38 protein-coding genes and 1 pseudogene are annotated in these 46377 nt (G+C 33.9%); 30 read left to right on the forward strand and 9 right to left on the reverse strand.

Translation table 11 applies throughout. From position 1 onward, the window contains the following. Together F9279_RS21340 and solA are read left to right on the forward strand one after the other, a co-directional pair. Positions 1-1044, forward strand: a 1044-nt coding sequence (locus tag F9279_RS21340) for a sensor histidine kinase (RefSeq protein WP_152116218.1), incomplete at its 5' end; no start/stop codon positions are given. 38 nt (positions 1045-1082) lie between these two features. Next, entirely contained in the window at positions 1083-2210 is a 1128-nt protein-coding gene (gene solA, locus F9279_RS21345; RefSeq protein WP_152116219.1) for an N-methyl-L-tryptophan oxidase, read from the forward strand. 17 nt (positions 2211-2227) lie between these two features. On the opposite strand, the gene F9279_RS21350 is transcribed toward solA, so the two are convergent. Then, a complete protein-coding gene (locus tag F9279_RS21350; RefSeq protein WP_152116220.1) occupies positions 2228-2704 on the reverse strand; it encodes a hypothetical protein in 477 nt (158 codons plus the stop codon). A gap of 301 nt (positions 2705-3005) precedes the next feature. Between F9279_RS21350 and F9279_RS21355 the strand changes: the two genes are divergently transcribed. The 4 genes from F9279_RS21355 (at position 3006) to F9279_RS21370 (ending at position 6573) form a co-directional block, all read left to right on the forward strand. Continuing rightward, complete coding sequence (locus tag F9279_RS21355; protein WP_152116221.1) at positions 3006-4208, forward strand: PLP-dependent aminotransferase family protein; 1203 nt, start codon at positions 3006-3008, stop codon at positions 4206-4208. Positions 4209-4426: 218 nt separating this feature from the next. Next, a complete protein-coding gene (locus F9279_RS21360; protein WP_152116222.1) occupies positions 4427-4960 on the forward strand; it encodes an NADPH-dependent FMN reductase in 534 nt (177 codons plus the stop codon). A 157-nt stretch (positions 4961-5117) separates the two neighbouring features. Further along, positions 5118-5714: a nitroreductase family protein gene (locus F9279_RS21365; protein ID WP_152116223.1), complete on the forward strand. Its 597-nt coding sequence runs from the start codon at positions 5118-5120 to the stop codon at positions 5712-5714. Between the two features lie 121 nt (positions 5715-5835). After that, positions 5836-6573 (forward strand): DsbA family oxidoreductase, encoded by a 738-nt coding sequence (locus F9279_RS21370; protein ID WP_152116224.1) that lies wholly within the window; start codon positions 5836-5838, stop codon positions 6571-6573. Positions 6574-6639: 66 nt separating this feature from the next. Here F9279_RS21370 and F9279_RS21375 read toward each other — a convergent pair whose 3' ends face one another. Beyond that, positions 6640-7116, reverse strand: a complete 477-nt coding sequence (locus tag F9279_RS21375; protein WP_152116225.1) for a CBO0543 family protein — start codon at positions 7114-7116, stop codon at positions 6640-6642. Then, a complete protein-coding gene (locus F9279_RS21380; protein WP_226793803.1) occupies positions 7109-7633 on the reverse strand; it encodes a CBO0543 family protein in 525 nt (174 codons plus the stop codon). The genes F9279_RS21375 and F9279_RS21380 overlap by 8 nt, the downstream gene beginning before the upstream one ends. A 248-nt stretch (positions 7634-7881) precedes the next feature. On the opposite strand from F9279_RS21380, the gene F9279_RS21385 reads away from it, so the two are divergent. Both F9279_RS21385 and F9279_RS21390 read left to right on the forward strand, forming a co-directional pair. Beyond that, positions 7882-8595, forward strand: a complete 714-nt coding sequence (locus F9279_RS21385) for a GntR family transcriptional regulator (RefSeq protein WP_152116227.1) — start codon at positions 7882-7884, stop codon at positions 8593-8595. A gap of 168 nt (positions 8596-8763) precedes the next feature. Continuing rightward, positions 8764-9519 carry a MerR family transcriptional regulator gene (locus F9279_RS21390; RefSeq protein WP_152116228.1) on the forward strand — a complete coding sequence of 252 codons (756 nt, stop codon included), beginning with the start codon at positions 8764-8766 and terminating at the stop codon, positions 9517-9519. Between the two features lie 57 nt (positions 9520-9576). On the opposite strand, the gene F9279_RS21395 is transcribed toward F9279_RS21390, so the two are convergent. After that, positions 9577-10242 (reverse strand): GntR family transcriptional regulator, encoded by a 666-nt coding sequence (locus F9279_RS21395; RefSeq protein ID WP_193224663.1) that lies wholly within the window; start codon positions 10240-10242, stop codon positions 9577-9579. A 129-nt stretch (positions 10243-10371) separates the two neighbouring features. On the opposite strand from F9279_RS21395, the gene F9279_RS21400 reads away from it, so the two are divergent. The 4 genes from F9279_RS21400 (at position 10372) to F9279_RS26020 (ending at position 13791) form a co-directional block, all read left to right on the forward strand. Beyond that, the gene (locus F9279_RS21400) at positions 10372-10698 is read left to right on the forward strand and encodes a metal-sensitive transcriptional regulator (RefSeq protein ID WP_152116230.1); all 327 of its coding nucleotides are present in this window, start codon (positions 10372-10374) and stop codon (positions 10696-10698) included. 11 nt (positions 10699-10709) lie between these two features. After that, positions 10710-10922, forward strand: a complete 213-nt coding sequence (gene copZ, locus F9279_RS21405) for a copper chaperone CopZ (RefSeq protein WP_152116231.1) — start codon at positions 10710-10712, stop codon at positions 10920-10922. A 197-nt stretch (positions 10923-11119) separates the two neighbouring features. Next, on the forward strand, positions 11120-13549 hold the full coding sequence (locus F9279_RS21410; RefSeq protein ID WP_152116232.1) for a heavy metal translocating P-type ATPase: 2430 nt from the start codon (positions 11120-11122) through the stop codon (positions 13547-13549). A gap of 116 nt (positions 13550-13665) precedes the next feature. Then, positions 13666-13791, forward strand: coding sequence for a hypothetical protein (locus F9279_RS26020; RefSeq protein WP_264298275.1), 126 nt, complete (start codon positions 13666-13668; stop codon positions 13789-13791). 73 nt (positions 13792-13864) lie between these two features. On the opposite strand, the gene F9279_RS21415 is transcribed toward F9279_RS26020, so the two are convergent. Together F9279_RS21415 and katA are read right to left on the reverse strand one after the other, a co-directional pair. After that, the gene (locus F9279_RS21415) at positions 13865-14731 is read right to left on the reverse strand and encodes an aldo/keto reductase (RefSeq protein ID WP_152116233.1); all 867 of its coding nucleotides are present in this window, start codon (positions 14729-14731) and stop codon (positions 13865-13867) included. Positions 14732-14866: 135 nt separating this feature from the next. After that, positions 14867-16321: a catalase KatA gene (gene katA, locus F9279_RS21420; RefSeq protein ID WP_152116234.1), complete on the reverse strand. Its 1455-nt coding sequence runs from the start codon at positions 16319-16321 to the stop codon at positions 14867-14869. A 427-nt stretch (positions 16322-16748) separates the two neighbouring features. Between katA and F9279_RS21425 the strand changes: the two genes are divergently transcribed. The 7 genes from F9279_RS21425 (at position 16749) to abc-f (ending at position 23839) form a co-directional block, all read left to right on the forward strand. After that, positions 16749-17231 (forward strand): shikimate kinase, encoded by a 483-nt coding sequence (locus tag F9279_RS21425; RefSeq protein WP_152116251.1) that lies wholly within the window; start codon positions 16749-16751, stop codon positions 17229-17231. 19 nt (positions 17232-17250) lie between these two features. After that, on the forward strand, positions 17251-18012 hold the full coding sequence (gene aroD, locus F9279_RS21430; RefSeq protein ID WP_152116235.1) for a type I 3-dehydroquinate dehydratase: 762 nt from the start codon (positions 17251-17253) through the stop codon (positions 18010-18012). A gap of 38 nt (positions 18013-18050) precedes the next feature. Next, positions 18051-19424, forward strand: coding sequence for an aldehyde dehydrogenase (locus F9279_RS21435; protein WP_152116236.1), 1374 nt, complete (start codon positions 18051-18053; stop codon positions 19422-19424). 249 nt (positions 19425-19673) lie between these two features. Then, complete coding sequence (locus F9279_RS21440) at positions 19674-20735, forward strand: C45 family autoproteolytic acyltransferase/hydolase (RefSeq protein WP_152116237.1); 1062 nt, start codon at positions 19674-19676, stop codon at positions 20733-20735. A 69-nt stretch (positions 20736-20804) separates the two neighbouring features. Continuing rightward, complete coding sequence (gene cdaS, locus F9279_RS21445) at positions 20805-21425, forward strand: sporulation-specific diadenylate cyclase CdaS (protein ID WP_152116238.1); 621 nt, start codon at positions 20805-20807, stop codon at positions 21423-21425. A gap of 96 nt (positions 21426-21521) precedes the next feature. Beyond that, positions 21522-21659 (forward strand): RAxF-45 family protein, encoded by a 138-nt coding sequence (locus F9279_RS26110; RefSeq protein WP_319020783.1) that lies wholly within the window; start codon positions 21522-21524, stop codon positions 21657-21659. A 299-nt stretch (positions 21660-21958) separates the two neighbouring features. Continuing rightward, the gene (gene abc-f, locus F9279_RS21450; protein WP_152116239.1) at positions 21959-23839 is read left to right on the forward strand and encodes a ribosomal protection-like ABC-F family protein; all 1881 of its coding nucleotides are present in this window, start codon (positions 21959-21961) and stop codon (positions 23837-23839) included. Between the two features lie 136 nt (positions 23840-23975). On the opposite strand, the gene F9279_RS21455 is transcribed toward abc-f, so the two are convergent. Beyond that, a complete protein-coding gene (locus F9279_RS21455; RefSeq protein WP_152116240.1) occupies positions 23976-24689 on the reverse strand; it encodes a YoaK family protein in 714 nt (237 codons plus the stop codon). Between the two features lie 253 nt (positions 24690-24942). On the opposite strand from F9279_RS21455, the gene F9279_RS21460 reads away from it, so the two are divergent. The 6 genes from F9279_RS21460 to F9279_RS21500 all read left to right on the forward strand — a co-directional run bounded on the left by F9279_RS21460 (position 24943) and on the right by F9279_RS21500 (position 37629). Continuing rightward, a complete protein-coding gene (locus F9279_RS21460; protein ID WP_152116241.1) occupies positions 24943-26562 on the forward strand; it encodes a Na/Pi cotransporter family protein in 1620 nt (539 codons plus the stop codon). A 317-nt stretch (positions 26563-26879) separates the two neighbouring features. Then, positions 26880-32165: a 5'-nucleotidase C-terminal domain-containing protein gene (locus tag F9279_RS25810; RefSeq protein WP_226793806.1), complete on the forward strand. Its 5286-nt coding sequence runs from the start codon at positions 26880-26882 to the stop codon at positions 32163-32165. A gap of 7 nt (positions 32166-32172) precedes the next feature. Next, positions 32173-32754, forward strand: a complete 582-nt coding sequence (locus tag F9279_RS21485) for a class D sortase (RefSeq protein ID WP_152116242.1) — start codon at positions 32173-32175, stop codon at positions 32752-32754. Between the two features lie 216 nt (positions 32755-32970). Next, on the forward strand, positions 32971-34698 hold the full coding sequence (locus F9279_RS21490) for a methyl-accepting chemotaxis protein (protein ID WP_193224664.1): 1728 nt from the start codon (positions 32971-32973) through the stop codon (positions 34696-34698). A 188-nt stretch (positions 34699-34886) separates the two neighbouring features. After that, on the forward strand, positions 34887-35912 hold the full coding sequence (locus tag F9279_RS21495; protein ID WP_152116244.1) for a LacI family DNA-binding transcriptional regulator: 1026 nt from the start codon (positions 34887-34889) through the stop codon (positions 35910-35912). Between the two features lie 55 nt (positions 35913-35967). Beyond that, positions 35968-37629, forward strand: coding sequence for a glycoside hydrolase family 13 protein (locus tag F9279_RS21500; protein ID WP_152116245.1), 1662 nt, complete (start codon positions 35968-35970; stop codon positions 37627-37629). A 46-nt stretch (positions 37630-37675) separates the two neighbouring features. Here the strand turns inward: F9279_RS21500 and F9279_RS21505 are convergent, their stop codons facing one another. Further along, on the reverse strand, positions 37676-38059 hold the full coding sequence (locus F9279_RS21505) for a hotdog fold thioesterase (RefSeq protein ID WP_152116253.1): 384 nt from the start codon (positions 38057-38059) through the stop codon (positions 37676-37678). A 195-nt stretch (positions 38060-38254) separates the two neighbouring features. Between F9279_RS21505 and F9279_RS21510 the strand changes: the two genes are divergently transcribed. Both F9279_RS21510 and F9279_RS21515 read left to right on the forward strand, forming a co-directional pair. Further along, positions 38255-38710, forward strand: coding sequence for a MarR family winged helix-turn-helix transcriptional regulator (locus F9279_RS21510; RefSeq protein WP_152116246.1), 456 nt, complete (start codon positions 38255-38257; stop codon positions 38708-38710). A 16-nt stretch (positions 38711-38726) separates the two neighbouring features. Further along, on the forward strand, positions 38727-41768 hold the full coding sequence (locus F9279_RS21515) for an MMPL family transporter (protein WP_152116247.1): 3042 nt from the start codon (positions 38727-38729) through the stop codon (positions 41766-41768). 113 nt (positions 41769-41881) lie between these two features. Here the strand turns inward: F9279_RS21515 and F9279_RS21520 are convergent, their stop codons facing one another. Further along, entirely contained in the window at positions 41882-42718 is an 837-nt protein-coding gene (locus tag F9279_RS21520; RefSeq protein WP_152116248.1) for an undecaprenyl-diphosphate phosphatase, read from the reverse strand. 335 nt (positions 42719-43053) lie between these two features. Between F9279_RS21520 and F9279_RS21525 the strand changes: the two genes are divergently transcribed. From F9279_RS21525 to F9279_RS26345, 3 genes and pseudogenes are all read left to right on the forward strand, one after another. Further along, complete coding sequence (locus F9279_RS21525; protein WP_193224665.1) at positions 43054-43986, forward strand: carbohydrate kinase family protein; 933 nt, start codon at positions 43054-43056, stop codon at positions 43984-43986. A gap of 1027 nt (positions 43987-45013) precedes the next feature. Further along, positions 45014-45256, forward strand: a pseudogene (locus F9279_RS26340) (HAMP domain-containing protein); the annotation flags it as partial. A 111-nt stretch (positions 45257-45367) separates the two neighbouring features. Continuing rightward, a complete protein-coding gene (locus F9279_RS26345; protein WP_413463236.1) occupies positions 45368-46198 on the forward strand; it encodes a methyl-accepting chemotaxis protein in 831 nt (276 codons plus the stop codon). Positions 46199-46377 lie beyond the last annotated feature (179 nt).

Genomic DNA, 46377 nt, shown 5'->3' on the forward strand with positions numbered 1-46377 from the left:
CTCGTCAAAAGTTATAGTAAAAAAATGGATGTTTACTACCTTCGTTTTAATGTTTTCGTTCTTTCTCTTTTTGAGGGAAAAACAAAAACAGAAAATTCAAAACTTATTTATGCGACATTAGTGGTTATTTTAGCTTTTATTATTTCAAGACAAATTGAAAATGTTTATTTAAAAGACTTCTTATCCACTTTTTCATTATGCACATTCTTATTGTTTATTACAGGATATATCAATTTCCTTCCTGGTACAGGAGCGTTGTTTAGTAGTTTGGGTGTAATCATTTTCTCTGTTATTATCGTATTTTCTTTTGTGAGAATGCATACGGTGATGACAGTCAATTATAATCGCTTAATTGAGCATCAAAAAAAATTAGATAATGCTGGAAGTCTGACAGCAAGCTTAGTGCACGAAGTAAAAAATACATTACAAATTGTTAATGGGTATTCCAAATTATTAAGTGAATATCCGTTATCACCAGATGCTACTAGAATGAATGGAATGATCTTTGATGCATCTGTTCAGCTTAATGATCTTCTATTGAATTATTCTAAATATATGAAGAGTAAATCGGTAGAATTTAAAATAGTAGATTTAAATGATGTGATGAATGATGCTATCTATTTATCAAGGGAATTTACAAAGTACAATGATGTGGATATTGAATTTAATAGTAAATACAAATCGTTAAAAACCTATGCTAATGATACCTATCTAAAGCAAGTATTCGTGAACTTAATAAAAAATAGTGCGGAGGCAATTGATAGGATAAGTGATAAACGAAAAATTACCATTCAAACAGATATTCAAATGGATAGAATATTGATTGATTTTTATGATACGGGTAAGGGGATTAAACAAGAGCACTGGGAAGGTATCTTTAATCCCTTTCATTCCACCAAGAAAGAGGGATTAGGACTAGGATTGCCATTCGTTAAAAACATCGTATTAGAACATCGGGGAGAGATTAAAGTAGTGAATAGTTGTCCAGAAGGCACACATATTCACATTATCCTTCCACAATATTCATTCAGTTCTATTGATTAGGGAAGGAAAATTGAATCGCAGAGAGGTAGGAGAAAAGGATGGACTATGATGTAATAATAGTTGGAGCAGGTTCTATGGGAATGGCAGCAGGCTACTATTTATCACTAGCAGGAAAGAAAGTACTTTTACTAGACTCTAATAATCCTCCCCATGATAAGGGAAGTCATCATGGAGAAACAAGAATTATTAGACATGCCTATGGGGAAGGGGAAGAGTATGTTCCTTTAGCACTACAGTCACAAAAGTTATGGTATGAATTAGAAAAAGAGACAGGTAAACAGCTGTTTTTGAAAACAGGGGTATTAAATGTAGGGAAAGAATCTTCTAACTTTATGCAAAATATTATTTCGAGCTCTAAACGATTTTCTCTACCAATAGAGGTGATGAATGCTGAAGCTATTAAGGAACGTTGGCCAGGTATGGAGATACCAACTGATTTTATCGGTTGCTATGAATCCACATCTGGTGTTCTGCGTTGTGAAGACTGTCTAAAGGCATATCGTGAATTGGCAATCACAAATGGAGCAACATTGAGAACAAATAGTAGGGTCACTTCTTTATCTGTAACGGAAGAAAGAGCTACTGTTTCAACAGAATCTCATTCTTTTACTGCTAAATCGTTAATTATTGCCGTAGGTGCATGGTCCAATCAATTACTATCCATGATAGACTTGGAATTGCCTCTCACCCCAGTACGAAAAACATTTGCTTGGTTTGGCGTTGATGAAGAGTTATACGGAGAAGAGAATTTTCCAGCTTTCTCGTTTGAAACCTCCAATGGTCAATATTATGGGTTTCCAAGCATTCAAAGGGCCGGCCTAAAATTAGGAAGACATGATGGTGGGAATACCATTAATCCAGATCAAGAAATGGCTCCTTTTGAAGAAGTGAGGGAAGATCAAGCAGATCTAACTCAATTTTTAAGTAATTACATGCCTTTCACAAAAGAGCTTTTGTATGGAAAAACATGTACATATACATTAACACCAGATGAAGATTTTATAGTAGATTTACATCCAAAATACCCTAACGTAGCAATCGCTGCGGGTTTTTCTGGGCATGGTTTTAAATTTAGTAGTGCAATAGGAAAGATTTTAAGTGAGTTAGTTATAGATAGAAAAACAAAAGCAGATATAGGACTATTTGCTATGAAACGTTTTAATTAGAAAAAAGAGAAATCCCTTTATACCAGAGATTTCTCTTTTCTATTTGTAGGTAAGGAATCAATGATAAATCTTTGATACAAATAATTTAGGAAAGCAACAAATAAACTAAGAAAAAACAACTGCATTCTACTCATATTTTTCATTTTATATATATTAAATTTTTCAGCTAGTGTAGTTAAAGGGTATGCAAACAGATAGTCAGAAACAATATTACTAACAACATATAGCCATAATTTTTGGTATGTTAACTTAAATATCCATTGATTTAAAGGAAGAAATAATCCAAAAACAAAAGTAAGATCAGTAGCCAATTTAGGAACTAAAGGAGTTTTTACCTTCCACCACTTATAGCTTTTAGCAAATTCACTAATTATAGCAATTAATAAGGAACTGAAAACAGAAGTGGGTAGATACTTTTTAAATGATTGCTTCCCTAAAACAAAAAAAGTTAGCCAAGGGCCAAAGAGTAATATTAACATTTTCCAGTTTTTCATTATAACTATAATCCTCCTAAACCAAAATAATGGTTTCCAATACCTATAATGTTTCCATCATAATGTATTTTATCCGCCTTCATAAATGAATAGAGGAAATTGTCCGAAATGAGAAAGTAGTATAAACGAAAAAACATTTATTAGTTCGGAATGATATTAAATGAATGTTGAAAAAAATTTTACTATAGGGAGTAACAGCCTTAGTACTATAATGACCTTTTCCTAAACAAAAAGTTAGATTAAGGAATTTAGAAAAATGTATAATTATTCTATTGATAGTATAAAGAAAAGGGGGAAGAAAATGAAATATCAATTTGCAAATAGAATGGAAAGAGTAAAGCCCTCTGCTATTAGAGAGCTATTAAAATTAGGTGCAGATCCCAATGTGATTTCCTTTGGTGGTGGTTATCCAGATCCAGAATTATTCCCAGTTAACCAATTAAGAACAATATACGATGAGGTATTACAGCAACAAGGAAAGTTAGCATTGCAATATACGGGTACTGAAGGGTTATTAGAATTAAGAGAAAAACTAGTAGATAGAGTAAGAAAAATCGGTATTGAATGTAAGCTAGAAAACTTATTTATTATTCAAGGAGGACAACAAGGATTAGATTTAGCTGCAAAAGCATTTGTTGATAGAGGGGATATAATTATAACGGAAAACCCTACTTTTTTAGGTGCACTGGCTGCTTTTAATCCATACGAACCTGAATATATAGGTGTCTCAATGGACGAAGAAGGAATGATTATGGAGGAATTGGAAGAGGTATTAACTAATTATTCAAACGTTAAACTAATTTATACAGTTCCAGAATTTCAAAACCCCACTGGTGTAACAATGAGTTTCGAACGTAGAAAGAAACTAGTGGAATTGGCTAATACCTATAATGTTATGATAATAGAGGATAGCCCATATCGTGAAATAAGATATGAGGGAGAACATATTCCTTCTATAAAAAGCTTAGATACAGAAGGACGAGTTATTCATATTGGTAGCTTTTCTAAGATACTTAGCCCAGGACTCCGACTAGGTTGGTTAATAGCAGAAAGTGATTTAGCAGAAAAATTAAGCTTATTAAAAATGGCTTCTGATACTCAAAACTCTACATTAAATATGTATGTAGTTAATAGATATATGGAGAAATATGACTTAGATGCACATATTGAAAACATTCGCTCTACTTATAAAAGGAAAAAAGAAATTATGTTTCAGATATTAGAAAATACTTTTCCGAAAGAAATAACTTTTACCAAGTCTAAAGGAGGCCTATTTACTTGGCTTACGTTTCCTCAGCAAGTTGATACAGCAGAACTTATGCAGAAGCATAGCTTACCAGAAGCAAAAGTTGCATATGTTCCAGGGGAGAGCTTCTTCTCTAATAATCCAGAGCGAAATCATTGCAGATTAAATTATTCTTATATGCCAGAAGAGAAAATTATAAAAGGAATAACGGACTTAGGAATAATAGCTAGCAGGTATATTCTATTAGATTGTTTGTAATAAGGCGTTATTAAATAATAGAATTTCCAAGCACGCTAACTAACGAATTATAGCATCGTAGCTTACATAGATTGTTAACAATATTCTAAGTATGTGTGATAGTCACTTATTTTTCATAACTTTTTAGTTTAAAGTAAGTCAAAATTCTTGCAATTAAATTATCTCGGTATTAGGATAATATTGTAATGCGAATTTAGAATATTCTGGAGGGAAGCAAAATGAAAATCGGTATTATTTTAGGAAGCACGAGACCAGGAAGAGTTAGTCCACAGGTAGGTACTTGGGTAAAAGAAATCGCGGATAAACGCGGAGATGCACAATATGAAATTGTTGATATTGCAGATTATAAGTTACCATTCTTAGGAGCTACAGAAGGAGCAGAAAATATTGCTGCATGGAATGAAAAGCTTGCTAGTTTAGATGGATTTGTTTTCATTGTTGCAGAATACAACCATAGTATTACGGGAGCTCTAAAAAATGCATTAGATTTAGCACGAGAAGCTTGGAACAATAAAGCAGCAGGTATTGTAAGCTATGGTTCTACAGGTGGAGCACGTGCTGCTGAACATTTACGAGGAATCTTAGGTGAACTTCAAATTGCTGATGTTCGTGTTCATCCAACCCTTTCTTTATTTACTGATTTTGTTAATGGATCTGAATTTAAGCCAGCTTCCCTTCATTTAGATAATGTAAATGCTATGCTTGATCAAGTGGTTTCTTGGAGTACTGCTTTAAAAACAATTCGCGGATAAGAATATGACTACATAAGAGTAGAGTAGATGTTTGCTCTACTCTTTTTTAAATTTGTGATTAACCAAACCATTTTATATGAAAAGTAAAAAAGAAGTATCTTTATTTTGGAAATGGGTATTATAGTAAAGTAAACAAACAAAATGGAGGTTTTTTTAGATGAGTGCATTTTTTGAAGCAATAAAGAAAAGACGTTCTTACTATGGTATTAGTAAAGAACAGGTAGTAGCAGATGAGAAAATTCAAGAGATCATCAATGAAGCTGTTCTACACACACCATCTTCTTTTAACGCTCAAAGTACACGTGTTGTTTTATTATTGAATGAAGAACATGATAAAGTTTGGAATATTACAGCAAGAGAGCTTCGCAAGATTGTACCAGAAGAAAACTTTGCTTCAACAGAGGAAAAGCTAAACTCCTTTAAAGCTGGTTATGGTACTGTTTTATTTTTTGAAGACCAAGAAGTCATTGAAGGGTTACAGAAGAACTTTGCATTATATGCAGAAAACTTTCCTGTATGGGCAAACCAAACAAACGCTATGCATCAACTAGTAATTTGGACAGCTTTAGAGGAAGTTGGATTTGGTGCATCTTTACAACACTACAATCCTATTATTGATGAATCAGTACAAGAAGAATGGAGCTTACCTTCTACATGGAAGCTTATTGCACAAATGCCTTTTGGTAAACCAACAGCAGAACCAGGCGACAAAGAATTTAAACCATTAGAAGATCGTGTGAAAATTTTTAAATAAGATGAAAAACTCCTGTATGGGAGTTTTTTATTTGAATTACATAAAGTAGGAGAGCAAATTATAAGTATAATCTCTGCTTATATGCTAGGATAAATAGGATGAAAAAAAGGATGGTGTAAAGATGAAAATTGAAGTATGGTCAGATTATGTTTGTCCATTTTGTTATATTGGGAAACGTCGATTAGAAGAGGCTTTAGCACAATTCCCTCACAGAGATAAAGTAGAGGTGGAGTTTAAAAGTTTTGAATTAGATCCAAATGCAAACCTTTACTCTGGTCAAAGTATCCATGAAGCTTTAGCAGTAAAATATCGCATGAGTGTAGAAGAAGCAAAAAGAGCAAATGAGAATGTTGGAATGCAAGCAGCAAGTGTTGGCTTAACATTTAATTTTGATGAGATGAAACCTACAAATACATTCGATGCTCACCGCTTAACTAAATACGCTGCAACAGTTGGCAAAGAAAAACAATTAACAGAGAAATTGTTGAATGCATACTTTACTGAATCAATGTTAGTTAGTGACCAAGATACACTAATTGAAATTGGTAAATCTGTAGGGTTAGAGGAAGAAGCACAACGAAACGTACTTCAAGATAAGACTATGTATGCGAACGATGTAAGAATAGATGAGTCTATTGCTAGTCAAATTGGAGTAACAGGAGTGCCTTTTTTTGTTATTAATCAAAAATATTCCATCTCAGGAGCCCAACCAACTGATACATTCTTACGTGCCCTGCAGCAAGTATGGCAGGAAGAAAATCAAACTATCACTCCCTTTCAAGATTTAGCGAGTGGGGATACTAATGAAGAAATGATTTGTACAGATGATGGCTGTGCTATACCAGACAAGAATAATTAAGGGGAGAAAGAAGTGATAGTGCCAAGCCTATTACTTCTTTTTTGTTGAATCTTAAATACAGAAGGGTTAAGAAGGTGTTTTCAACCCTTTTCTAAACCAGTAAGTAAATCTTCTAATAAGAAATAGGACAATGAAATCGGATAGTACTCCAAGAAACCAATTCCAATGCAAGATCTTATATAAATCGCTAGTAATACCTAATACTAATATATAAGTGGCTATACCTATGGAAAATATCAAGTAGTATCCAAACTTAAATAGCAAATTAGTATTTACTGGATACCAAAGATTGAAGAAAACTCCTATTGTAGGAAAAAACAAATAGTGAAGTGAAAAACTCATTTTTGTAGCATACTTAAACTCACGAAAGGGAAATTCTATCCATCCAAACACTAACTGAAGATATTCAAATACCCATGCAATAGCCTGTCCAAATAGAAAAGTAATATGCGCATATTTTCTACTTCTTTTAGGTACAAGAAATAATAGAGAAAACAAAGCAATCATCCACGAGCAAGTGAGAATAATAATATCTTTATTCATGATTCACAACCTTTTTTAAATCCTTTTTAAACCAAAGGTAGTAACGATGATTAAGAAACAGTGCGATGTTTACAGATACAAAGGTCCAGTACCACTTCCACTGATGATAGTCCACTAACTTAGTAGTATGCTCTAAAAGAGCCTCCAAAGATGTGAAGAATCCAGTAAAACAAACATAATAGAGAAGGCTGAAGCCTATTCTTTTAGGATGATAAAGACTAAAGAAGGTGGAAATAATAGGGAATAGAAAGAATTCAAAGAAAAAACTACTCTGATTATATTCATTTACATTGGGAAAGAGTTGAATAGGGTAATTAATCCACTCCATTTCGACAACGAGTAGTCCTGCTGGCCAAGTAATCATTTGAAGAGACAGAAATAGTAAGCAAGCATCCCTCATTTTGTCTTTTGGGATTAGTTTCCACACAAGTAGTAAAGATATGATGATGATAGCGACCAGTATCCATCTTTCCATAATCATAAATAGCTTCCCTTTCTTTTTTTGTAGCTTTCCCACTGTAATAAAAATAATTCCTGTTAATTAAGTTGCTTGTTTAAGGAATTTGGTAAGTGACTGTAATTGTATATACTAATTTATTGTAAATGATTATAAAATAAACTGGTTTCCAAATATGTCTATTGGTAAAGTATAGACTTTTAAATATATATGTTTATAATTAAATGTTATAAGGTAATGCATAGAAAAGGGTTGCAACCATTTACATGATTTGATGATATTTTTGACAGAATAAGGGTGGTTCAGATATGAATAAATATGAAGCTATTGCTATAGAAGTAAAACGAAGAATTAAAGAGAATTTTTATTCTTTGGAACAACCTATACCTGATGAAATCTCTTTATCGAAAGAGTTCTCTTGCAGTAGAATGACAATGAAAAGGGCATTAGATAAACTAGTAATGGAAGGCCTTCTTTATCGAAAAAGAGGACATGGAACTTTCATTGTTCAATCAGCGTTACATGCAAGCAGAGTGAATGTCTTAACAAATGAAATTACAGGCTTATCTAAGCTACTTCAAGGAGAGAAGATTGATAGTAAAATTATTAAGTTTGAGGTTCATTTTCCATCAGACGAAGTAGCAGCGCATTTAGCGATAGATGTGAAAACACCTGTCTATTACTTAATTCGTTTACGTAGTGTGAAGGACGAGCCTTATGTTTTAGAGATAACCTATATGCCGACTACTGTCATTACAGGATTAAATGACAATGTGCTTTATGGTTCGGTTTATGAGCATATAACAAAAACTTTAGGATTAACCATTGCAGGATCTCATCGCAAAATTAGAGCCTGTAAATCAACAGAACTAGATATGGAACATTTGGAGTGTAAGGAAGATGATCCTATTTTAGAAGTCGAACATGTTGGTTATTTAAATAACGGAGTACCATTTGAGTATTCTTTTTCTCGCCATCGATATGACAAGTTTGAAGTAACAACAGTTAATTTAAGTAGATAAAGAATAAAAAGCAATCATTACTATTTGGTAATGATTGTTTTTTTTTGAAGAATGTAAACAGTTTTTTGAGATTCAACATGTTTTTCGATTTAATCAAAAATCATGATAGAAACCTCTTTACATTAACGTAACGTAAACGTTTATGCTAAAGGGGTAGGAGGTGGGAAAATGGAATATACCATTCAAGAATTGGGGAATTTAGCTAGCATCAGTACAAGAACTATACGCTATTATGATGAAATTGAGCTATTGAAGCCCGCAAGAATTAATTCGTCGGGCTACCGTATATATGGTCAGCAAGAAGTAGACACATTACAACAGATTCTTTTTTATCGCGAACTAGGGGTATCATTAGAAGAGATTAAAAAGATTATTTATTCACCATCATTTAACGTAAAGATTGCATTAAAGGAGCATTATCAAAAACTTCTAGAAAAAAGAGCACAGCTAGATCAATTAATAACAAATGTAAGAAATTCAATAGATACAGTAGAGGGGAGAAATAGGATGACTAATAAAGATAAGTTTAAAGGGTTTAAGCAAAGTTTAATAGAGGAAAATGAGGAGAAATATGGAAAAGAGATTAGAGAAAAATATGGAGAAGAGACCATTAATCAATCGAATGCAAAATTAATGAATATGTCTGAAGAAGATTACTTGAAGATGACAGAAATAGAAAATACGCTCTTTGCCGTGCTAATAGAGGCAATGGAAACTCGTAATCCTGCATCACCACTTGCTCAGAAAGCGGCTGACTTGCATAAACAGTGGTTATCTTTTACATGGCAGAATTATAGTAAAGAAGCGCATGCGGGTCTTGCAGGCATGTATGTAGAAGACGAGCGTTTTACTGCTTATTATGATAAGAAAAAGGCAGGAGCTGCTTTATTTTTAAGAGATGCTATTATGGTATATACTCAATAAGGATTAATAAGTACCAGAGTGGAGGATAGAATAGGGGATGTTGAGATGGTATACTCCCTATTCATCCTTTAATTCCTTATTCTCTGTAAGATAGTGTGCTAAGCTTAACCAATTTTTTTCTAATAAAGTTGGTAACTCTTCTTTTTTCCCCGATAGGATATAATCTATTATGCTATTATGCTGCTCCACAGAGGATAATCCATCTAGCGAATTAAATTTTAATAATTCAAGTCTTCTAATTTTTGGTAAAAGTCCATTTAAAGTAGTGATTATTTCAGGATTATTTGCTGCTTCTAAAATGACATAGTGAAATTGGTCATCACTTTTAATCGCATTAAGTCTGTCCTTACGTTGAACTGCTTCTAATAGCTCCTTATTATACTCCTGCATGAAACGGACATGCTGCTCTGTTAAGTGTGGTGCAGCAAGCTTTGCAGCCAAAGCATGAAGCGAGGCAACAATGACAAATGCATGCTGTGCTTGAGCTTGATCAATAAGGCTAACGGTAGTTTCAGATCCAGGAGAAGTTACAATGAGTCCATCATCCTCCAATTTTTTCAGAGCTTCTCTTACAGGAGTTCTACTCACACCAAACTGTTCTGCTAGTAACTTATCATTAATTCTTTCACCAGGCTTTAGTTCTAATTGAATAATAGCTGCTTTCAATTGGTCATAAATTTGTTCTCTTAAAGATAGACGGGTAATTTGTGAAATATTCTTCATGTAAATAATATATCATATTCTGGCTATATTAGGGATAAACAGGAAATTTATGAAATGGAATATATGGCAGTAGACAAATATACCTTACAGGGGTATACTATAAATATTCATTAGTATGGGGGTGCACGGTTGGAAGATAATAATTTAGAATTAGCTTGCCATATTCAACCTAATGAGAGGAAAAGTCATCATTCAGATAAAGTAAAGCAAAATTTAGTATCTCGCTTAAATCGAATTGAAGGTCAAATAAGAGGTATTAAAGGGCTAATAGATAAAGACACTTATTGTGATGATGTAATCACACAAATTTCTGCCACACAATCTGCTCTAAACAGTGTAGCAAAGATCTTATTAGAAGGTCATTTGAAAAACTGTGTAGTAGATCGGATTCAAGAAGGGGATATGGAAGTTTTAGATGAAGTACTTGTAACAATCCAAAAATTAATGAAAAAGTAGGAGTGATTAATATGGAAAAAGCAACTTTAAAAGTAGAAGGTATGTCTTGTAATCATTGTGTAAAAGCAGTAGAAGGTAGTGTAGGGGAACTTGCAGGTGTGTCTGAAGTAAAAGTAAACTTAGGCGAAGGTTTAGTAGATGTGGAATTTGATGCAAGTAAAGTAGTAATAGCTTCGATTAAAGAAGCTATCGAGGATCAAGGTTACGAAGTTAAATATAAATAAGCAAGTGTATGGAGAATAGGAAAGTTACAGATGGAATAGCAGAAAAGTTTCCTTTAGGAAATTAAAGTTTCTTTCCATACTGCTAATTTTAGAAATCTTGTAGTTTTCTCGTTTGGTTATTCAAAAAATGTGCATAAGCTTGCACATTTTTTTTCAAATAAATATACCCCATATAGGTATAAGGAGTTGTGAATGCTATGTCAGAGGAAAGAGTCTTAAAACAAAGTTCAAAGATGAAAGAGCAAAGCTTTGAGATTGTAGGAATGACTTGTGCAGCATGTGCAAACCGCATAGAAGCGGGACTTAATAAAATGAACGGTGTGACTGAAACAACTGTAAATGTAGCCTTAGAAAAAGCAACTGTAAAATATAAAGAAGATCAAGTTAAGATAGAGGATATTCAAGGAAAAGTAGAAGAATTAGGATATGGTGTCTTAAAAGAGAAGGTAGAATTAGATGTAACAGGAATGACGTGTGCAACATGTGCAAGTCGTATTGAAAAAGGTCTAAATAAAATGTCAGGAATTGATACTGCAACCGTGAATCTTGCATTAGAAAAAGCAACTATAGTGTTCAATCCATCATTAGTTTCTTCTAAGCAAATAGTAGGGAGGATTGAAAAATTAGGGTATGGGGCTTTTATTAAAACAGATCAAAAGGAAGGAAATAAAAGAGAGAAAGAACAGAAGAAGCAACAGATAAAATTTTTCTTGTCTTTAATCCTTTCTTTACCCCTTCTATGGACGATGGTAGGGCATTTTTCTTTTACTTCTTTTCTCTATGTTCCCGATATATTAATGAATCCTTGGATGCAGATGGCACTTGCAACACCTGTACAATTTATTATAGGTTGGCAATTCTATGTGGGAGCTTACAAAGCACTGAGAAATGCAAGTGCTAATATGGATGTCCTTGTTGCATTAGGAACATCCGCTGCTTATTTTTATAGTGTATATTTAGCTTTTCAATCCATAAATCATTCCACTCATTCAGTAGGTTTATATTTCGAGACCAGTGCTATTCTAATAACATTGATTTTATTAGGAAAACTATTTGAAACGAAAGCAAAAGGAAAATCATCGGATGCCATTAAAAAGCTAATGGGATTACAAGCAAAAAAAGCAATGGTTATAAGACATGGGAAAGAACTGGAACTACCAATAGAAGAAGTAGTAGTAGGAGATACATTGATTGTAAAACCTGGTGAAAGAATACCTGTTGATGGTGTGATTGTGAGAGGACAATCAGCAATGGATGAATCGATGCTGACAGGTGAAAGTATTCCGGTGGATAAGAAAATAGGGGATGTTGCCATTGGAGCGACTATTAATAAAAATGGTCATTTGCAAATAAAAGCGCAAAAGATAGGAAAAGACACTGCTCTTGCGCAAATTATAAGGGTTGTAGAAGAAGCACAAGGAACTAAAGCACCCATTCAACGTTTAGCAGATAAAATTTCTGGAATTTTTGTTCCAATAGTAGTTAGTATCGCTTTATTAACATTTCTCATTTGGTATTTCTTCCTTACCCCATATAACTTTGCAGAAAGTCTTGAAAAACTGATAGCTGTATTGGTTATTGCCTGTCCATGTGCATTAGGTCTTGCTACACCAACATCTATTATGGCAGGATCAGGAAGAGCAGCAGAATATGGAATACTGTTTAAAGGTGGAGAGCATTTAGAGCTAACTCATAAGCTAGATACCATATTGTTAGATAAAACTGGAACTGTTACGAATGGAAAACCAACTCTTACGGATGTATTCACTGATTGGGAGGAAAGAGAATTTTTAACTTATGTGGCTTCTGCCGAGAAAAATTCAGAGCACCCTCTCGCTCAAGGCATGCTTGATGGAATTAAAGCAAGAGGTATAGAATGGCCAGAAGCAGACCAGTTTGAAGCTATTCCTGGGCATGGCATTAAAGCTAATGTAAATGGCAAGGAAGTTATGGTAGGAACTAGAGGATTGATGCTTTCTCATTCTATAGAAATAAAAAAAGTTATACCAAAGATGGAAGAGATAGAACAACAAGGGAAGACAGCAATGCTTGTTAGTATAGACAAGAAATATGCAGGTATGGTGGCAGTAGCTGATTCCATTAAAGAAACATCTAGAGTGGCTATCAAAAGATTAAAAAATATGGGCTTAAATATAGTCATGATAACAGGTGATAATATTCAAACGGCAAAAGCAATTGCAAAAGAAGCTGGAATTGATACTGTCATAGCTGAAGTTCTTCCAGAACATAAAGCTGAAGAGGTGAAAAAGCTTCAATCACAAGGAAGGAAAGTAGCAATGGTAGGAGATGGTATTAACGATGCTCCTGCGCTTGCAATTGCAGATATTGGCATGGCAATAGGTACAGGAACTGATATTGCTATGGAAGCAGCAGATATTACGTTAATAAGAGGAGATTTACATGCTATAGCAGATAGTATCTTATTAAGTCAGAAGACGATAGTTAATATCAAGCAAAATCTTTTCTGGGCTTTTGGTTATAACGTCCTTGGTATTCCTCTTGCAGCTCTAGGATTACTAGCTCCATGGCTTGCGGGTGCTGCTATGGCTTTTAGTTCCGTATCTGTTGTATTAAATGCACTTCGTTTACAAAGAGTAAAGATTTAATAGGATTACTATAAAGTAAATAATACCTTTTGATTTAATCATCATAATATAACCAGCTTTATCTCATACTAGAAAGGTACGGAAAGGAAAAGAACTTTTTTCGGAGGTAGATGAAGATGACAAAACAAAAAAAATCAGAAGTAAACAATCAATGGGCAGGAACAAACAATGAGGTAACAAGTAAAAAGCAAAACAAAACTGCTACCGATAATCAATGGACTTCTGCTAATAAGAAGTCTTAAGTAAAGAGGTAAAATGGTATTAGGTTATAAAAAGAAGCTAAGAATATTTTATTCTTAGCTTCTTTCCATAGAATTATTGAATCTTTGCTGCTTCTTGCATGGCTTTAAATTTTTCTTGATCATCTGGGTTGCCAAAGCTTCTTTCGTTCGTATCAATAGAAGTGATTATATTTATATCTTCCTTATCTAATTGAAAGTCGAAAAGAGCAGCATTTTCAATCATACGATGTTCATGAACTGATTTAGGTATGATAATGGTGTCTCTTTCTAAATGCCATCTTAAAATAACTTGCGCCACTGTTTTTTGATGCTTTTGAGCAATTTCTTTTAGAGCGGGTAATTCAAATAAACCATTTCTACCTTGTCCTAGTGGAGCCCATGCTTCATGTGCGATTTGATGTTGTAACATATATGTACGTAATTCTTCTTGTTGAAAGAGAGGATGTGTTTCTACTTGGTTAATCATAGGTTTAATGCGTGCGGTTTTATTTAACTGTTCAAGATGATGGATTTGAAAATTACATACGCCAATCGCACGAATTAATCCTTCTTCGTATAAGTCCTCCATTGCACGCCATGTTTCTTCTATACCAGGAGCAGCCCAATGAATAAGATATAAGTCTAAGTAATCTAACTGCAGTTTCCTTAATGATTCTTGAAAAGCTTTCTTTGTTTCTTCATAGCCGTGGTCAGTGACCCAAACTTTTGTCGTAATAAATAATTCTTCTCTAGGAATACCAGCAGTCTTAATAGCCTTTCCTACATATTCTTCATTTTCATATCTAGTCGCTGTATCAATGGAGCGGTAGCCATTTTTAATGGCGGTAACTACACTTCTTTCACATTCCTCTTCGTCTTTTACTAGAAAGACACCGTATCCTAAGTAGGGGATTTCTACACCATTACTTAGTTTTTTCGTACTGTTAACTGTTAAAGTCATCTCTTTCACCTCATTAATGAATTTAAGTTTCTATCATAAGGGTATCGTTTTTCCCTAAAGATATCAAATGGTAAGATTCAATGAAAAAAGGTAGGTAACTCCTTTTGGAGAGCTACCTACCTTTAGTAGAATGTATTATTTTACTTCTTCAGGAACGCTAAGTCCTAAACCTTCAGCAATCTTTGTTCCATACTCAGGATCAGCTTTATAGAAGTGAGCGATTTGACGTAATTTAATTTCTTCTAATTGTACTAGCTTCATAGATCCAACGATATTAGCAACTAATCTCTCGCGCTCTTCTGTGGATAGTAAGCGATATAAATCACCAGCTTGAGTGTAATGATCGTTATGGTCATATGCTACACTATCTGCAACTCCACTTACTGCAAAAGCAGTAGTTTTAGCTTCAGGAGCCTCTGTTGGGCCTCCAAAACTATTAGGCTCATAATAAACGGAACCTCCACCATTTCCATCGAAACGCATTTGGCCATCACGTTGATTATTATGAACAGGGCATTTCGGTCGATTAATTGGTAGTGCATTATGGTTAGCACCTACACGATAGCGATGAGCATCACTATATGCAAATAGGCGACCTTGAAGCATTTTATCTGGTGATACCTCTACACCAGGTACTAATGTTCCAGGAGAGAAGGTTGCTTGTTCTACTTCTGCAAAATAGTTTTCTGGATTACGATCAAGTACCATACGACCAACTTCAATTAATGGATAATCTTTTTGAGACCATACTTTTGTTACATCAAATGGATCCCATTTGTATGTGTCCGCATCCTCTAAAGGCATGATCTGTACAGATAATTTCCATGAAGGATATTCACCATTTTCAATTGCTCTAAACAAATCCTCTGTATGATAATCAGGGTTGTCACCAGCGATTTGACCTGCTAAATCAACATCAAGGTTTTTAACTCCTTGTTCTGTTTTAAAGTGGTATTTTACCCAAACTCCATCTCCATCTTCATTTACCCATTTAAATGTATGGCTTCCAAACCCATGCATATGACGCAATGTTGCAGGAATTCCACGGTCAGACATTAAAATAGTTACTTGATGTAGAGATTCTGGAGAATGAGACCAGAAATCCCATACAGCAGTTGGATTTTTCAAATGAGTTCTTGGATCTCTTTTCTGTGTATGAATAAAATCAGGGAACTTAATAGCATCACGAATAAAGAATACAGGTGTGTTATTCCCTACAATATCGTAGTTTCCTTCTTCTGTATAAAATTTCACAGCAAATCCACGTGGATCACGAACAGTATCAGCAGAACCTAATTCACCAGCAACTGTAGAAAAACGAATAAACATAGGAGTTCTTTTTCCTACTTCTGATAAGAAATTAGCTTTTGTGTATTTTGTTAAATCATTTGTTACTTCAAAATATCCATGTGCTCCTGCACCTTTAGCATGAACAACACGTTCAGGTACACGTTCTCTATTAAAATGAGCTAATTTTTCCAGTAAGTGTACATCCTGAATTAATGTAGGTCCACGATATCCTGCAGTCATAGAATTTTGGTTATCACCAACAGGTGCTCCCCAGCTGGTTGTTAATCGATTATTTGACATATAAAAAATCACCTCATAGTTTTCTTGTTTGTTATATGTCTATTATAATATCATCTTTAATTAAAAAATCAATACTATTTTATAATTATTATAAATAAAAAGAATGATAATTAGAGAGATTTGTCAAAAAAAAGAGGAATAAAAGCTGTTATAGCAAGAGATTGGGTGCTGTTAAGGATTAGATAGAATGAGGGGAATAGATAGCTAATGGATAAGAAAGGTGCATTACTTGAGAATATGTAAATAGTTTTTTCATTGAATTATATGTTAAGAAAGAATTTACTATACCAAAGAATTTGCTAGGATATAAGGGTTATCTATTTTATAATTGGTATATTATTTAGTCGAATAAAGTGGGTTATAGGGAGTGGACTTTTTGGATAAAGATATTTCTCTGCAAGATAAAAGTATTGTTTTTATTGGCTTCATGGGTGTTGGTAAAACAACTATTGGAAAAACAGTAGCTAGAAGGTTAGATCGAGATTTTATTGATGTAGATTATGAAATCGAAAAAGAATATGGAATGGCAGTAGCAGATATATTTAAAAAGTATGGGGAAAGTACTTTTCGTGAAAAGGAAAAAAATTTAATAGTATCCTTATCAAAACAACCTAGAAAAGTTCTCTCTTTAGGTGGAGGGGCTTTTCTACAAGAAGAGATTAGACAAGTTTGTTTAGAGAATTGTTTGGTTATTTATTTAAGTATGTCCTTTTCCTGCTGGAAAGAAAGAATTCCTTTGTTAATTCCTAGTAGACCAGTATTACAGGGGAAATCAGAAATAGATATTCAACAATTATTTAATGCTAGAAAAAATATATATGCACAAAACCATATAAAAGTAGTTACAGATCTTAAAGAATCAGAAGAATTAGCAGATTACATTGTGCAAAAGATTACGGACAAGAACTAGTATTTATAAGGAGGATCACATGGCGGAAATTGTAAAAGTGAGAGATGTGAAAATTGGAGAAGGCCTTCCAAAAATTTGCGTATCTTTAATTGGAAAAACACTTACTGAGATTAAAGAAGAGGCATTCTACCTAAATAACGTAAACGTTGATCTAGTGGAATGGCGTGTAGATTTTTTTGATCAGTGTTTAAATTTAGATGATGTTGATTCTGCCTTGAAGGAGATAAGGGAAGTTATTGGAAACACACCTCTCCTATTTACATTTCGTACAGCAAATGAAGGCGGAGAAAAGGATATTACGATAGATGAGTATGTTACGTTATACAAACATGCTATAAGGTCTAATTATATAGATTTGCTTGATATTGAATTATTCCAAGAAAAAAATGAAGTAGTGGAAATGGTAAAATATGCAAAGGGAAATCAAGTAGTTGTTATTATCTCTAACCATGACTTTGCAAAAACTCCTACCAAGGAAGAGATACTTCATCGGTTAAAAATGGCTGAACAGTTAGGAGCAGATATCCCTAAGATTGCAGTAATGCCGAAGTCGGAAAAAGATGTTTTACTATTACTTGAGGCAACTCTAGAGGGAAGAAGCTCGGTTGATTGCCCAATTGTTACGATGTCTATGGGAGGTAAAGGTTCTATAAGCAGACTTTCAGGCGAATTATTTGGTTCTAGTATTACCTTTGGAGCAGCAAAATCTGCATCTGCTCCAGGACAAATTCCTTTAGAGGATTTGAAGCAAGTATTACACGTTATTCACCATAGCTTATAAAAATCTGTTAAATAAATGATAGAGAGAAGGAAAAATACGTGAATATACATGAAATAGTTGTACAATCCCAAGAATTTTTCCATACACAAGAAACGAAATCAGTAGATTTTAGATTAAAACAATTAGAGCAATTAAAGAAGAGTATTGTAAAGTATGAGCATGCAGTGTTAGAAGCATTAAAAAAAGACTTAGGGAAACAATCCTTTGAAGCATATACGACAGAAGTAGGGTTTGTTTTAAGCAATATAACGTATGCAATAAAGCATTTACATAAATGGACAAAAGCTAAAAAGGTAAGAAGTACATTAAGCTTATTTCCATCAAAGGGAACTGTTTGTTATGAGCCGTATGGAACAGTTCTAATCATAGGACCTTTTAATTATCCATTTCAATTAGTAATGGAACCATTAATTGGAGCAATTGCAGCAGGCAATTGTGCTGTTATAAAGCCGTCAGAGCTTACGCCTAATGTATCTAGTGTGATAACGGAAATAATAAATGACACCTTTCCTCCAGCATATATTTTTTCTGTAGAGGGTGGAGTGGAAATAAACCAAGCTTTATTAAAGGAAGCCTTTGATTATATATTTTTTACTGGAAGTACAGGAATTGGTAAAGTAGTAATGGAAGCAGCAGCTAAACACTTAACACCGGTAACACTGGAGCTAGGTGGAAAAAGCCCAGTTATTATAGACCAAAGCGCTAATCTAGAGGTGGCAGCTAAACGTATTATTTGGGGTAAAACCATTAATGCTGGTCAAACCTGTGTAGCACCTGATTATATTATGGTACAAGAATCCGTGAAAGATCTTCTAGTAAAAGAACTACGCAAAGCTATCGAAGAATTTTTTGGAGAGAATCCTGAAACTAGCAAGGACTTAGGTAGGATTGTGAGTGACAAGCATTTTAATCGCTTATGTACTTTATTAGAGAAAGATAAAGAGCAAATATTGTATGGTGGTAAAAGTTCAAAAGAATCTCGTTATATAGAACCAACACTATTAGATGCAAGTTGGGACTCAAGCTCCATGCAGGAAGAAATATTTGGGCCAATTTTACCGATACTTTCTTATAAAGAACTTGATGAGGCCATAATTTCTGTTAAGAAATTGGATAAGCCACTTGCGTTATATGTGTTTACAAATAATAAAAAGATAGAACAAAAAGTACTAGAAACCATTTCGTCTGGTGGAGTTTGTGTGAATGATGTATTGACCCATATTGTTCATCCAGATTTACCCTTTGGAGGAGTTGGTGCTTCTGGAATAGGAGCATATCATGGTAAACATAGCTTTCTAACCTTTTCACATCAACGTAGTATTTTAAGAAAAAGTACTCGTTTTCAGCTTCCATTCATTTTTCCTCCTTATACAGATAAGAAAGAAAAACTTATTCGTAAAGTACTTAAGTAAGGTTAAGGGATTGCGGAAATTTACTCTACATTAAAAAACAAGTTGCTTTTAGCACCTTGTTTTTTAATCACCTCTAATATCTGTTATTCCGAATGTCTGATTGTATTTTCTGGATATTAGTCTGCCATTTTCCATTTTCTAATACCACATGCGACTTTAATGAGGTTAATAGTGGGCTCAGATTTCTTTCCTTTTTGACGTAATCCAAGTATTCTTGTAATAATGTTAAAAAATGGGGGATTCCATATAATGAAAAATGTTTTTGCAGATATCATTCAATTCAGGGGAACACATTATGAATTTGGCTTTAAACAAGGAGAAATACTAAAGGATTCCTATTTAGTAAAGAACAGAGAGAATCAGTGGAAAATAAGAAAACCCAAGTTCTCTATTGATGTAGAAGATACGAAAAAGGCTTTTCAACAGTTTGCTCCACTTATATGGGAAGAATTAATTGGTTTTAGAGATGCATTAAAATGGCCAATGGAGCGTGTCTTACTAGAATTCTGTGGCTACCGCCTAAATATTGATCAGTCAGGCTGTTCTATTTATGTTGGAAAAGATTATCTAATTCGTAATTATGATTATCACCCTAAAACTTATGATGGAAGATATACCATTTTTCAGCCTACAGATGGGGGATATGCAATGATAGGTCCAAGCCAACGCTGTACAGGAAGGATGGATGGAATGAATGAGAAGGGTTTAGCAATGGGCTACAATTTTATGAACAGAAAGCGTCCTGGAGATGGATTTGTTTGTAATATGATTGGTCGATTACTTCTTGAGCTGTGTGCCAATACGGAAGAAGCGATTGCACTATTAAAAGAGATACCACATAGACATTCTTTTAGCTATGTTCTATTTGATACGACATGTGAAACTCCGTATATAGTAGAAACTTCTCCTAGAAGAGTGGAGGTTAGAAAAGATTTTGCATGTACGAATCATTTTGCCATCATGATGGAGGAGAACCGTCATGTTTTAGATGATTCCAAGAGAAGGTTAGATATTATAAATCAGCATCAACACCTAGGTTTAAATGGAGAAGAAGCATTTAGGCTTCTGAATGGGAGTCAATCAGGAGTATTTTCTACGCTATATGAAAGCTGGGCCGGTACTATCCATACTTCTGCTTACTTTCCAAAAGAATTGAAGGCTTGGTTTGTACTTGGTGGGGATCAAAAACCTATTGAACTTAATTTTTCTAAATGGTTGGAGGGAAATAATTTTTCTATGCAAAAAATAGAAGGGAAAGTTGATACAGATTTACCATTTCTTCATATGGAACATGCAGATTGGTACAGCTAATAGTGTGAGTCTATGGAGCATAGCATTCGTTGGTAGTGGGAACAGTAACAAAAAAGGATGTGGTAATACATGACTAATGAGCGATTACCATCGGACATTAGTAGGGAAATGGAAGTGCAGTTAGAGCATTTACAGAATAATATCGCGAAATTGCAACTTTCTGTGAAGGAAAAGGATTGTTGCATTTTACATGAATTCGAAGAGCTGAATAAACTTTTTAAACATATTCATAACAGAACAGCAACCTATTATTTGCAACTTTATCTAGAACCCTATACTGAATTTATGGATACATTAACAACTGCCTGTCAGCAATTATCAGAGAAACGACATGGGGCATTAATTGCTGTAAAGAGAGAGAATCCTATTGAAAGTTTAGTGCATTCTGGAATACCCTTACATGCTAAGTTATCTTCTTCCTTGTTAGAAGCTGTTTTTTACCCTGGAAATCCACTTCATGACGGTGGAATCATTATAGAAAAGGATACGATTATTTCAGCGGGTAATATTTTCCCTACTTCACTTTATTATAATGGAAAAGAAAAAGAGAAGTTAGGCACAAGACATCGAGCAGCTATTGGATTAAGTGAAGTATCGGATGCCATGATTCTTGTTGTATCGGAAGAAACGGGGAGAATTTCCTTTGCGTTAGAAGGAAATTTATATCCAATTCAGCCTGGATTGAGTTGAATAATCCGTTTTATTCGAAAAATCTTAAATTTCTTGAATATTTACAAAAGGACAGTTATAATTGTTAGTAATATAAAAGGATGGAGGTGGAAGAGTATGTTAAGTTCTACTGTTTTAGTGCAAGGTTATATGATTGAAAATCTTTATATTAACCGTGCAAAATTTGCGGTATTTGTTGTTAACGGGATAAGTCTGCCCTTTTTTAACAACTTAATAGCAAAACTAAAACGATGAAAACATCTCTTACCCACATCTATATGGACGGTTTAAGGAGTGCATTTTTCATGCGCTCCTTTTTGTATGTGTAAAAAGTTACTGTAATCAGTATCATACACAAAAATTAGATGCCATGGAGTTTATTTCTCCATGGTTATTTTATATATATACATTTGAACACAAAGATGAAAGCATTTTTAGAGTAGGATAAGGGGAATGTTACTTCCCTTTTATCGTTAAATAAATAGTATTTTTATAAACACGTCTCATACAAGGTGTGGCATAGAGATAATCGGTTTATAAAGGAGTCGGAAAACATGATTATTTGTAGTGTCAACCAAGTTAGTAAAATGTATGGTGGCAATACCATATTTGAAGAGATTTCACTGGAGATAAAAGAAAAAGAAAGAATCGGGTTAGTAGGAAGAAATGGTAGCGGCAAAAGTACGCTTTTTCGATTACTAGCAGGAAAAGAATCTCCTGATTTAGGGAAAATACATTGGAAAAGGGGAGCGAAAATTGGCTATCTGGAACAAATTCCTGAATACGGGAAGGGATTGAAAGTAAAAGAGGTTTTAAGAACTGCTTTTCACGAATTCAATATCTTAGAAGAAAAAATGAAAGAATTAGAAAAAGAAATGGGGAAGGAATTAGCGGAAGAAAAGCTTCAATCTCTTATAGAAGAATACGGAAAAGCACAAGATCAATATCAGCATGCAGGTGGATATGAAGTAGAAGCAAAGCTTGAAAAAATAGTGTATGGGCTAAATATTCAAAGCTTATTAGAGAAAGAATACGGAAATCTTAGTGGTGGTGAAAAAACGAAAATAGGTCTTGGAATCATCCTTTTACAAGAGCCCGATTTATTATTATTAGATGAACCAACGAATCATTTAGATTTAATGGCAGTAGAGTGGCTTGGAGAGTTCTTAAGTAATTATAAAGGCACCGTTTTGCTAGTATCTCATGATCGATATTTTCTAGATGAAGTCATTAACAAAGTGGTGGATTTAGAAGAAGGAGAGTTAACTACTTATTATGGAAACTTTACTCAATACACAAAAGAAAAAGAAGAGAGGCTTTTAAGAGAGTTTCAAGCATATGAAGAGCAGCAAAAGAAAATAAAGAAAATGAAAGAAGCAATAAAGCGTCTTAGAGAATGGGCGAATCGGGCTAACCCACCAAATGAAGGGCTTCATAAAAGGGCGAGAAATATGGAGAGAGCGTTAGAAAGAATGGAAAAATTGACTCGTCCTATGATAAATAGAAAGAAAATGGGTTTTGAGATGGAGGCAAGTGATCGAAGTGGAAAAGATGTTATTGCCCTAAATGATGTTTGTAAAAGTTTTGGAAAGCAACACTTATTTCACCATGTAAATATGCATGTTGTCTTCAAAGACCGAGCTGCGATTATTGGAGAAAATGGCACAGGAAAATCTACTTTAATAAAGATGATTCTTCAACAACAAAGTGCAGATAGTGGAGACATTAAAATAGGTAGTAATGTGAAAGTTGGATACTTATCTCAGGATGTATTAGTAGATATGAAAGGAGATACTGTAATAGATGCTTTTCGAGAGGAAGTAAGTGTAACGGAGGGAGAGGCTAGAAATATTCTTGCAAAGTTTTTATTTTATGGACACTCTGTTTTCCAAAAAGTAATGAACTTAAGCGGAGGAGAGAGAATGCGTCTCCGATTAGCACAGCTAATGTATCAAGAAATCAATTTGCTAATTTTAGATGAACCAACGAATCATCTTGATATTGATTCAAGGGAGGTATTAGAGGAAGCATTAGAAGAATTTGATGGGACCATTCTAGCTGTTTCTCATGATCGATATCTTTTAAATAAACTCTTTTCAAAGATATATTGGATTGATTCTCAACAAATCCTATTTTTTGAAGGGAATTATGATGATGCCAAAAAGAAGAAATTGGAACAAAGAGGGTTGGTCAAAGTTGAAAGCAAACCTGTTGCTAAAGTATCAAACAATACTTCCACGTTGAAGCCTGCTAAAGATAGCTTATATAACCAAGCAGTATGGAAAAAAGAAATAGGAAGAGTAGAAGAGAGAATTACTGAGTTAGAAAAGAAATTAATGGAAAATCTAGATTTAGAGGTTCTTCAAGAAGTTTACTTAGAAAAGGAACAATTGGAGAAGCAATGGGAAGAGCTTTATGAATGGTTAACAAGCTAAAAGTGAAGATCCGAACTATTAAGTGCAATTCTAATTCTATCGCCTAATAGTTCGGAATGATTAATTGTGGATCCAATAAGAATGTGGCTTCTAATCCTATTTTTATAGTTTGTTAGAAATTCATCTACTTCTATTGTTAACTTTCTTCTTTTGTATTCAGTAATTTCTTACGGATATATCCTCTATCTTTATGATAGAGAATAAGTGAAATAAGTAAAATAATAGAAGATAACCAGATTGCCTTGTTACCGAAATAAGAAGTAGCAAGAGTACCTAATAGTGCACCGAATAGGAAAGAGCCAATAATTAGCGTGAATTCTTTAAATTGAATTTTTGCTTCAGGGTTATGTTCGACAAATGCAGCATATGCTGCCTGCGTAGCTGTTCGTAAATTTCCTGTTGTCATAGTAGAATTATATGCCCATTTATCTAGTTTATTAAAGGTTGAGATTTGTAAGGAAGATACAAAAGAAATACAAGTAGTAACGATAATATTTGGGACACTTGAAGGCATAAATCCTACAATAAACAAGACGATACATTCTAAAATCAAAATAGATCGTCGATAACTAAACACAATTTCTCGAATGGAAGGAATCTTGACTACCTCAGATAGGAGTACACCAAGGATAAAGGCCATGATGGGTGGTATATAGTGAATAGATTCCCTCCATTCACCACTAACGGAATGAACGGCAAACAAGACGATATTCCCCGTTTGCGCATTAGCAAAGACACCGTCTCTACTAATAAAAGTATAAGCATCTAAAAAACCACCAACTATTCCCAATAAAGCTGCGAGTGTTACAGAATTTGAGGATAAAGAAGGAATAGGCTTTCGAATATTCATCGTATAAAAATCTCCTTAATTCCTATCTAGAGAATAAGTGAGAATAAAATCTGTTTCTATAGTAACATTAATAAAACGGTAAATTTATGAAACTTTTGAGAATTTTTTTCTAAATGGCCAAAAATATTGTAAAATATGTATAGGATTGTGTTAAGTTCGTGTAAAGGATATGCGGTGTTAATGTAGAATTATGTCGTATATTGTTATGATTACGGTGGAAAGATCTTAAAAGCGGCATTAGGGGGACTAGTCTTTGGAAGTACAATATCAAGAAATGATCTTTCAATTTCTTGGAGGATTAGGGATTTTTCTTTTTGGGATAAGATATATGGTAAATGGCTTGCGCTCTGCTGCTGGAGAGCGCTTAAGAGATAGTATTGATCGATTAACAACCAATCCTTTTCTAGGTTTACTAGTTGGAATCATTGTAACTATTTTAATTCAATCAAGCACGGGTATTACGGCACTAACAATTGGTTTGGTTAGTGGTGGGTTTATGACCCTCCGTCAATCCATTCCAGTTATTATGGGTGCAAACATTGGCACTGCAGTAAGTGTACTAATTGTTGGGATAGAAATAGGAGATTATTCTCTTCCTATTATTACATTAGGTGCAATCTTTATGTTTCTCTTTAAGAAACAAGCAATAAATTCATTAGGGAAAGTCATTTTTGGCTTTGGAGCATTGTTTTACGGATTATCACTAATGAGTAGCGGAATGTATCCTCTTCGTTCCCTAGAGGTGTTTCAAGACTTAACAATGAATATGAGTAGTAATACCATTTTAGGGGTTACTTTCGGCATATTATTGACCATTACCATTCAGAGTTCTGGTGCAACAATAGAAATATTACAGAATTTATTATCTACAAATTCTATCTCTTTAGATGCTTCTTTACCTATACTATTTGGAGCGAATATCGGGACAACAGTTACAGCTATTATTGCTTCGATAGGAGCTTCTATTGCTGCGAAGAGAACAGCTTTATTCCATGTTATCTTTAATATTATTGGAACGCTATTCATATTAATTGTTCTTGTACCATTTACTAGCTTTATTATTTTTTGTAAGACATTCATGGGACTTGATGCAGGGATAACAGTTGCTTTTGCGCATTGTCTCTTTAATGTGATTAATGTTATTGTTCTTTTTCCTTTTGTTATCACTCTTATTCGCCTCTTATCTAAATTATTACCTGGTGAGAACGAGCATATTATTGTAAAGCCTCAATACTTAGATGAAGGGTACTTAAATCAGGCTCCAACACTTGCATTAGAGCAAACAGTAGAAGAATTGAAAAGAATGAAAGATTTTTCGCTTAAAGGGCTAGAAGTTGCCTATATATATTTACAATCAGGAGAAAAACAATATAAGGTTCAATCTTTACGGTTTGAAGAAGGAATCAATATATTAGATCGAGAGCTAACAAAATATTTAGTAGAGTTATCGTCTAATCCATTTACCCCTGAAGAACAAAGGGAATTTGCTTTGATCGTCAATGCAACTAGAGATATAGAACGAATTGGTGATCATATGGAGAATATTGTTGAATTAGCTGAATATAAAATAAATAACGATGTGGCTTTTTCTATAGAGGCTAAAATGGAAGTGGATGAAATGTATCGATTAGCTGTGGAAACTCTTCAGTTTGCTTATGATGGCTTTTTTGCTAAAAATGCGGATTGTGCTAGGAAGGCACTTCGAAATGAACAAGAGATGGAAAAGATGGAGAAACTATTTAATAGTCGACATATACAGAGATTAAATGAAAGAAAATGTAGTGGAGACGCAGGAATTCTATTTTTAGATATTATTAATAATCTAGTCAGAATTGGAAATCATGCTTCTAGAATCGCAGAAAAATCAGCATAAATTAGTAAATAATAATAACAAATGAAAATAATTATACCTCACAAATTCGATGAGATACTAGCGATTAAAGTAGTAATCTGATGAATTTGTGATTTTTTTTATGTCTGAGTTTAAGGGGAAACTATTATTCTAATAGATGAGGTATTGGAAATAATTTTCATTAATATAGTGATTTATTCTCATAGTATGACAGTTATTCATTGGGAAATAACTAGGTCTAGTTAATCTATTAAAAAGTTTACAAAATAATAGTTTAGATTTAACAAACATAAGTTATCTTATAATAGTAATTTACTAAAATATAAGGAGGAAGAAGGGTGAAAGGTGTCGTAAAAAGTAAATTTTTTGTAATATTATTAATATTCACATTAGTTTTTCCGAACATTTTTAGTGCTCTTGCACCAACATCAGCACATGCTGCAGAACTAACCATATCAGATTTAATCATCTCAGAGTACATAGAAGGAAGTTCCAATAATAAAGCAATTGAATTATTCAATGGAACAGGAAAAGATCTAGATTTATCATCATACAAACTTGAGCTGTATGCGAATGGTAAAACAGATGTTAATACACAACTTCAATTAGAAGGAACTCTTGCTCAAGGAGATATGTATATCATTGCACATGCATCTGCCAATGCAACGATTAAAGAAAAGGCAGATATTACTAGTGGAGTGGTAAATTACAATGGTGATGATACCATTGTTCTAAAGAAAAACGATGAAGTTATCGATGTATTTGGTAAAGTGGGTGTACAGGAAGAATGGGGTAATGGTGCAGCAAAAGACCATACACTTGTACGTAAAAGCTCTATCACTACAGGTCACACTGGAATGGATAGCTTTGATCCTACTATTGAATGGGATACATATGATCAAGACTATTTCTCCGATTTAGGTAAGCATAAGTTAGGTAACAAGACATATGGAAAAGATAGTGGTAGCGAAGAGCCATCTACAGACCCATCTGGAACAATATCTATTAAGGAAGCAAGAACGAAGCTTGGATTAGAAGTAACGGTGGAAGGGATTGTTACAGCAGATAATAGTAGTATCGGTGGCGGAAAATTATCCACCTATATTCAGGATGCTGATGCAGGTATTAATATTTTCTCCCAAAGCACAACTGGATTTCCTGATTTAAAGGAAGGAATGAAAGTAAAAGTTTCTGGTGTTATTAAAGAATATAAAGGTTTACTAGAAGTTGAACCAAAAGAAAATGCTATTCAAGTTATCTCAGAAGAAAATGAAGTACCAGCACCAATTGCTATTAATCTAGCAGATATGAATAATAGCAGTGTTGCAGAACCAAAAGAAGGTCAACTAGTAACAGTTAATGCATATGTACAATCTATCCCAGAAACTCCAGCTGGAGGCGGTTATAATGTAGCTGTTATAGATGGGGATTTCAATGGAACTACCATTCGTGTGATGGAAAGTACAGATGCTATCACAAGCTTAGAAACAGGTAAATGGTATGAAATTACTGGTGTTCTAAGTCAATATAACACATATCAACTATTCCCAAGAAAGGCTAGTGATATTAAACTAGCAGATAGCCAACCTACACCTCCAACATCAGTAGGAGAATATGAATCTACTGTTGCTAGTGTAGTAGACGGAGATACTATTCATCTAGAATCCCCTGTTTTAGGAGCAACAAAGGTTCGTTTTGTAAATATGGATACTCCAGAAACATACCATTCTCCGAAAAATGCGGCGGATGAAAGTCAATTAGAGCATGGTAATAAAGCGAAAGCATATTTAAATTCTTTATTACAACCAGGTGATAAGGTTATTGTAAAAGTAGGCGAAGAAGCTACAGATGATTACGGTCGCTTATTAGCACAAATTATTAGAAAAGAAGATAATTTAAATACAAACCTAGAGATGGTTAGACAGGGGTATGCATCTTCTTATTTCCTATGGCCAGTAGGAGATGAAGAGGAGTATCAAATCTATCAACAAGCAGTAAAAGAAGCGAAGGATAACAAGTTAGGGATTTGGAATGAAGAAAATCCTCTTATGGAGTTACCTTTTGTTTTTAGAGCAAGAGAGCAAGGAAAAGGTTTATTAAGATATGTTGGTAATTCAGAAACAAAGAAATATGTTGAACCAGCTAAGTATGAAGAAGTTCCTGTAGAAAACCGTATTTTCTTCTCAAATGCTGAAGAAGCGGAGAAGAATGGCTACACATCAGCTACTGGTGGAGAAATAAAAGATACTATTAAATTACAACTTTTAAGTGTTAATGACTTACATGGTAAAGTAACGGAGCAATATGATGATGAAACAAAAACAAATAAGATTGGTAGAATGGATTACCTTGCTACTTATTTAAAAGAGCGCGAAAAAACTAATCCTAATACTTTAATTGTCCATGCGGGTGATATGGTTGGAGGAAGCTCTCCACTTTCTGCATTATTACAAGATGAACCAACGGTAGAAATGATGGAATCTATTGGTTTCGATGTAGGTACTGTTGGAAACCATGAATTTGATGAAGGCGTAGATGAAATGCTTCGCTTGATTAATGGTGGAAATCATCAGAACGGAACAGTAAACTATGATGGAATTGATTTTCCAATGGTTGCTGCAAATGTTCAATATAAAGATTCAGGTGAACTAGTTCTAGATCCTTACACAGTTAAGGAAGTAGAAGGAGTTAAAGTTGGATTTATCGGGGTGGCAACAACAGACACTCCAAACATGATTATTACGAAAGGAAATGAAAATGTTCGCTTTACAGATGAAGCAACTGCTATTAATAAGTTTGTACCAGAATTACAAACACAAGGCGTAGAAGCAATCATTGTTCTTGCACATGTTCCTGGAGATCAATCAGGTGAAAGTGCAACAGGTGATATTGTAACTATTGCAAATTCTGTTGATGATGCAGTAGATGTAATCTTCGCAGCACATAATCATGTTAACATTGACGCAATTGTTGACAATAAATTAATTGTACAAGCTGGAGAATATGGTAAAGCATTTGCAGATGTTGAATTAGAAATCGATCCTACAACTGGAGATATTGTTAAGAAATCAGCTGAGATTGTGGATGTAGTGCAAACAGGTGTTACGCCAGATCCAGAAGTTGCTGCTATTTTAGCAAAATATGAAGAACAAGTAGGACCAAAATTAAATGAAGTTTTAGGTTTTGCTGCAACAGATATGGGAGGTGGCTATGCTACAAAGGATGCTGAAGGAGATAATCCTGTAGGTAACCTAATTGCTGATGGTATGAGACAAGCAATGGATAGTGACTTTGCTTTAATGAATGGTGGAGGGATTCGTGAAAGTCTTCCAGCAGGAGAAATTACTTGGAATGATTTATTCAACATCCAACCATTTAATAATACACTTGTTAAATTAGAAATCAGTGGTAGTGATTTAGAAGCAATTCTAAATAGTCAATTCAGTAGCTATGGACCAGATGTTAGTATTGGTGGATTTAGTTATACTTGGGATAAGAACCTAGGAAGCTTTGGTCAAGTAGTTGATATTTTCTTACCAAATGGGGAGAAAATTGATCGAAATGGTAATTATACAGTTACTGTGAATAACTATATGTCCGAGCATGCTTCTGATAAGTATCTATTGCAAAGACTTGGTGAAAACCCAGTACAAGGTGGAGAAGATTTATCGGCAACTGTAGAGTTTGTGAAAAACTTTAAAGGACCAATTTCTTATAATACTGGTCGAATTAAAGAGCTTAATGCAGAGCCTCTAAAACCTATATCAGGTCAACTACTTGGTGTAAATGACTTACATGGAAAAATTGATGTTACTGGTACAGTTAATGGAATAAAATACGGAAGAGCAGATTATTTAGCTACTTATTTAAGAGATGCTGAAGAAAAAAATCCTAATACCCTATTAATTCATGCTGGGGATATGATTGGTGGAAGTTCACCTGTATCTGCTCTATTGCAAGATGAGCCTACTGTAGAAATTATGGAATCTTTAGGATTTGATGTAGGAACACTAGGAAACCACGAATTTGATGAAGGTGTAGACGAAATGCTTCGCATGATTAATGGTGGAGAGCATCAAAACGGGACAGCGGGCTATGATGGTATGAATTTCCCTGTTGTTGCAGCAAACGCGGAATATAAGGATTCAGGTGAATTAGTAGTAGATCCATATACTATTAAGGAAGTTGATGGAGTAAAAGTTGGATTTATCGGGGTAGCGACAGTAGAAACACCAAACATGATTATTTCTACTGGAAATGAGAATGTTGTCTTTACAGACGAAGTAGAAGCTATTAATAAGTATGTACCTGAATTACAAAAACAAGGAATTGAAGCAATTGTAGTAGTTTCCCATGTTCCAGGTGACCAAGCAGAAGGATCAGATGAAATTACTGGAAATATTGCTGATATTGCTAATAACGTAAACGATGCTGTAGATATTATCTATGCTGCACATAATCATGTAAAACTAAATGGAATGGTAGACGGCAAACTAATTGTACAGGCATGGGAATATGCAAAAGCATATTCAGACATTGACTTTACATTAGATCCAGTTACAAAAGATTTCTCTGAAAAAACAGCACAAATTGTTGATGTTGTACAAGAGGGAGTAACTCCTGACCCAGAAGTAGGTGCTATTCTAGACAAGTATTTAACTCAAGTCGGACCAAAGTTAAATGAAGTAGTTGGCTATGCTGCTACCGATTTAACTGGTGGATATGCACAAAAAGGAGAAATTGGTGATAACGCTCTTGGAAACTTAATTGCTGATGGAATGAAAGCAATTATGGAAAGTGATTTTGCATTAATGAATGGTGGAGGAATACGTGATGATTTAAACCAAGGTGATATCACTTGGCAAGAATTATTTAACATCCAACCATTTAATAATACACTTGTAAAAGTGGAAGTAACTGGACAAGAGTTAAAAGAAATCCTTAACACTCAATTTAGCTCATATGGTCCAGATGTCAGTATTGCTGGATTTAAATATACTTGGGATGCATCATTAGGTGATTTTGGTCAAGTAGTGGACCTATTATTGCCAGATGGTACTAAAGTGGATTTAAGCAAAACATATACAGTGACTGTAAACAACTATATGTATCCACATAGTTCAGATAAGTATCTTTTAAATAAGTATGGAGAAAACCCTGTACAAGGACCAGAAGATCTACAAGCTACTGTAGATTATATTAAGTCTATTAATGGTCCTGTAACAAGTATTGCAGAAGGACGTATTTCACAAGTAACAAGTGATACAACTAATCCCGGTGATGAAATAGAAGTACCTGGAGATGAAAATGAGAAGCCTGGTAATGAAACGGAAACACCTGGAGCTGGAAATGACCAAGCAGGCAATGAAACTGTTGCTCCAGGAAATGGAAATGAACAACAAAATGATGAAACTAAAACTCCAAGTACTAATAATGACCAATCTAAAGAAGATACAAAATCTGGTACTGGAAGTAAAACAACTACAAAAGACAATTCTTCTACTAAAGAAGGAAAATTATTGCCAAATACTGCTTCAATGACTTACAATTTAATCATAGTAGGATTAGGATTGATGATTATTGGTTTCGCAGTTTTCTATCTAAATAATAGAAGAAAGGCATAAGGTTAATATGAAATTAACAAAATGGTTAGCCCTCCTACTTATTGTAGGAGGAGTGCTTTTTATTGGATATGGAGTTTTTAGTATTGTGGATACGAAAGCTCAGACAGAAAATTCTAAAAACGAAGCGGAGAAAGCTATTCAAAGTCATGATATTGAAGAGTGGGTAGATAAAGATAGCGAGCGTATAGTCCCACCAATTGGTGATGCTGTTGGATTACTTGAAATAGACAAGATTGATGGCACATTACCTATTGTAGAAGGCACAGATCCAGATGATTTAGAAAAAGGGGTAGGCCATTATAAGGGTAGTTACTATCCAGATGAAAATGGACAAATTGTATTGTCAGGTCATCGAGATACTGTTTTTAGAAGAGCTGGTGAATTAGCCATTGGGGATGAGCTAAGAATTGTATTACCTCATGGTGAATTCTCTTATAAAATTACATCTACTAAAATAGTTGATGCCGATGATAGAACTATTATTACACTAGATAATACGAAAGAAGAACTTATCCTTACAACCTGTTACCCATTTAGTTACATCGGAAATGCACCAGAGCGCTATATTATTTATGCAGAAAGAGTTTAATATGTAAGAAAAAGAAGAGGAGTGTTACTACACTTCTCTTCTTTTTGAATTCTCATTTTCCATCAGTTTTGTTCTTTCACTTTATTTAGTAGAGAATTCATATTTTCGTCATACTTTGTTCATATTTATCTACTAAACTAAGCGAAGTAGAATAGTTCTTCCTTCCTAGGAAGTGGGATGATACTTAAAATACATAGAGCGAAAAAGGGGAAAAACATGTATAAAAGATTAAGCATTCGTAATAAAATGATTTCAGCGTTTTTAGCTATTATTATTGTATTTATTGTTGTGTCAACAATGGCATTTATTAATATAACTAGGCTAATAGAGTCTAATAATCTCGATAGAAAGTCATGGGAAGTCATCTCTATATTAGACTCGTTTGAAAATTTGCCAATGACAGTCGGATTTTCCATTAGTGATTCTACTGATGCTCCTAGTGATACCTTAACAAAGGTGCAAGAAGAATTTAATAGCCAGCTTGAACAAGTAAAAGAAAATACTAGTAGTAATGTAAAGCAACAACAGTTGATAAAAGAGATAGAAGAATTAGCAGATCAACAAATTTCTGATATAGAGGAAATTATTTTAACCAATAGTCAATTAGAACAAAATGAGATTCAGCAATTAATTATGAGAAACGAAAGACCAGAAGGATCTGAAATGACTTCTGTAAATGAAGAAATGCAAAACGAGAGCAACATACAAACCATTTCCCAGGAAATTGTCGAAATAGAGCAGAAGCAATTAGAAGAAAGAGAAAAAAATGTAGACTCTATCCAAAAATGGACACTGATTGAGTTAATATGGGGAACCATAATAGGTATAATTATGTCTATTTTTATCATTTGGATTATTAATAATAATGTGATCACAAACATAAAAAAGACATCTGAAATGTTAAAACGGATTGCGGAAGAAGATGGTGATTTAACAAAGCGTTTAGAAGTTAAGAGCGAAGATGAAATAGGAAAAATGTCCAAATGGTTTAATAAATTTATTCAACAAATAAGTGCGCTAATTCAAGATATGGTTCATCAAACTTTTATCATTAATGACTCTACAAAACAAGTATTAGCTGCATTAGAAGAGTCAAATAATACGATGAATATGGTATCTAGTACTGTCAATGATGCGAATGATAATATACAAGCAAGTGCTGTTGTTTCAGAAAAAGCATTGATAAGTATACAAGAAATATCGAATCAAGCTAAACAAATTGACAAAGATTCACAAATAGTTAGTGAAAAAAGGTCGATGGTTTTACGTGCGGCATCTACGGGAGAAGTTGTTGTTAATGATGCGGTAAACTCTATTAATGCTGTAAAAGAAAATTCATCTAAGGTAATGACTGCTATGAACGATTTAAAACTTTCTTCACAAGAAGTAGGGCATATTGTTTCCATTATTACAGATATCACGGAACAAACTAATCTATTAGCTTTGAATGCATCAATAGAAGCAGCAAGAGCTGGTGTGGCTGGAAATGGGTTTGCGGTGGTAGCAAGTGAAGTGAAAAAACTCTCAGAAGAAAGTAGAAAATCAGCGGAACAAATTAAACAAATAGTTAACCAAATTCAGAACAAAATGAAAGAAACAGATACACTGATTATGGAAGAGCAAGAGAATATTCGAGTTACTTCTCAGAAGGTTGAGAAGACAGCCGAAGAATTTCAATCTATACTTTATTATATAAATACAATGTCAGATGGATTAAATAAAATGACTAATGCAGCACAGACACAAACTTTCATTACAACAGAGATGCAGAATAATATGTTGAACCTATCAGGTAGCTTACAAGAAAATGCAGCCAGCTCTATGCAAATGAATGCATCAATTATGCAGCAAACGAACATATATAAACAGTTAGCCCATAGCATGGAAAATATTAAGAGAATCTCAGAGCAATTAAAGAATCAGTCAGAGAAATTTAAAATCTAGATAAATAATATGGTAGAGTAAAAAGCTTCCTTTTAAGAGGGAGTTTTTTTCTTCTTGAAAATAAAGCATTACTATGATATATTTTATGTATTATGGTGCAATCGTTTGCACTAGGGTGTAAATTTTTTTCGATAAAAATGATAACGTTTACTATATTTAAAAGAGAATTGATAGAGGAGTAAGTAAGTATGGGAGTAACAATAAAAGATGTAGGGAAATTAGCAAATGTTTCTCCTTCCACTGTTTCTAGAGTTCTTGCCAATCATCCTAAAATAAGTGATGAAACCAAACGTAAAGTTCGAGAAGCAATGGAGGAATTAGGGTATCATCCTAATCTTCAAGCAAGAAGTCTGGTAGTAAAGAGCACGAAAACAATTGGTATCATTATGCCAAATTCCACTGAAAGAGTTCTAGAAAATCCTTTCTTTCCTGAAGTATTAAGGGGAATTTGCTTAGAAGCAAGAAAAAGCCAATTTGGCATTTATTTGACTACTGGTGCGACAGAAGAAGAAATTCTACAAGAAGTAATTGAGATGGTACAAGGAAAAAGAGTAGATGGTATTATTCTTCTTTATAGTAAAACCAATGATCAAATTATGGATTATTTACTTCAGAATAAGTTCCCGTTTACTGTTATAGGAAGACCCTTTCAGAATGCTGAAAGAATTTCTTATGTGGATAATGATAATGTTTATATAACGAAAGAAATTACGGAATATTTAATTGGTCTTGGACACCGTTCCATTGCGTTTATAGGTGCTAACATGGAAATGGTTTTTACTATTGACCGATTATCGGGTTATAAGCAGGCTTTAAAGGAAAATGGGATAGAGTTTCAAAAGAATTTTATTGTCTATGATAAAGAGTTAAATGGTCAGGTTAAAGAGAAAATTTTAGAATTGTTAAAACAAGAAGTGGCTCCTACTGCATTTGTTGTTTCTGATGATTTTATTGCAATTGAACTCTTAAGCTATGCAGAAGAGTTGCAAATCTCTGTGCCAGATGACTTATCTATAGTCGCATTTAATAATATTCCCACAGGAAAATATATGAAGCCTTCCTTGACTTCTGTAGATATTAATATTTTTCAACTAGGAGTAGAAGCTACTAAATGTTTGCTTGAGGAAATAAAATTTCCGCAATCTTTAACAAAAAGAATTACTGTTCCGGCAAAAATGATAGAAAGAAGTTCATGTGGTGTCATTTCAGTGTAACTTCATTGGTTATGTGGTATGAAAGAAAGAACAAAGTGTAGAGAGGAAGAGATTAGTGAATCAAAAATGGTGGAAAGAAGCAGTAGCTTATCAAATTTACCCAAGAAGTTTTATGGATTCTAATGGAGATGGAATAGGAGATCTTAAAGGAATCATTTCCAAATTAGATTATTTAAAAGAATTAGGAATTGATTGTATATGGATATGTCCAATGTATAAATCTCCAAATGATGATAATGGATATGATATCAGTGACTATCAAGATATTATGGATGAATTCGGGACAATGGACGACTTTGATTTACTTTTATACGAGGTACATCAGAGAGGAATGAAACTAATTATTGATTTAGTCATTAACCACACGAGTGATGAGCATAAATGGTTCTTGGAATCTCGTTCGTCTAAGAATAATCCAAAAAGGGATTGGTATATTTGGAGAGATGGAGTGAAAGGAAAAGAACCAAACAATTGGGAAAGTATTTTTGGAGGTTCTGCATGGAAGTATGACGAGACAACAGATCAGTACTTTATGCATATCTTCTCGGAAAGACAGCCAGATTTGAATTGGGAGAATCAAGAGGTAAGATCTGCTCTTTACAATATGATTAATTGGTGGCTTGATAAAGGAATTGATGGCTTCAGAATTGACGCAATTAGCCATATTAAGAAAGAAGAAGGCCTTAAGGATATGGATAACCCTTTAGATTTAGACTTTGTTCCTTCCTTTGACAAGCACATGAATGTAGAAGGAATTCAGCCTTTCTTAGAGGAATTGAAAAAAGAAACTTTTTCTAAGTATGATATTATGACGGTTGGAGAAGCAAATGGTGTAAAAATTGAAGAAGCCGAACTATGGGTTGGTGAGACTAAAGGGAAGTTCAATATGGTTTTTCAGTTTGAGCATCTAGATTTATGGGATAACGAGAAAAGCTATGGGGTAGACGTCCTAATGCTCAAACAAGTTCTTAATAAATGGCAAAAAGGATTAGAAAATAAAGGGTGGAACGCGTTATTTATTGAAAACCATGATAAGGCTAGAACAGTTTCTACCTGGGGAAATGATAAAGAATATTGGAAGCAAAGCTCTAAAGCATTAGGTATGATGTACTTCTTCATGCAAGGAACACCTTTTATTTACCAAGGCCAAGAAATCGGAATGACAAATGTTCAATTTGCGACAATAGAAGAATATGATGATGTGGCAACAAAGAATTCTTATAAGCTAAAAAGAGAAGAAGGAATTAGTCATAAAGAGATTATGGAGGATATTTGGTCAACAAGCCGCGATAATTCAAGGACTCCGATGCAATGGTCTAGTGAAGCATATGCTGGATTTTCTACAGCTACACCATGGATAGGAATGAATCCAAACTATACTGAGATTAATGTAGAGAAGCAGAAGCTGGATGTAGATTCTATTTATCACTTTTATAAGAAGATGATCGAGTTGAAAAAATCAGCACCTCTTTTAACTTACGGAACATTTGATTTAATTGATGAAGAGAATAAGCAAGTATTTGCTTATACTAGAAGCTTTGGTGACAAGAAAATGGCGATAATTGTAAACTTGTCCCTAGAGGAAGCTACATTTCAAAATCGTTTAGTAGAGCTTGGAAGTGATAACTTGCTATTAGCAAATTATTCTGTTCAGGCCCATGAAGCTACTACATCCATTATTTTAAAACCATACGAAGCAAGATTATATAGCTGTTAATGAGAAAATCACTACGAAAACACCAAGTGTTTAGTAGTGATTTTTTTCAACTTCTTTTGGCTTGAACTGCTAACGTACATCGAGAAATACAAACGAGTTTATTTGCTTCATTCTCTATTTTTATTTCATACACCATAGTTGAATTGCCTTTGTGCAGAACAGATGCAGTTGCGGTTACGATGCCATCACGCACGGAACGAAGATGGTTTGCGTTTATTTCTTGTCCAAAAACAAGATGAGTTTCATGATTAATAAGACTAGCTGCACCTATACTTGCTGTTGTTTCTGCTAATGCAACAGAAGCTCCACCATGTAAAAAACCAAATGGCTGCCTTGTCCTCTCATCTACAGGCATACTAGCAATACATGTGCCATCTTCTTTTACTTCTTTAATAACAATTCCTAGACTGTCCATTAATGTATTCTTCATTGATATATTAAACATGATATTTGTGATTCTCCGTTCATTTTTACCACCATTATAGCATAATCATCCTAGAAGAATAGTTCAAAGTAATATGGAAAAAATAAACTCAATCTAACTTAATATTGACAAAAAAATAGGATGAAAGTTAAACTATTTAATAGTTAAGGTGTTTAACTTTATTTATTTAATTATACGAGGGTGAGGATTATTAAACAAAAAGATATTAATGAAATTATTGATCGTTATGTGAGTATTAATTTTTCTGTCAATCGAAAATTTGATCAACTGATTCGACAAGAGATTGGTGAAGTGCTTACAACAGAGCAGCATTTTACCATGCGTCACATCAATCAAAAGGAGAATTGTACTTCTACGGAGCTTGCATTTTGTTTTGGTGTGAAGAAGAGTGCGATTACACCAATTATTAATCGATTAGTAGAAAAAGGTTGGGTACTAAGGAATCGAGATGTGAAGGATCGTAGAGTTGTATATCTAAGTTTGACAACTGCAGGAAAGATCATTTTTATTGAAATGGAGAAAAAGATTCAACATATTATAGAATCTGTAATCACAAAGTTTGATCAAGCGGAAATTGAACATTTTTTAGAAACGTATGCTAAGTTAGACCGCTTAATTGAAGGAGATAAGAATTGAGAATGGAGGCAAAACAGTGAATGCTATTTTAAAAGGGAAATGGCTAGTTCTTATTGCGTGGGTTATTGTTATCATAGGATTATTTTTCATTGCTCCTAATATGGCTGACTTAGTAAAAGAGAAAGGGCAAATTACAGTTCCAGATGGATATTCTTCTACAAAAGCAGCAGAGATAATGGAAGAAGTGGAAAGTCAGGAAGATGTGGGAGAACAGTCTACCGTTGCACTAGTTTTCCATGATGATAAGAAGCTTAGTGAAAAAGAATTGTTAGAAGCAAAGAAGGCAATAGAGAAATTAGAAGCAAAGAAGGAAGAACTAGGTATAACGGAAATATTATCTTATTTCACAGATGAGAATTTAAAAGATCAGTTAGTTTCTGATGATGGGAAAACCATATTAAATTCATTAACAGTTAGTTGGAATGATAGAGAAGCAGATGAACTAAGTGACCTTCTATATGACACAATTAAAGAATTTGATGTTGATCATTATTATACTAGTAACTGGATGATTGATCAGGATTTAGTCAACAGTTCACAAGAGGGACTAAAGAAAACAGAAGGCATAACAGTTGTTTTTATTTTGGCAGTATTATTAATTGTATTTAGGTCGGTTGTTGCACCGTTAATTCCATTGGTTACAGTTGGTGTAACATACTTGGCTTCACAGTCCATTGTATCCATTCTAGTAGACCAGTTAGATTTCCCTATTTCAACCTATACACAAATCTTTTTAGTTGCTATTTTATTTGGTATTGGTACAGATTACTGCATTCTTTTACTAAGTAGATTTAAAGAAGAGATGATGCATAGGGAATCAATATGGGATGCCATTATTGAAACATACAAAAACGCAGGTAGAACGGTATTCTTTAGTGGAGTTGCCGTGATGATTGGCTTTGCAGCAATAGGCTTTTCTCAGTTCACCTTATATAAATCTGCGTCTGCCGTTGCAGTAGGTGTTGCTATTCTATTAATTGCTTTGTTTACTGTAGTTCCAATCTTTATGTTATTCCTTGGTAAGAAGATGTTCTGGCCATCAAAAGGGGCATTAGAGCATGGAGATAGTAAGTTATGGGAAACTGTTGGTCGATTTTCATTAAAACGACCAATCATCGCTTTAGCTATTGTTGCATGTATATGTGTTCCATTCTTAGTAACATATGATGGAGAACTTTCCTTTAACTCTTTAGATGAAATTAGTGATGATGCACCATCTATAAAGGCATTTAATGCTATAGCGGATAGCTTTGGTCCTGGTGAATCCATGCCAACTACTGTCGTGATAAAAAATGACGATAATTTAAATACAATGGAGTATTTAGCATTGGCAGATTCCATTTCAAGTGAGCTAGAGAAAGTGGATTTAGTGGATAATGTTCGCTCTGTTACAAGACCTACAGGGGAACCAATTCAAGATCTGTATATTTCTAAACAGGCTGAAACCTTAGAAGAGGGATTAGATCAAGGGAAAGAAGGATTAGATCAAATTAGCAAAGGGCTTAATGATGCGGGTAGTCAACTAAAAGACTCTGAACCTCAATTAAATGATGCTTCAGATGGTATAAATGATCTAATTAAAGGGACTAATGATGTAAAGTCTGGCCTAGGGGAAATTCAAACAAACCTTGAGAAGATAGAACAAGGTATTCGTGCAGGTTCCGCTGGTTCTGATGAAATAAAAGCTGGTTTAGCTCAAATGAAAAGTGGGGCAGAACATGCACTTGAAGGACATAAAGCATTACTTGGAAATTATCAGAATGTAAAATCGCAGTTGGATGAAACTTTAGGCAAGTTAAATCAGATTACACAAGACAACTTTAATGAATTGGAAAATACGTATAATGGTATTTCATCAAACAAAAGTTACGAATTAATCAAATCTAGTATATTAGAAGCACAGCAAAAATTGCCGATTTTTAGTGGTACTTTAGACGGGATAAATACTCAATATCAAGTGATTATTGAGCAACAAGGTATCATTTCTGAAAGTATAAATCAACTAATTTCAGGTATTGACCAACAACAAAAAGGATTAAACCAACTAGCAGATGGTCAAGGTCAGATTGTTGATAATATGCCGAAGTTAACAAATGGTTTAACAAGTATTAATGATGGACAAAAGCAGCTTCTCGATGGATTTGGTGATATTAGTGGCCAGCTTGGGCAGTTAACAGACGGCTTGAATCAAAGTGCTGAGGGGCTAGATCAAGTCTCTGACGGATTAGGATCAGCTACTGATTACTTATCTGGGCTTTCTCAAAACGAGGCAAGTAATTTCTATATACCAGAGGAAGTATTAAGTAGTGATGACTTTAAACAGTCATTAGATACGTATCTATCACCAGATCGTAAAATTATGACGTTTGATGTGATTTTCGCAGATAATCCATATTCTAATGAAGCAATTGATCAAATCAAAAATATAAAAGAAACAGTCACTCAAGCTACGAAAGGAACGAAGCTTGAAAATGCTGAGGTAGCAGTATCAGGTATAACTAGTACAAATGCTGATTTAAGTGCAGTATCAAATGCGGATTATACGAATACCGTTATATGGATGCTTATCGGAATTTCGATTGTACTAATATTCTTGTTCCGATCAATCATTATGCCAGCTTATATTATTGGGTCATTAATCTTAACCTTCTATACAGCGCTAGGCATAAATGAAGCTATTTATGTGAATATTTTCAACTACACAGGAATTAGCTGGGCTGTACCATTCTTTGGTTTTGTCATTCTTGTTGCATTAGGGGTCGACTATAGTATTTTCTTAATGGATCGTTTTAATGAATATAGGGATCTTACTATAAAGGATGCTATGCTTGAAGCGATGAAAAAGATGGGTACAGTTATCGTTTCAGCAGCCATTATTTTAGGTGGGACATTTGCTGCTATGATGCCATCTGGAATGCTTTCATTATTACAGATAGCAAGTATTGTTCTTGTCGGATTATTTTTATATGCTTTTATTATCTTACCATTGCTCATACCAGTTCTAGTAAAGAACTTTGGGGAAGCTAACTGGTGGCCATTTAAACGAATTAAAGAGTAAAAAAAGGATAAATCTGCTTTAAGCGGATTTATCCTTTTTCTTCAATAGTAATATAAAATGCTTTAAACGGAAAAAAAAGAGTTGCCTCTAATAATGTGACAACTCTTTTCCTATTAAAAGAATACAATCATAATAATGATAGCAATAATGATTCGATAGATTGCAAATGGTACTAGCTTAATTCGATCAATTAATTTTAAGAAGAAACGGATAGAGATAAGTGCAAAAATAAAGGCACTAATAAATCCAACAATGAAAAATGGTAGGGCATCTGTTGTGATGTATTCCCAGTTATTTAATAAGGAAATGAAACTTGCTCCAGCCATAATTGGAACAGCCATGATAAAGGTGAAGTCTGCCGCAACTCGGTGACTTAATCCCATTAGTACACCACCAGAGATGGTAGCTCCTGATCTTGAAAACCCTGGCCATAGAGCAATACATTGGAATAAACCAATCAAGAAAGCCTGTTTATTCGTAATTTTATCAAGTGACAAGGTTGTTGGTTTTCTTCTTTTTTGTGTATAGTCAGCTACAATCATTAAGATTGCTCCTACAATAAGAGCATATGCAACAGTATGGAAGTTAAATAAATGTTCATCAATATAATCATCGAATAATAGTCCTAACACTCCAGCAGGAATTAATCCAATAAGAATTTGTACTAAGCTTAAACGATGTCCTTGTACTTTTTCTCCGTTAATGCTCTTTTTTAAACCAAGAATGTTTAAGAATCGATCTTTAAAAATAATAACAACCGCAAGAATAGAACCTAACTGAATTACTACTTTGAAGGTATTTGCTACCTCGGTAGAAAAAATTTCGCCAGATTTTAGCCATAAATCGTCCACTATAATCATGTGTCCAGTAGAAGATACTGGTGCAAATTCCGTTAACCCTTCTACAATGCCTAGTATAAAGGCAACTATTAATTCCCATAAATTTTCCAAAGTTTCCACTCCTATAATCTATTTATATTGTTGTTTATGATTTTAGACACGCACTAGGCTATCATATCAAATTTTTATGAAAACCTAAACTATCATTTTCAAATTATCTTAAGCTAAAGTTATTTCGTTTTAATCGTTCTTTATTGAATAGACATGGTTACAATAAAGGGCAATAAATGATTCTGTAAAAAAGCAGTAAAAGTCCCCAAAATCGTTTTTGCTACTGATACAATTAGAAATCATACATATAACGAAAATATACACTAGCAAGTTTCAATTTTTTTTATACAATTAGATAGGGAAATAATAAGAATAAGTTAAAGGTGCTGATGGCAATGAGGAATCATCAAGGAATATTAACTATAGGAGATGCTTTCATTGATTATGTTTCCATTACTAAAAACAATGATAAATATAATCAAAAGCTTGGAGGAGCCACAGTAAATGTCGCGGTACATTTGAGCAGATTTGGTGTGCCTAGCTATTATTTAACAAAGTTAGGAATAGAAAGGGATAGTATATTCGTTAAAAATGAGATGGCAAAGGAAGGCTTGAATTTATATTACTCAATTGAATCCAATACTAAAATGATTTCAAAGGTATTTGTTCATTTGGATAAAGATGGAGAAAGACAGTTCCATTCATACGAAAATGAAACGCCAGAAGAAGTCATTCTGTCAGAAGATCTTACAGAGGAAGCATTTGACGATAAAAAGATTTTTTATTTTGGTTCTGGTACTCTTTTCCACCCTAAGGCACAAGAAGCAACTAAAAAGGCCATTACAATCGCTAAGGAAAAAGGCTCGTTAGTTGCATTTGATGCAAATATTCGGTTGCAAAGATGGAAAAGTGCAGATGAATGTAGAAAAACCATTTTGAAATTTATTCCATTTGTAGATGTTTTTAAGTTATCGATGGAAGAACTAACATTTCTCTTTCAAAAAACTAACTTCGAAGAAAATATAGAAATGCTTAAAGAATTTGAAGTCCCTTTTAAGTTAATAACAATGGGAAACCTTGGTGCATTAGGGATATGGAGAGAGGAAGAAATATATGTTCCTGCACAAAAGGTTGTAGTTAAAGATACCAATGGAGCAGGAGATGCATTTATGGCAACTATCCTTTTCCATTTATATAAAAACGGTGTACCAAAAAACGTAAGGGAGTGGAGAAAATATATAGCTGCTGCAAATCGACTAGGAGAAGAAGTAGCAACTAAATATGGATCCTTACCTACTTTACGGAATTATTCGAATATTATTCCATGATAGTATTTTCAATTATTTATGCTTTGTAAAATTATAGTAAAGATTATTCCCTTAATAGTGCTAGATGTATAAAAATAGTCGATAATAGGAGTTATAATAGTGCTAAAGGAGTAGAACTATGGTAGGGATAAAAGGGATTAGACTTAAATGGAAGAATAGTGTAACCAAAATGAAGAAAGTTGTCCAAATGAAGAATATTGTTACTAAGATACCTAAAGGTAAAGGAAAAGATAGAGTAAAGAAAAAAACAAAATCACTTACCATTAGAACAAAATTAATTATTTCATTTTTTTTCATATTATTACTGCCAAGCATGATTATAGCACTCTTTTCCAATAATACAGCTAGCACCATCATTTCCAATAATATGAAAGACTCTGCTTTACAAAGTGTGCATTTTATTAATCAGGAAGTTGGAGCACTTACTTGGCAAAAAAGCCAGGATGTTACGTATTTAGCAAATAATGTTAATTCTCAAATGTTAGATAGTGAACCAGAGAGAATTCGAAATATCTTTAATCAATACTTAGATCAGAATCAAGATATTCTAAATGTTTATTATATTAGAGAAGATGGAGAAAGCTTCTTGAATGCCAATCAAGGATTGCCAACAAATTTTGATGGTCGAGAACAGCCTTGGTATACAGAAGCAATGGAAAAAGAAGGAGAAATCATCCTTTTACAACCACGGATTGATGAACGAATAGGAAATACTATTGTAACTCTTGCAGGAATGACTGCAGATCGAAGTGGAGTTATTGCAATTGATATCAAAATTACAGCATTGACTGACTTAGTAAGAGGAACAAAAGTGGGTCAAAATGGATATATATTATTCTTAGATGCAGCAAGTAATTATATTTATCAACCAAAAGATATAGACTTAGGGAAAGATAGTAAAGATTCTGCGTGGATGAAAGAAATATATAGTAATACAGATGGAGAAGTTGGGTTTACTGCAAATGATACAAGTAAAGTAGCACTCTATGAAACAGAAAAAATGACTGGATGGAAAATTATAGGGATTATGGATGAAGGAGAAATTGAAGAGGCATCCTCTACAATTGTACATAACAGTTTACTAGTATTAGGAATTTCTATTATTATAGGAGGGCTCTTAATTTTCTTAATCGTACGGTCTATTATTAATCCAATAAGAACATTAGCAAAAAGTGCTGAGAGAGTAAGTACTGGAGATTTAACAGAGAATATTAAAGTATTAGCAAATGATGAAATTGGAGATTTGACGTATAGCTTTGTCACTATGCAAGGAAGTTTACGAAGTATTATTCAGCAATTAAATCTTTCCATGGAGAAAGTAACTATATCTTCAGAACAGCTAACTGCTAGTGCTGAACAGTCTGCAGAAGCATCGAAGGAAATGTCTATTTCTGTTCAACATATTGCAGCTGGAGCAGAAGGAATCACAGGTAAAATAGGAACAAATACAAAGTCGGTAGATGAAGTATTACAAGGAGTCATCCAGATTGCTAATAAATCAACAACGGTTGTTGAACTTTCAAAAGTGACAACTGCTAGAGCAGAAGAAGGCCAAATCTTTGTTGATAATAATTTAGAGCAGATGCGATTTATTCATGCTTCTATACAACAATCTAAAGAAGTGATTGATAGTTTGTACCATCGTTCTAAAGAAATAGGAAAGATTATAGAAGTTATTCAAGCAATTAGTGATCAAACCAATTTATTAGCTCTAAATGCAGCTATTGAAGCGGCCAGAGCAGGAGAGCATGGTAAAGGTTTTTCTGTTGTAGCAAATGAAGTGCGCAAATTAGCAGAGCAATCTCAAGGTTCAGCAAAAATGATTGCCAATATTATTAACGATATCCAAAAGGATACGAAGTCATCTGTTCAATTGATGGAGGATGTTTCGAATAATGCGGAAGCTGGATTATCGATTTCAGAAGAGACAGCAGACAAGTTTGTGCAAATTATAGGAAGTACGAAAGAGACTGTTCCAGAGATGGAAAAGATGGCTGCAACCGTTCAAGAAATTTCAGCAAGTTTAATGGAAGTATCTGCAGCAGCTAATGAAATTTCCTCTTACGCTAATGAAAATTCTCAAGGTGCAGAAGAAGTTGCTGCTGTGTCAGAAGAACAATTAGCAACAATGGAAGAGATTAGTTTATCTGCAAAATCATTATCTGTTTTGGCAGAGGATTTATTAGAAATAGTGAAGAAATTTAAAATATAAGAAGTTTTGTTTAGAACCAATTAGATCAAGCCAAAGAAGTGGAGTTAACTACTCCACTCAGCTTGTAGAGAAAGTACTATTTTCTCTGCAAGTTTTTTATTTCAGATAGAATTTAATGATTAGAATGGTTATTTAATTCTTCCTTTTCCATGAAAAAAGACTCTCATGCATCTATCCAA

The sequence above is a fragment of the Bacillus sp. B1-b2 genome (assembly GCF_009183415.1).
Classification (GTDB): Bacteria; Bacillota; Bacilli; order Bacillales; family Cytobacillaceae; genus Niallia.

Bases quoted from the DNA above. Each gene is read 5' to 3' on its own strand.
- solA (WP_152116219.1), top strand. From the start codon at position 1,083: ATGGACTATGATGTAATAATAGTTGGAGCAGGTTCTATGGGAATGGCA.
- F9279_RS21350 (WP_152116220.1), bottom strand. From the start codon at position 2,704: ATGAAAAACTGGAAAATGTTAATATTACTCTTTGGCCCTTGGCTAACT.
- F9279_RS21355 (WP_152116221.1), top strand. From the start codon at position 3,006: ATGAAATATCAATTTGCAAATAGAATGGAAAGAGTAAAGCCCTCTGCT.
- F9279_RS21360 (WP_152116222.1), top strand. From the start codon at position 4,427: ATGAAAATCGGTATTATTTTAGGAAGCACGAGACCAGGAAGAGTTAGT.
- F9279_RS21365 (WP_152116223.1), top strand. From the start codon at position 5,118: ATGAGTGCATTTTTTGAAGCAATAAAGAAAAGACGTTCTTACTATGGT.
- F9279_RS21370 (WP_152116224.1), top strand. From the start codon at position 5,836: ATGAAAATTGAAGTATGGTCAGATTATGTTTGTCCATTTTGTTATATT.
- F9279_RS21375 (WP_152116225.1), bottom strand. From the start codon at position 7,116: ATGAATAAAGATATTATTATTCTCACTTGCTCGTGGATGATTGCTTTG.
- F9279_RS21385 (WP_152116227.1), top strand. From the start codon at position 7,882: ATGAATAAATATGAAGCTATTGCTATAGAAGTAAAACGAAGAATTAAA.
- F9279_RS21390 (WP_152116228.1), top strand. From the start codon at position 8,764: ATGGAATATACCATTCAAGAATTGGGGAATTTAGCTAGCATCAGTACA.
- F9279_RS21395 (WP_193224663.1), bottom strand. From the start codon at position 10,242: ATGAAGAATATTTCACAAATTACCCGTCTATCTTTAAGAGAACAAATT.
- copZ (WP_152116231.1), top strand. From the start codon at position 10,710: ATGGAAAAAGCAACTTTAAAAGTAGAAGGTATGTCTTGTAATCATTGT.
- F9279_RS21410 (WP_152116232.1), top strand. From the start codon at position 11,120: ATGTCAGAGGAAAGAGTCTTAAAACAAAGTTCAAAGATGAAAGAGCAA.
- F9279_RS26020 (WP_264298275.1), top strand. From the start codon at position 13,666: ATGACAAAACAAAAAAAATCAGAAGTAAACAATCAATGGGCAGGAACA.
- F9279_RS21415 (WP_152116233.1), bottom strand. From the start codon at position 14,731: ATGACTTTAACAGTTAACAGTACGAAAAAACTAAGTAATGGTGTAGAA.
- katA (WP_152116234.1), bottom strand. From the start codon at position 16,321: ATGTCAAATAATCGATTAACAACCAGCTGGGGAGCACCTGTTGGTGAT.
- F9279_RS21425 (WP_152116251.1), top strand. From the start codon at position 16,749: ATGGGTGTTGGTAAAACAACTATTGGAAAAACAGTAGCTAGAAGGTTA.
- aroD (WP_152116235.1), top strand. From the start codon at position 17,251: ATGGCGGAAATTGTAAAAGTGAGAGATGTGAAAATTGGAGAAGGCCTT.
- F9279_RS21440 (WP_152116237.1), top strand. From the start codon at position 19,674: ATGAAAAATGTTTTTGCAGATATCATTCAATTCAGGGGAACACATTAT.
- cdaS (WP_152116238.1), top strand. From the start codon at position 20,805: ATGACTAATGAGCGATTACCATCGGACATTAGTAGGGAAATGGAAGTG.
- F9279_RS26110 (WP_319020783.1), top strand. From the start codon at position 21,522: ATGTTAAGTTCTACTGTTTTAGTGCAAGGTTATATGATTGAAAATCTT.
- abc-f (WP_152116239.1), top strand. From the start codon at position 21,959: ATGATTATTTGTAGTGTCAACCAAGTTAGTAAAATGTATGGTGGCAAT.
- F9279_RS21455 (WP_152116240.1), bottom strand. From the start codon at position 24,689: ATGAATATTCGAAAGCCTATTCCTTCTTTATCCTCAAATTCTGTAACA.
- F9279_RS21485 (WP_152116242.1), top strand. From the start codon at position 32,173: ATGAAATTAACAAAATGGTTAGCCCTCCTACTTATTGTAGGAGGAGTG.
- F9279_RS21490 (WP_193224664.1), top strand. From the start codon at position 32,971: ATGTATAAAAGATTAAGCATTCGTAATAAAATGATTTCAGCGTTTTTA.
- F9279_RS21495 (WP_152116244.1), top strand. From the start codon at position 34,887: ATGGGAGTAACAATAAAAGATGTAGGGAAATTAGCAAATGTTTCTCCT.
- F9279_RS21505 (WP_152116253.1), bottom strand. From the start codon at position 38,059: ATGAAGAATACATTAATGGACAGTCTAGGAATTGTTATTAAAGAAGTA.
- F9279_RS21525 (WP_193224665.1), top strand. From the start codon at position 43,054: ATGAGGAATCATCAAGGAATATTAACTATAGGAGATGCTTTCATTGAT.
- F9279_RS26345 (WP_413463236.1), top strand. From the start codon at position 45,368: ATGTCTATTTCTGTTCAACATATTGCAGCTGGAGCAGAAGGAATCACA.